Origin of the sequence: Nocardia panacis (genome assembly GCF_003598715.1) — a bacterium.
Lineage (GTDB): Bacteria > Actinomycetota > Actinomycetes > Mycobacteriales > Mycobacteriaceae > Nocardia > Nocardia panacis.
Genome location: NZ_QZFU01000016.1, coordinates 922,747 through 980,417 on the forward strand (window position 1 = coordinate 922,747; position 57,671 = coordinate 980,417).

A 57,671-nucleotide genomic window follows, 5' to 3' on the forward strand; every position below is an offset into this window, starting at 1 on the left:
GACTTCTTGCGCGGATCGAGGGGTTTGGCTCCCGGCTTGGGCGCGTTCTGCGCCCGCTTCTCCAGCACCTCCAGCCGCTTGGCCTCGTCCTCCTTGGCCATGCGACCGAAGACGAGATGCTGCTGCCCGTAGGTCCAGATGTTGTTGGAGACCCAGTAGAGCAGGATGGCGATCGGCAGGAAGGGACCACCGACCATCACGCCGAGCGGGAAGACGTAGAGCGCGAGCTTGTTCATGATCGCGGCCTGGGGGTTGGCCGCGGCCTCCGCCGTCTGCCTGGCCACCGAGGCGCGCGCGTTGAAGTGCGTCGCCAACCCGGCGATCACCATGAGCGGTATCGCCACCAGCGCGATGCTGAGTTTGGTGGGCACACCGCCGTAGTGGGCGAAGGCCTGCAACTCGTTGACGGGGGTGGTGATGAACGCCGAGATCGGGGCGCCGAAGATGCGGGCGCTCAGGAAGGACTGCACATCCGTGACGCTGAAGAGGTAGTTGGCCGTATTCGCGTTCTGCTCCGGCGTCATACCGAGCTGACCGATACCGTGGCCGGTGCGGTTGAACGAGCGCAGCACATGGAACAGACCGAGGAAGACCGGCACCTGCGCCAGGACCGGCAGGCAGCCCATGAGCGGGTTGAAGCCGTTCTCCTTCTGGAGCTTCTGCATCTCGGTCGCCATCTTCTGGCGATCGTTCTTGTATTTCTTCTGCAGCTCCTTGATCTTGGGCTGCAACTCCTGCATCTGCTTGGTGGTGCGGACCTGCTTCACGAACGGCTTGTAGAGCACCAAGCGCAGCGTGAAGACCAGGAACACCACGGCGAGCGCCCAGGCGATACCGCTGTCCTTGCCGAGGCCCGGCACGGCCGCGAAGACCCGGTGCCAGAACCAGAGGATCGCGGACACCGCGTAATAGATGATGTCGAGCACGGCTCTATGAACTCCCGTCGTTCGTGTCGCGGATCACCGCGCGCGGTGATCCTTTCCAAGCCTTCGAGTCCGCCGGTTCGGCGCTCGACCCGTCACCGGCGGCGTGGCGCTCGTGCTGCCGACGCTCCGGGACGGGATCCCACCCACCAGGGTGCCAGGGCGCGCATTTGGCCAGGCGCACGACCGTCAATCCGAGGCCGATGACCAGGCCGCGGGTGCGCAGCGCCGTCACCGCGTATTCGCTACAGGTGGGGGTGAATCGGCAGACCGGCATGCGGGTGGGGGAGACGTAGGTCCGATACAGCTCGATCAGGAAGATCAGAATATGCGCCGGGATTCGCGCGGCCCGACGCAGGAGGGCACGGACGCGTTCCCGACGCGGGAGGGCACCGGCGGAAGGCCGTTCGACCTGCGCGGCCGGGCCGTCGCCGGGCCGTTGGGAGTCCATGGACTCGCTCACGGTCGACCGCCCGATCCCGCACCGATCGCGGTGCCCGGATCGTGGGCGACGCCGAGTTTGCGCAATGCGCCGCGCAGTTGTCGGAGCAGATCCTCCGCGTCGACCGTCGCCGCGCCCGGCAGGGCGCGAATCACGATATCGGCCTCGGCGGGCAGCTCCTGAAGCAACCGGGCGCACATATGACGCAGGCGGCGGGCCACCCGGTGGCGTACCACCGCGTTACCCACCGCCTTGCTGACAATCAATCCGAAACGCGGTCCGCCAACGCGAACCGCCGGTCCGGCCGAAGCCGGACCGTCTTCTCGTCCACTCGCGCCCGCGCTCGCGTCATACCCGTGCACCAGCACGTGCACGACCAGGTCGCGCCTCCCGATTCGCTGGCCGCGGCGCACCGTCCGGGAGAAGTCGGCACGATGATGCAACCGATACGGCTCAGGCAACACCCGAGCGTCCGAGAGGGAGAATCATGCAGTGAGCTCGCCGCGGCCCTTGCGGCGGCGCGCCGACACGATGGCGCGGCCCGCGCGGGTCCGCATCCGGAGCCGGAAGCCGTGCACCCGCGCCCGACGACGGTTGTTCGGCTGGAACGTCCGCTTGCCCTTGGCCACGGTCAACACTCCTCAGGTTGGCGGGCACCCTGCGGTGCCCGAAGTTTGTTCGGTGCTACGTATGTTTTGGATACGTATTCGCGATGAATCACACGGATGGTCATCATCGGCGCGACAGCCCTGGCGCTCAGTCGGCCGACTCACGACCGCATACGGTCAGCACAGGACCGTCACCGCACCAATGGGTGACTGTACGAGGGTACTGATCGGCCCATACGGGGTCAAACTCGGCCCCCATCGACTGGCGTGCGCCGCGTCGAGCCGCTATGGTTCTGGCTCCGAGCGTTCGGGCCGGTGTGCGACACACCCGGCACCGCACATTCGTCCACACCCCTGACCGCACCGCCACCCGAGCGCCGAGCGCTTGCCGAAAGATTGCCACATAAGCCCTGGTCAGGGGGACTATTATCCGGTGTGGATAGCGTGTATTCACATCTCCCCAGAGTTCTCCACATCTGTGGATAATTGTGTGGAAAGCCCACCGGGGTGGCATATTCGTAGGGCCGACGGTGCCCACGCCGCTGCCCGGACGGGGGATCCGAACAGCGTTCGAACCGGTTCACGGACGTACGCGGAATCACAGAACCTTTCCACTCCGGTGGATATCCCGCGTGCCCCGGCCGTCGCTACCATCGACTACTCCGGGGAGGCAAGGGCATTGGACGACGAGCAGAACGTGTTGGCCACCGTATGGCCCGAGGTGGTTGCGGAGCTCACCTCCGGCTCGCCGGACGGTGCCATCCCGGCCGTCACCAGAGCCCAGCAGGCATGGTTGAAACTGGTCAAACCACTCACCGTCGCCCAGGGTTTCGCGCTGCTGTCGGTCCCCTCCTCGCTGGCGCAGGAGGCGATCGAGCGCGATCTGCGCGAACCCATCCTCCGCTCGCTGGGCCGTCGGCTCGGTCCGCAGGTCGAGGGTCTCGGCGTGCGCATCGCCGCACCCGCCGCCGCACCCGCCGAACGTTCGAACGCCAACCCGCGCCACGCCAGGATGACCAGCCGCCCCGAGCCGCGTCGGGACAATGGCCGCGGCCAGAACGGCTATCCGCCGGTCGAGTACCAGGCGCGCACGGATTTTCCCGTGCCGCGCTATGCACAGCCGAACGACTATTCACAGCCCGGTGAGTACGCCCAGCCGGGTGACTATGCCCAAGCCGGTGAGTACGCCCAACCTGGTGAGTACTCCCAAGCCGGCGACTACGCCCAGCCCGGTGAGTACGCACAATCCGGTGAGTACGCCCAGCCCGGTGACTATGCCCCGGCGGGGGACTACACCCCGCCCAACGATTTCGCCTCGCAGGGCGAGTACCAGCAGCGCAGCGAATTCGGCACGGCCCCAAGCTATCCCGGAGGATCGGAGTACCCGTCCGAGTATCCCCAGTCCGCCGAGTACACCCGCGATACCGACTACCAGGCCCGCGAGGAGTACCCGGAGGATCGGCTGCCGGAACCGCCCGCCCCGCCCAGGCGCGAGGGCGGTGCGCAGCGCCGCGAATCCGCGATTCCGCCGGGGCAGGAGTCGCTGTTCACCCCGGAACCCCTCGCGCCGACGCGCGGCGTGCGCGAACCCGTCGAGGACGCCGATCACCGGCACGATTCGGTGCGCGAACCGGACTCGCACGACCAGGACGAACCGGTGGTCAAGGTGCGCAATCCGGCCTGGCCCACCTACTTCACCAAGAATTCCGAGCCGCAGCCCGCGCCGGCGCCGTCCTCGGCCAGCCTGAACGCCAAGTACACCTTCGAGACCTTCGTCATCGGCGCGTCCAATCGCTTCGCCCATGCCGCCGCGGTGGCCATCGCCGAGGCGCCCGCCCGCGCCTACAACCCGCTTTTCGTTTGGGGCGCTTCGGGTTTGGGCAAGACACACCTGCTGCACGCGGCGGGCCACTACGCCCAGCGGCTGTTTCCGGGTATGCGGGTGAAGTACGTGTCCACCGAGGAGTTCACCAACGACTTCATCAACAGCCTGCGCGACGACCGGAAGGTGGCCTTCAAACGCCGCTACCGGGAGACCGACATCCTGCTGGTGGACGATATCCAGTTCATCGAGGGCAAGGAGGGTATCCAGGAGGAGTTCTTCCACACCTTCAACACCCTCCACAATGCGAATAAGCAGATCGTCGTCTCCTCGGACCGGCCGCCCAAACAGTTGGCCACGCTGGAGGAGCGGCTGCGCACCCGGTTCGAATGGGGCCTGATCACCGATGTGCAACCGCCCGAGCTGGAGACCCGCATCGCGATCCTGCGCAAGAAGGCGCGGATGGACCGGCTCGACGTGCCCCACGATGTGCTGGAGCTGATCGCCAGCCGGGTCGAGCGCAATATCCGCGAGCTGGAGGGCGCGCTCATCCGGGTCACGGCCTTCGCCTCACTCAATGGTCAGCCGCTGGATCTCTCGCTGGCCGAGGTGGTGCTGCGCGATCTCATGCCCGATACCGCGGCGCTGGAGATCAACGCGGCCACGATCATGGCGGTCACCGCCGAGTACTTCAACACCACCCTCGAGGAGCTGACCGGCCCTGGTAAGGCGCGACCGCTGGCGCAGGCCCGGCAGATCGCGATGTACCTGTGCCGGGAACTCACCGACCTGTCACTGCCCAAGATCGGGCAGGCCTTCGGCCGCGACCACACCACGGTCATGTACGCCGAGAAGAAGGTGCGCAAGGAAATGACCGAGCGCCGCCGCGTGTACGACCAGGTACAGGAACTAACAGCCCGAATTAAACAGCGTTCGCGCTGAGCGTCATCCACAGCCCTCGCACCGCCTCTGACCAGGGGCGGTGCCTTTTTTTGCCCTGTGGAATCCTCGAGGAATTCTTGTGGAATCCTCGAGGAATCCTCGAGTTGTCCACCGGTTCCTCCACAGGTGTGGGTGCGGGCGGCGGCGCGGTTCACCAACAGGTGTGGATTCCACAGTTTGCACAGGTAGCACTATCCATAGGCGCTGACCTGCCTAGATGGCCGATCCGGCCTGTGGATTCCTCGAGGAATCCCTGGGGAATCCTCGAGGAATCCTCGAGCTATCCACTGGTTGGTGCACAACTGTGCACAACCGGCCCAAAATGGTGGAACAACTCGAGGATGACTCGAGGATGAACTGTGGACGGGTTTCGGTACTCCACAGTTGCCACACGTTCATCCTCGAGTCACTCAACAGTCATCCCCGGGGCACCACACCGTATGAGCAGCCAAAACGACTGAACTCCACAGATTCCACAGGACCTATTACTACTTCAGTTCTTCTCATTAGAAATTTCTCTTGAAAACAGGCGTTGTGGAAAGTTCGTCGGAGCGGCCTCGGCACGAGGTGGGTTCAGAAGAGCGGCAAGGACGGAAGGGATCCGGGCCGAACCGTCTGTCGAACGCCGAGCCGTCGGCCGACCACAACTCCGTCGGCCGACCACAGCTCGACATCTTCGGGCGGGACAGACGAGGACGGGCACAATGTCCGGAGGGTCGGACTAGGACGACGTCGCCCGCGCGGGTACGGTTTGATGTCGGCCGCCCGTGCCAGAGTTTCGAGGCGGCGCTGTACACCCCCTTTCGAGTAGCTTGCGAGGGCAAGTCGATGTCAGCGACGCCGGCGACCACGAGCCGACCACACAGCACAGATCACGGAACCGGGAGAGGACAGATCGGGCGATGGAGCTTGCAAGCATGAAGTTTCGGGTCGCCCGCGAGGATTTCGCCGAATCCGTCGCCTGGGTGGCGCGCAGCCTGCCGTCCCGGCCGCCGGTCCCCGTGCTCGGCGGTGTGCTCCTGGCCGCCGACGAGAGCGGGCTGACGGTCTCCGGCTTCGACTACGAGGTGTCCGCGCAGATGCGGGTCGCCGCCGAGGTCGGGGGACCGGGTCAGGTGCTCGTCTCGGGTCGGCTGCTCGCCGATATCACCAAGGCGCTGTCGAACAAGCCGGTGGATGTCTCCGTGGACGGCACGCGGGTGCTGATCCAGTGCGGCAGCGCGAAGTTCTCGTTGCCCACCATGCCGGTCGAGGACTATCCCCAACTACCCGAGGTGCCGGAGCAGACCGGTGCGGTCGGCGTCGAGGTGTTCGCCGAGGCGGTCGGTCAGGTGGCCGTCGCCGCGGGCCGCGACGACACCCTGCCCATGCTCACCGGTATCCGGGTGGAGATCGAGGGTTCGAAGGTCGTCCTGGCCGCGACCGACAGGTTCCGGCTGGCGGTGCGCCACATCGAATGGCAGCCCACCCGCTCCGATATCGAGACCTCGGTGCTCATTCCGGCGCGCACCCTCTCCGAATCCGCCAAGACCCTGGGTCCCTCCGACGCCCCCGTCCAGCTCTCGCTGGGCACCGGCGCGGGCGCGGACGGTCTGCTCGGCATCGTCAATGCGGGCAGGCGCACCACCACCCGCCTGCTCGATGCCGAATTCCCCAAGTTCCGCCAGTTGCTCCCCAAGGAGCACACCTCCATTGCCACCCTCGCGGTGTCCGCGCTCACCGAGGCGATCAAGCGCGTCGCGCTGGTCGCCGAACGCGGCGCCCAGGTGCGCCTGGAGTTCTCCGGAGAGGGCCTGCTGCTCTCGGCGGGCGGCGATGACGCGGGCCGCGCCGAGGAGTGGCTGGAGGTCGATTTCCGCGGCGAGCCGCTGACCATCGCCTTCAATCCCGGCTACCTCGTCGATGGCCTGTCGGCGCTGCGATCGGACAGGGTGACCTTCGGATTCACCACCCCGAGCCGGCCTGCGGTCCTGCTGCCCGCCGCCGAGGAGGAGCCGCAGCCGCTGGATTCCGGCGCGTTCGCGGCGCTGTCGAGCGACTACATCTACCTGCTCATGCCGGTCCGGCTGCCGGGCTAAGTGTTCATTCGGTCGCTCTCGCTGCGCGATTTTCGTTCCTGGGCGCACTGCGAACTCGAATTATCCCCCGGCCGAACGGTTTTCCTGGGTTCGAACGGCAACGGCAAGACCAACCTGCTCGAGGCGGTCGGCTATCTGGCCACCCTCGCCTCGCACCGGGTGGCCGCCGATGCCCCGCTCATCCGCCTCGGCGCCGCGCAGGCGCGCATCGGGGCCACGGTGGTCAACGCGGGCCGGGAACTGCGGATCGATGTGGAGTTGAACCAGGGCGCGGCCAATCGCGCCCAGCTCAATCGGTCTCCGGTGCGGCGGACGCGCGAGGTTCTCGGCATCCTGCAGACGGTGTTGTTCGCGCCGGAGGATCTGGCGCTGGTGCGCGGCGATCCGAGCGAGCGCCGTCGCTTCATGGACGAGTTGTGCACAACTCGGCGGCCGCGGTTGGCCGGGGTGCGCGCCGACTACGACCGGGTGCTGCGGCAGCGCTCGGCATTGTTGAAAACCGCGGGCCGCCAAGCGCGTTCGCGTGCCGATTTGAGCACTCTGGATGTGTGGGACGGCCACCTGGCCACGCATGCGGGCGAGCTGCTCGCCGAGCGGCTGCGCCTGGTGCACGAACTTCATCCACATGTCGCACAGGCCTATCGGTCCATCGCTCCCGAATCCCGCGCCGCCGCGATCGGATACCGCAGCGGGTATCTGCCCGCCGAATTCCTGGATCCGGCGCGCCCGCCCGGCCCGGAGGATCCAGCGGAGCTCAAGCAGGTGGTGCTGCGGGAGTTGGCGGCGGCGCGACCGCGCGAATTGGATCGCGGGGTGTGCCTGGTCGGACCGCACCGCGACGATTTGGAGCTGATTCTGGGCGCGGCCCCGGCGAAAGGTTTCGCCAGCCACGGTGAGTCGTGGTCGTTCGCGCTGGCGCTGCGGCTCGGGGCGTTCGAACTGCTGCGCGAGTCCGGCACCGAACCCGTTCTGCTGCTCGACGACGTCTTCGCCGAGCTGGATCGTCGCCGCCGCGCCGCCCTGGCGGCGGTGGCCGCGGGCGCCGAACAGGTGCTGATCACCGCGGCGGTTCCCGAGGATGTCCCCCCGGAACTGGAGTCGGTGCCGCTGCGGGTGGAAACCTCCGGCGCCGAGGATCACCGGTCCTCACATATCGGCGCGGCCACTGCCGGACCGATCGTGGGATAAGTCGCGTGGATGCCCCGGTGACCCCAAGTTATCCACAGGCTTGTGGATAGGTGGGGGAGGACTGTGCGCACCTCGTGTTGGGGATTACAGCTATCCACCGGCCTGCCCGAAGGGCGGCGCGTTCTACGTGCTCGGACGCGGTGTGGAAGGAGTCCGAAGGCCACGATATCGATGGTCATAGCCGGTATTTGGCCACATTGGGATTGGGCACAGCCCGCGCGGCCCCGGTACTCGGCGGGACCGGAGGCGCTGCCGTACAGTTGCCCGTGCGCCGAGGTGAGCCGCCCCGACGCGCCGTTCTCCGCAGATTTATCCACAAGCCCTGTGGACAACTATGACCCGATCGCCGACTCCGGTGCGGTAGCAACCACTACCAGCGGTGCTCGACCGGAGGACGCGGCCGCGAAATCCCCTGTTAGCACAGGTGTTCGAGACCGGGCCTGTATGCGGACCGATGGAGCGCCCGCTGCGAGCAATATCACCAGGCACCTGGGGATAACTCAACAATTCTGTGGACAAACCAGTCGGGAAAGGAGTGCGCGATGACGGAAGAGCAGGGCGAGCGCGAATCCGGTGGCGACCGGCGGCCCGACGCCGAACCGGAATTGCGCGGGATCGACCTGGCCCGCCGCGCCCTGGAAGAGGCCAGGGCCGCCGCGCGGGCCAGCGGGAAATCGGTGGGCCAGGGCCGCGCCTCGCCCCGGCGCTCGTTGCGCGCCGGAGCCCGCAGGCGGACCGGCTGGTCGGGGGCGCGGCCCGACGATCGCGATCCACAACCGCTGTCCCGGCTGGCCACCTCCCTCGCCAAGAATCGCGGTTGGTCCGGAAAGGTCGCCGAGGGCACGGTTTTCGGTCGTTGGGCGGGGGTGGTGGGGGAGGAGATCGCCGATCACGCCACCCCGGTGACTTTGAAGGACGGCGTGCTCGGCATCACCGCCGAATCCACCGCCTGGGCCACCCAGCTGCGCATGCTGCAGAGCCAGATCCTGGCGAAGATCGCGGCGGCGGTCGGCAATGGCGTGGTCACCTCGCTGAAGATCTCCGGTCCGGCGGCGCCGAGCTGGCGCAAGGGTGAACGTCATATCAGGGGGCGCGGCCCGCGAGATACCTACGGATAGACGGGATCTGGTCCCGGTGTGTAACTCGGTGTTACATTCACTCCGTTGTCCACAAGAGATATCCACAGGCTGGTGAATGTGTGCGGCGACCTCGCCACGGCGACCGGCGTTTTCGGACACCCGTGCACAGGTGGATGTCAAAGCGGCCGTGGCAAGGGCACATTCGCGCCCGATGGGTGGCGAATCGCGTAACCGTTTCACGTGGAACCCGCGCCGAAGGGAATCCGATGACCAGCACCAGCCCGTTTCCGGCGGAGCCCACCCGCATCGTGCGGCGCGGCGGCGTCGAGCTCGCCGTCTTCGAGGCCGGTGCTCCGGCGGGTCCGCCGCTGATCCTGATCCACGGCTGGCCGGATACCCATCTGCTCTGGCGCCGGGTCGCCAACTTGCTCGCGGATCGTTTCCGCCTCATCGCCTTCGACAATCGCGGCGCGGGCGCGAGCACCGTGCCCGCCGCGGTCGCCGACTATCGACTGACTGAATTGGCCGCCGACGTTCTGGCGGTCGCCGATGCCACCGCACCCGATCGGCCGGTGCACATCTTGGGCCACGACTGGGGTTCGGTGATCGGCTGGGAAGTCGTGAGCACACCGGGCGCCGCCGCCCGGATCGCCACCTTCACCTCGGTATCCGGCCCGAATCTCGACTTCCTCGGTGCGTACCTGCGCGGCCCCTTCTCGCTCGCGCGACTGCGCGGCTCGCTGACCCAGGCGTTCGCCTCGTCCTATACGGTCGCCTTCCAGATTCCCGGACTGCCGAATCCGCTGCTGCGCGTGCTGTCTCGGCGCTGGCCGAAGTTCCTGGCCGGATTCGACGGCCTCGATCCGGCGGTTGTCGATCCGGCGCCGACTCTGCATGCCGACATGGTCAACAACCTGAAGCTCTATCGCGCCAATATTCGTTCACACCTGCAACATCCGAACCCGCGCCCGGTCGAGGTCCCGGTGCAGGTGATCGTTTCCACCGGTGACCCGGCCGTACGTCCGGTGGTGCACGCCGAGGCGGATCGGTGGGTGTCGGATCTCACCACCTCCGAGCTCGCGGCCCGGCACTGGTCGCCCCTGTCGCATCCGGCCGACCTGGCCGAGCGCACCGCCGAATTCGCGATCAAACATGAAGGAAAAGCCTGACCCGTTCGAAGGTCGTGCTCGCGCAGGATATTTCGGTCCGGACGTCCGGTTCATGATCGTCCGCCCTGGATGGCGGGACAGATTCGGACACCGCGCGGAACCCGAGTCGATCCGTTCGCGACCGGATGCGCCGGAAAGGTCCGAGCGCGCGGGAGGGGCCGCGAATCACCTCGAAGGGACAACCGGACTCGCGGCAATCCGATTTCTCGCATTCACGGAGCCGTCAGGGGTGTCGTAGGTACACCCTAGGATGGGCGTACCAGTAGGATGGTGGCGTAACTAGCGGCGATACCTTCGGCGCGTACCGCACAGCTCCGCACGAACCCGGAATTCTCGAACTGTCAAGAAGTATGGGTCTCGACGTGTGCTGTTCGACCGCTGCCTTCAGGATCAGCAAGTAAGGAGAGCTACCGACCAGTGGCTGCCAACGACTCCAACGCATCGGGCTCGAACTCCGGGCAGAACTATGGTGCCGCCTCCATCAAAGTCCTCGAGGGGCTCGAAGCGGTTCGCCTGCGCCCCGGCATGTATATCGGCTCCACCGGTGAGCGCGGCCTGCATCACCTGATCTGGGAGGTGGTCGACAACTCCGTCGACGAGGCGATGGCGGGCTACGCGACCAGGGTCGATGTGAAGCTGCTCGCCGACGGCGGCGTCGAGGTGGTCGACGACGGCCGCGGTATCCCGGTGGCCATGCATGAACAGGGCGTGCCGACCATCGAGGTCGTCATGACTCAATTGCACGCGGGCGGCAAGTTCGACTCCGATGCCTACGCGGTCTCCGGCGGTCTGCATGGCGTCGGCATCTCCGTGGTCAACGCGTTGTCCACCCGGCTGGAGGCCGAGGTCCGGACCGACGGCTACCACTGGAGCCAGACCTACAAGGACGCGGTCCCCGGCAAACTCGTCCAGGGCGAGCCGTCCAAGCAGACCGGCACCACCATTCGCTTCTGGGCCGATCCGCAGATCTTCGAGAGCACCACCTACAACTTCGAGACGGTGGCCCGCCGCCTGCAGGAGATGGCCTTCCTCAACAAGGGTCTGACCATCACCCTCACCGATGAGCGCGTCACCGCGAGCGATATCACCGATGAGGTGGTCAGCGAGACCGCCGAGGCGCCCAAGCATCTGGAGGAGGGCGCCGAGGAGGCCCCCGCGGCGCCGAAGGTCAAGACCCGCACCTACCACTATCCGGGTGGCCTGGAGGATTTCGTCCGCCACATCAACAGGACCAAGCAGCCCATCCATAATTCGGTGGTCGGCTTCACCGGCAAGGGCACCGGCCACGAGCTCGAGGTGGCGATGCAGTGGAACTCCGGCTATTCGGAGTCGGTGCACACCTTCGCCAACACCATCAACACCCACGAGGGCGGCACCCACGAGGAGGGTTTCCGCGCGGCGCTGACCACGGTGGTCAACAAGTACGCCAAGGACAAGAAGCTCATCAAGGACAAAGACGGCAACCTCACCGGCGACGATATTCGCGAGGGTCTCGCCGCGATCGTCAGCGTGAAGGTCAGCGAGCCGCAGTTCGAGGGCCAGACCAAGACGAAGCTGGGCAATACCGAGGTCAAATCCTTCGTGCAGCGCACCTGCAACGAGCACCTGGCGCACTGGTTCGAGGCCAATCCGGCCGATGCCAAAACCATTGTGAACAAGGCCGTTTCCTCCGCGCAGGCCCGTGTCGCGGCGCGCAAGGCGCGTGAGCTGGTGCGCCGCAAGAGCGCCACCGATCTGGGTGGCCTACCGGGCAAGCTGGCCGACTGCCGTTCCAAGGATCCGCAGAAGTCCGAGATCTACATCGTGGAGGGCGACTCCGCCGGTGGTTCGGCCAAATCCGGCCGCGACTCGATGTATCAGGCGATCCTGCCGCTGCGCGGCAAGATCATCAATGTGGAGAAGGCGCGCATCGACCGGGTTCTCAAGAACAACGAGGTCCAGTCGATCATCACCGCCTTCGGCACCGGTATCCACGACGAATTCGATATCAACAAGCTGCGCTATCACAAGATCGTGCTGATGGCCGACGCCGACGTCGACGGTCAGCACATCTCCACGCTGCTGTTGACGCTGCTGTTCCGGTTCATGCGTCCGCTCGTCGAGCACGGGCACGTCTACCTGGCGCAGCCGCCGCTGTACAAGCTCAAGTGGCAGCGCACCGAGCCGGAGTTCGCGTACTCCGATCGCGAGCGCGACGGCCTGATCGAGGCGGGCCTCGCCGCAGGGAAGAAGATCAACAAGGACGACGGCGTCCAGCGCTACAAAGGTCTCGGCGAGATGAACGCCAAGGAGCTGTGGGAGACCACCATGGATCCGGCGGTTCGGGTGCTGCGTCAAGTGACATTGGATGATGCCGCCGCCGCCGATGAACTGTTCTCCGTGCTGATGGGCGAGGACGTGGAGGCCCGGCGCAGCTTCATTACCCGCAATGCCAAGGACGTGCGCTTCCTCGATGTGTAGCCGGCGGGAATTCCGCTGCGACAGCGCCATTTCCGGCCAGGCTTCTAAGGAGACCATTGCATGACTGAGACCACGCTGCCCCCGAACGGCGGTGCCGGTGACCGGATCGAACCGGTCGATATCCAAAACGAGATGCAGAGCAGCTACATCGATTACGCCATGAGCGTCATCGTCGGCCGCGCCCTGCCCGATGTCCGCGATGGGCTCAAACCGGTGCACCGGCGCGTGCTCTACGCGATGTACGACAACGGCTACCGCCCCGACCGCGGCTACGTGAAGTCGGCCCGCCCGGTCGCCGAGACCATGGGCAACTACCACCCGCACGGCGACGCCTCCATTTACGACACCCTGGTCCGGATGGCCCAGCCGTGGTCGCTGCGCTACCCGCTGGTCGACGGCCAGGGCAATTTCGGGTCCCGAGGCAATGACGGCGCGGCCGCCATGCGCTACACCGAGTGCAGGCTGACCCCGCTGGCGATGGAGCTGCTGCGCGAAATCGACCACGAGACGGTCGATTTCGTGCCCAACTACGACGGCCGCTCGCAGGAGCCGGTGGTCCTCCCCGCCAGGGTGCCCGCCCTGCTGATGAACGGCAGCAATGGCATCGCCGTCGGTATGGCCACCAATATCCCGCCGCACAATCTCAACGAGCTGGCCGAGGCCATCACCTGGGCGCTGGAGAACTACGAGGCCGACGAGGAGGCCACCCTCGCGGCCTGCATGGAGCGGGTCAAGGGACCCGACTTCCCGACGCACGGCCTGATCGTCGGCGGCCAGGGCATCCACGACGCCTACACCACCGGCCGCGGTTCGATCCGCATGCGCGGTGTGGTGGAGATCGAGGAGGACAGCCGCGGCCGCACCACCATCGTCATCACCGAACTGCCCTACCAGGTCAATACCGACAACTTCATCAACTCGATCGCCGAGCAGGTGAAGGACGGCAAGATCGCGGGTATCTCCGATATCCACGACGAGTCCTCCGACCGCGCGGGTATGCGCATCGTGGTCACGGTCAAGCGCGACGCCGTCGCCAAGGTCGTGCTCAACAACCTGTACAAGCACACCCAGTTGCAGACCAGCTTCGGCGCGAACATGCTCTCGATCGTCGACGGGGTGCCGCGCACGCTACGGCTGGATCAGATGATCCGGCTCTACGTCGAGCACCAGTTGGACGTCATCGTGCGGCGCACCCGCTACCTGCTGCGCAAGGCCGAGGAGCGCGCCCACATCCTGCGCGGCCTGGTCAAGGCGCTCGACGCGCTGGACGAGGTCATCGCGCTGATCCGTCGCTCGGCCGATACCGAGACCGCGCGCACCGGGCTGATGCGGTTGCTGGAGATCGACGAGATCCAGGCCACCGCCATCCTCGATATGCAGTTGCGTCGCCTCTCGGCCCTGGAGCGGCAGAAGATCGTCGACGAATTGGTCAAGATCGAGGCCGAGATCGCCGATCTGAAGGACATTCTGGCCAAGCCGGAGCGGCAGCGCATCATCGTGCGCGACGAGTTGCGCGAGATCGTCGAGAAGTACGGCGACGACCGGCGCACCCGCATCATCGCCGCCGACGGTGAGGTGGCCGACGAGGACCTGATCGCCCGCGAAGACGTGGTGGTCACGATTACCGAGACCGGTTACGCCAAGCGCACCAAGACCGACCTGTACCGCTCGCAGAAGCGCGGCGGCAAGGGCGTGCAGGGCGCGGGCCTCAAACAGGACGACCTGGTCAAGCACTTCTTCATCTCCTCGACCCACGACTGGCTGCTGTTCTTCACCAATAAGGGCCGGGTGTATCGGGCCAAGGCGTACGAACTGCCCGAGGCCAACCGCACCGCCCGCGGTCAGCACGTGGCCAACCTGCTCGCCTTCCAACCGGATGAGCGCATCGCCCAGATCATCCAGATCAAGTCCTACGACGACGCGCCCTACCTGGTGTTGGCCACCAAGAACGGCCTGGTCAAGAAGTCGAAGCTGACCGATTTCGACTCCAACCGCAGCGGCGGCATCGTCGCGGTGAACCTGCGCGAGGATGACGAACTGGTCGGCGCGGTGCTCTGCTCCGCCGACGAGGACCTGCTGCTGGTCTCGGCCAAGGGCCAGTCCATCCGCTTCTCGGCCACCGACGAGGCGCTGCGCCCCATGGGCCGGGCCACCTCCGGCGTGCAGGGCATGCGGTTCAACGCCGATGACGAACTGCTGTCGCTGAACGTGGTGCGCGAAGGCACCTACCTGCTGGTGGCCACCTCCGGCGGCTACTCCAAGCGGACCGCCATCGAGGAGTACACCCCGCAGGGACGCGGCGGTAAAGGCGTGTTGACCATCCAGTACGACGAGCGGCGTGGCACGCTGGTCGGCGCGCTCATCGTCGACGACATCGACGAGCTCTACGCCATCACCTCCGGCGGCGGCGTCATTCGCACCGCGGCCAACCAGGTGCGCAAGGCGGGCAGGCAGACCAAGGGCGTGCGATTGATGAACCTCGCGGATGGGGATACCTTGCTTGCTATCGCGCGCAATGCCGATGAGCCCGATCCGGAGGCAGGCGATGGCCCCAGTGGTACTTCCGATCAGTAATCCTCAAGCGGCGGCAACGAACGGATCTAAGGAATCCCATTGACGACTCCGAACCAGCCGAACGACGAGCGGCACCCGAACGGCCTGACCGAGCGGATCGCACCGTCTCCGATTCCGCCGCGGCCGATTCCCCGGCCCGTCGCTTCGGGTGACGGGCCGCCGGGGGCGCCGGGCGACAAAACCGTCCGCATGGACGCCGCCCCGGAGACGCCGGGCAGCGGTGGTCCGCTGCTGCCGCAGCGGGAACCACAGTCCAACCTGTACCGGCCGGGTCAGGCCCCGGTCACCGGTCGACCCACCGGCGGGGTCGGTCTCGGCGGCGGGATGACCAATGCCCGCACCACCGCGGATCTCGCCGCCAAGGCGGCCCGCAAGGAGGCGGCGATGGTGAAGTCCGTCGGCATCGACGGACCCACCCGCAGCATCGCCCGCCCGGAACTGATCAAGGACATGCCCGACCTGTCGGAGATCCGCCATCCGCTGCCGCATCCGGAGACCACCGGCCCGCAGCCGCCGGTCTCACCCGCCGTCCCGGTGGCGGTGGCCCAATCCGTGGCCTCCGGGGAGCCGCTGCGCGCCACCGTGCAGATCCGCCGCATCGACCCGTGGTCCATGCTGAAGATCAGCCTGGTGATCAGCGTGGCCATGTTCTTCGTCTGGATGCTGGCCGTCGGCCTGCTCTACATCGTGCTCGAAGGCATGGGTGTGTGGGGCCGACTCAACAGCAGCTTCACCGATATCGTGTCCTCCGACAGCGGTTCGGGCGGATTGATCAGCGCCGGAACGGTATTCGGCTACGCGGGCGTCATCGGGCTGATCAATGTGGTGCTTTTCACCGCGCTCGGCACCATCGGCGTCTTCATCTACAACCAGTGCTGCGATCTGGTCGGCGGCATCCAGGTCACCCTGGCCGATCCCGACTGATCCCGGTCCCTTCCGCCTACGGCCGGTACCGCCTTCCCCAAGGCCGGTACCGGCCGTTTTGGTAGTCGGCCCGCCGGTAGGGTAATCTTCTGCCTCGGTTCGGTTAGCAGCTTCGAGCGGCTCACAGAACAAATTTGAGGGCCTATAGCTCAGGCGGTTAGAGCGCTTCGCTGATAACGAAGAGGTCGGAGGTTCAAGTCCTCCTAGGCCCACTACGATTGTTATGGTTCTCCCACCCCGGTCGGATCATCATCGATACCACCTGGTGGTCGAGGGGCCTTAGCTCAATTGGCAGAGCACTGCCTTTGCAAGGCAGGGGTTAGGGGTTCGATTCCCCTAGGCTCCACAAGATAGGCGGCCCATGCTCATGGAGAGCATGGGCCGTTTCTTGTTCCGCGTATTTTGTGGGGGCGAAGCCCCCACGCCCCACCCGGCGGGCTGGCGCCCCCGGACCCCCGGTTCGTGGTGGTTGCGTTTCGTTGCTTGGGTGCCTGTCTCACCGGCAGCTTCCGGACTCCCGCGCTTGTGCGTTAGTTCCGCTGTCAGCTTCCGGATCCCCTTCTCCTGGCTCGCCTTCCCGCCACCGCATTCCTGGTCCTTGCGTGGCTGTGTGTCGTCCGTTGTTGGCTACGGATGGCCGTGGGGCTGTGCGTAGGGTTCGCTGCTGGTCCCGATTCTCGGTGTTGGGCCTGTTGTCGGTGGAATCGTTGTGCGTTGCGGACGATTTCGGCGGGGATGGTTTGGTGGGAGTGGTGTCGCTCGGCGGGATCGTCGACTGTTCGCGAAGTGCAATCGCACAGGTACAGGCACTAATTCGGCGAACTGTGGCGTGTGGAATGGATTCGACACATAGGGTCGTAGTCGTATGTGAGGCGCAGTACGTTTCATCGACCGGAAGTACCCACTGTTCTTACCGGAAGGAGAAGCATCATGGACCAGAACAAGGTTCGGGATACTGAGCACCGCAGCGGGAACGTCGTCTCCTACGTGCCGCCCCTGGCTGTCGACAGCGGCACAGTCTCCAACGAGACCATGGGTATGCATGGCCATCGTAGGGATCATCATCACGCACATGCCCGTCGGATGCACTGAGCGCAATTCAACGACAGCGCTGCGAGTCCGACCTCCGAGTGGTCTCGGCTTCATCGTGATGCACACGACGACCCGTGGGATTGGTTGATTCGACAGGTGCATGACGAGTGAGCCGATGACGAGGGAGTTCGTGTTGGATCGGATCAACCGGTATCCGCCGCGCCGGGCGTTCGCTCTGCGAGCGCCCGGCGCGGCGTGATGGCGTTGCGGACGATCCTGAATCGGCGGCGGTCAGGTTGGGTGAGGTTCGACAGTGGCTGGTTGTTCGGGGTCGGGGCGGTGTGGGATCGATTCGGCTGCCGCCTTGTTTCGGGGCGCGGGTAGGGTGGTCGCATGAAAATTCTTCTGACTCTGGGTGTTGTCGTCGCGGTCGTCATTGGCATCTCCAAGCTTCGGCAGCGCGGCGAGGCCGATGTCTGGCGCGAGGGCACGGCAAACTGAATCACGTACGGGGACGGTAGAACTCGCTCTCGGCGCGGTTCGGTGCTCCTCCGCTTACAAGGCGAGTGCTCCTCGGTGAGTGCTCGCCTTTGTTCTGTCCGGATCTCTTCGGATCGGTTCCGTTCGGTAGCAGTCGAATTGCCGATAGCGGTATTTCTCGGGGCTTGTGGCGCAGCGGTCGCGTGATGCTACGGTTCCGCTGCTTGTTCGAGCGATATTTCCGGGGATCTGAGCCGAGAGGCGGAATAATTTGTTGCGGAATCGTTTTGCGATGATGGCCACGCGTGTTGCGGTGGGTGCGGTCGTGGTGGCGGGGCTCGGTCTCGCGGGAGCCGGTGTGGCGGCGGCGGATCCGAGCGGCAAACTGGTGACCAATGGGTGCCAGGGGTCCAGTCCCAACATTATCGATATGCCCTACAGCGGGCAGGTGATCGCCTCGCAGTACAACCAGGCGGGGTCGGCCGATATCAGTGTCTACGGCGGCAGCAGCATTTTCGGCTATGACACCAGGCCGACATTGACGTGGACGAATCTGAACACCGGCGCATCCGGTTCGGTCACCGGATACGCGCGGGTCGGGATGCCGTATACGGCCAATGTGAATTTCCCGAGGGTGCCGACCGGTTCCGGCCCGGTCCGCATCGATGTGTCGGTGGCGAACAGCGGATTCTTCCCTGTGCCCGCCGTCACCTGCTCGGGTGTCGTGGATCTGGACTGACGAAGGTGGGTGAGCGTGCGAAAGGCCCGCTCACCCAATGGATCAGCGTTTCGGCGCGTACTTCAGCACGGTGATGCCGCAGTCGAAGGGAATCGCGCCGGCCGGTGCGAAGCGCTGATATCCGCTGGTGGGGAATACGGGGAGTCCCGCGCCGATGGTGGTGGGATTGACGAAAAGATGTAGTTCGTCGAGGAGTTCGTGCGCGATGAGGCCCGCGACGAGGGTGGCGCCGCCGTAGGCGATGATATCGCCGCCGGGGCGGGATTTGAGTTCGGTGATCACCGCGGTGAGGTCGCCGCCCGCGACGGTGGCGTTGTCCCAGGGGGATTCGGTGAGCGAATCGCTGATGACCACCTTTGGGGTGTTGTTCATTTTATCGATGGCCGCCTGTGTTTCGTGTTCCGGCCGGGCGGCCCACGCGGGTATGAAACCCTCGGCGAGTTTGCGGCCGAGCACGATGGTGTCCACCGGATCGGTCAGCGCGGTGACATACGCGGCGAGATCACTGCTCCAGGGGTGGGACATCCAATCCATTTCCCCATGCGGGCCGCACATGTAGCCGTCAATGGTGGTCTGCACCTGGAGTTTGAATGTGCGCATCGAAATCGCCTTTCGCCTCGGTGGGGGGAGTCTCGCACACAGTCTGATCGGGGGATCGTCAACGCGCGGGCGGACCGTGCCGATCCAGATGCAGGTAGGTGTAGCAGGTGACGACCAGGCAGACCCCGGTCGCGGTGACCAGCATCGCCCAGCCCGAGACCAGCAGGCTGAGCAGCCCGCCCAGCAGCGCGCCGAGGGAGAAGGCGGCGTAGAGCAGGAAGTAGCCGAGCCAGTCGGCGTAGTCGCCGCCCGCGAGGTGGCGTTCGATGCCCTGACCCATTTTGACCAGCGTGCCGGTGACATAGCTGAGTGGCACCGAGACCTCACCGTTCTTGACGAATGAGGTGTTGAGCGCGCCGACACCGAACGCGACGAACAGGATCGGCACGAAGTCGATGGTGGGCGTGGTGGCGCCGAGGTACAGCAGCAGGTCGACGGCGGCCGCCACGGCGAGGGATGCGGTGGTCAGCAGCACCGGGCCGTGCGGATGTCCGGACCAGAAGTGTCTGCGGCACCAGGACGCGAACACCACACCGGTCAGGAAGGCGAGCAGCAGCAGCGCGGCCGGTACGGCGAGGTCCGGTTCGCCGTGGAAGTGCCCGAGGATGGCTCGCTCGGTATTGCCTGTCATGAAGGTGACGAAGTAGCCGGCGGTATGCATGAATGCCGCCGCGCCGATGAGCCCGGCCAGTGCGGCGAGCACCCAGGAGAGCCTGGCTTCGCTGTCGAAGAGTGCTTTTCTGCGGATTTCTTCGGGTTTCGGCACAGGTGGGGCTCCTCTTTTCGGAAGGGCTTCCCCATAGTGATACCCCTTCGTGAGCCTCGATCGCGGGGTGTGTTCGCGCGCAGTCGGGTGTTCGCCGGTTGATCGCTCGGACCGTGTGGCGCGGTTCGGGCGGGTTCGGCCGATTACCGTGCAGGCGTGGAATCGGTATTTGATCATGTGCTGACCGCGCCGCCCGAACCGCTCGACACCCTCCAGGAGGTGTGGGCGCGGCATCTGCGTACGGCGGCCGAATTCGACCGGACGGTGGATGCCGCGGTGGCGGGCGGATTCGGTGCCGACCGGCTGGGTTTCGCCTTTCTCAGCGGCTATCAGGAGGCGCTGCGCTGCCTGTTGCCCGAACTGGCGGGCCTGCCCTCGGCGCTGTGCGCGACCGAGGCGGACGGCGCGCATCCCGCCGCGATCCGCGCGAGGCTCACCGAGCGTGCGGGCGGTTGGGTGGTCGATGGGACGAAAACCTTTGTCACCCTTGGGCGAATGGCGCGGCGGTTGGTCGTCGTCGCCAGTGTGGGGCAGGAGGGGGAGCGCAATGTGCTGCGGGCCGCGCTGGTCGACGCCACAGCCGACGGCGTTGCGATCGAGGATCGTCCGCCCGCACCGTTCGTTCCCGAAATCCCGCACGCGGCGGTGACTTTCACCGCCGCGGCGGCGATCCCCCTACCCGGTGACGGCTATCTCGACTACCTGAAACCCTTCCGCACCCTGGAGGACGCGCACGTCCTCGCCGCCGCGCTGGGCTGGCTGCTGCGGGTGGCGCGGGAATCGAACTGGCCGGAGTCGGTGGCGCAGCGGCTGCTCGCGGGGGTGGCGATGGTGCGCGGACTCGAGGTGGACCGGCCGGGTGGCGGGCGCACGCCGGGTGCGCATATCGCGCTCGGCGGGGTCTACGACTTTGTGGCCGAGCTGCTCGAGGAGCTGAATCCGCTTTGGGCCGAGGCGAATCCGGCGCATCGCGCGCGGTGGGAGCGCGATCGTCCGCTGCTCGGCATCGCGGGTCGGGTGCGGGCGCAGCGTTTGGCCGCCGCATGGCGCGCGTTCGAAGGCTGAAAAACCTACTCCAACTGTGCCTGCCCAAAAATGGGGAGCGGGCCTCGGCGAAGGGGGGGAGTTAGCCGAGGCCCGCGTAAGGTCGGCCCGGGGGGGAGGGGCCGACGTGAACGATCCTACGCGATGATCGGCGATTGTGTGCGCGCGGCGAGGGTCACTTTGGAAGATTTTTCGGGTCGTCCGACCTGAGAATCGCCGCATCGGGTTTGCCGCATGGACGCCCAATGGCGGAAATTGCGGGGGTGATCGTCACCGCAATTCTCAAATACCTTGTCGCGCAAGGTTTTACAGCGACCTCGAAAAAACTGGTCAGTTGCTCGCCTGGATCGGGAAAAACGTGCCGACCGGTCCAGGTGTGTCGCGAATCGCTTCGCGGGCCGCCGTCCCGGCCCGAAATCGGTCGGATTTGTCGCGTGTCGCACACGGTCCGGGCATGTCGTACAGGGGTTCGATAAGCATCGGCACGCCACGGACATCGCCGCGCCGGGATTCGTCGCGCTGACCAGGCTCGACGCTCCCTGGTATCGCGATACACGAACTCGGCCTGGAGATACTGCCGCAACAAACAGCGGAATGTGGCCTCGGGTGGTTTCGCCCTCGTCTTCACCGTCGAGTATGCCGCCGCGGCGGAGCGCGGTGGGTGCGAACATCACCCTGCCGCTGCTCGAACAGCCATGGGGCGAAAGGCTTTTCCAGGTGAGCGATCCGAACGGGATCGTGGTGCAACCGCTGGAGTGGGTCGGGTCGAGTACCGACCCGAAGTGAATCGGGTAGTTCGCTACCCGCGCCGCGGCGCCGGGCCGGGCGCATGATTCAACCGGTCGCATCCGGATCCGGTTCCCCCGAGCACCGCCTGGATCGGGATGCGGCCTTCTCTGCTCAGACCGCGGCGGGCGCCGGGCTGGAACCGTTGCGGGAGTATCCGATTCGCGGCGGGGCGGGCGCGGGGACAGGCGGCTGCGGCCGCCTGCTGCGCACCAGCCAGGCCACCCCGCCCGCGACGGCGATACCGGTCGCGAGCAGCAGCCGATTGCGGGTACCTGCGGACAGATGCAAGCGCGCCGAAGTCATGGGACCACTCTGGCACAGCGGGGCGGATCGCGCAGTAGGCGGCCCGTCACACCCGATCCCCGGAATCGGCTGTGCCGCATGGGACGATGTCCCGCGTGACCTCACCGAATCAGACCTCGACCGCGATCCTGCACACCAACCACGGGGATATCAGGCTCGCGCTCTTCGGTCACCACGCTCCCAAGACGGTGCGCAACTTCCGCGCGTTGGCCGACGGCTCCGCGCAGTACACCACCGAGAATGCCAGCGGCGGCAGCACCGGCCCGTTCTACGACGGCGCGCTCTTCCACCGGGTGATGAGCGGGTTCATGATTCAGGGTGGTGACCCCACGGGCACCGGCCGCGGCGGTCCCGGCTACACCTTCGCCGACGAATTCCATCCGGAGTTGCGCTTCGATCGCGGCTACCTGCTGGCCATGGCCAATGGCGGTCCGGCGACGAACGGATCGCAGTTCTTCATTACGGTGAGTCCGCAGCCGCATCTCAATCGGCGCCACACCATCTTCGGCGCGGTCCTGGACCAGGATTCGCGCCGGGTGGTCGACACCATCGCGACCATCCAGACCGACCGCAACAATCGCCCGCTGGAACCGGTGGTGATCTCCAAGATCACGCTGGAGTGAGCGGAGCTATTTGGCCAGCCCGTTGGTGATCAGGGATTCGAAGACGTCATTGGGGTTGGCCCCCAGATCCCAGCGGCCGAAGATCAGCAGCCGCTCGGCGCCGTCGTGCTCGACATCGATCTCCAGCATCGGCATTTTGCGGCCCAGGCGGCGGTAGGCGACGACCCTGGCCCTGGTGATCTGATCGCGGGTGTATTCGGCGGGACCCGCCAGGGTGCGCACGACCAGCTTCGGGTCCGGTCCGGGCAGTACGGTGAGCCGGGGGCGCTGCCGGAATCCGAGGGCGGACAGGCCGAGCAGGCCGACGGCGGCCAATCCGATGAGCAGTCGACTGGCCCCGTCATTGGCCACGATCGCCGCACCGGCGAGGACCACCCCGCCGATCGTCACCACGATGAGGGCCGGTGTCGGTGTGGTCCAGGCAAGACGAGGCGCCGGTTCCACGGGATTTCCCACGGTTTTCCTCGAGTTGTCCACAGGGTCATCCACAGATGTGAATGAATGACATGTCTGTAATCAGCGCCAGCGCATGGTCATGATCAGGCCGATCACCATCAGGCCGAATCCGATCAGGAAGTTCCACGCGTTGAGATCGTTGATCCACTTGAGCTGCTCACCCGCCAGGTAGTAGACCAGCAGCCAGACCAGCCCGGCCAACATGAACCCGAGCATGATCGTCACGTACCAGACCGGGGACGGCCCGCCACCCTTGATCTTCACCGGAGTCCGGCTGGCCGGGTTGATGGTGTAGTCGGTCTTCTTGCGGACCTTCGACTTGGGCATGGTGTCCTCGTGTTCGGCGGGCGGTCGGTACCGGTGGGCGGTGTCGTTTGTAGTGCTGGCGGTGTCGAGCCGGACGCGGTTCGCCGCGACCGCCGGTGTGCCTCCAGGCTATCCCAACAGGGAAATGATGGAGCATCGGCGGCTAGTCTCGATCCATGCGCGTACTCGTCGTCGACAACTACGACAGCTTCGTCTTCAACCTGGTGCAGTACCTGGGCCAATTGGGCGCGCAGGCCGTGGTCTGGCGCAACGACGATGCGAAACTCGCCGATCCGGCCGCGGTGGTCGCCGAATTCGACGGCATCCTGATCAGCCCCGGTCCGGGCACCCCCGATCGGGCGGGTCGCAGCATCGAGTTGGTGCGGGCCTGCGCCGCGCAGGCCAAGCCGCTGCTCGGCGTCTGCCTCGGGCATCAGGCCATCGGGGCGGCATTCGGTGCGACGGTCACCCGCGCGCCCGAACTGCTGCACGGCAAGACGAGTTCGGTCTTCCACATCGGGGCGGGTGTGCTCGCGGGCCTGCCCGACCCGTTCACCGCCACCAGGTACCACTCGCTGACGGTCCTGGAGGACACCCTGCCCCCCGAGATCGAGGTGCTCGGCCGCACCGAGAGCGGCATCGTCATGGCCATGCGGCATCGCACGCTGCCCATCCACGGGGTGCAGTTCCATCCCGAGTCGGTGCTGACCCAGGGCGGTCACCGCATGCTCGCCAACTGGCTCGAGGTATGCGGGGAGCGGCCCGCCGAGGGCCTGGTGGACATGTTGGAGGCGGAGGTCGCCGCGCTGGTGGTGCAGTGACGGCCCGACCTCGGGTGCTGCTGTCCGTCGCCGTCAGTATCGACGGCTATATAGATGACGACAGCGATGCGCGCCTGATCCTCTCCGATGCCGCCGACCTCGACCGGGTGGACCGGTTGCGGGCCGCCGCCGACGCGATCCTGATCGGCGCGGGGACGCTGCGTCGGGACAATCCGCGGCTACTGGTCAATAATGCGGCGCGGCGCGCGGCCCGCCTGGCAGAGGGGCGCGCCGAGTACCCGATCAAGATCGTGGTGAGCGCGCGCGGGGATCTCGCGCCGGAACTGCGGTTCTGGCATACCGGCGGCGAAAAGCTGGTCTACACCACCAATTTCGGTGCCGCACGACTGAGCGGGTTGACCGGACTCGCCGAAATCGTCTCGCTGGGTACGGAAATCGACCTCGGCGCGCTGCTGGACGATCTCGGGCGCCGCGGTATCGCGCGACTGCTCGTCGAGGGCGGGACGAGTATGCACACCCAGTTCCTCGCCGGGGATTTGGCCGATGAGTTGCGCATGGCGGTCGCGCCGATCCTGGTGGGTGCCACCGCCGCCCCGCGTTTCGTCGATCCCGCCGAATTTCCCGGCGGGGCGCGCCGCAGGATGGGTCTGGTGGGCGTCGAGCAGGTCGGGGATATCGCGGTGCTGCGCTACCTGCCGAAATCGGTTGCGGGGGAATCCGTCGCGTGGGAGCAGGAGCAATGACCGAAATGATGGATCACCGATTCATGCGCAGGGCCATCGAGCTCGCGCACGAATGTCCACCGAGCGAGACGGCCTACTCGGTCGGTGCGGTGATCGTCGCCGCGGGCGTCGAGATAGCCGCAGGCTTCTCCCGCGAATCCGATCCCAAGGCGCACGCGGAGGAAGCCGCGCTCGACAAACTCGCCGACGATGTCGACCTGACCGGCGCCACCCTCTATAGCACCCTGGAACCGTGTTCCCGGCGCGCTTCCGCCCGCGTGCCGTGCACCGAGCGGATCCTGCGGGCGGGCATAGGTCGTGTGGTCATCGCCTGGCGCGAACCGGCGCTGTTCGTACACAACTGCGTGGGTGTGGAAACGCTGCGCGCGAACGATGTCGAGGTGGTCGAGCTGCCGGAGCTGGCCGAGGCGGCCATGGCGATGAACCGGCACCTCGACCTGTCCGGCGGATAGGGATCAGGGGCGACCGTAGAGGGCGGTGACGAATTCGCTCAGCTGGTTGTCGTCGAGGTGGCGGGCCAGATCGGCCTCGCTGATCATGCCGATCAGCCGCTTGTTGTCGATCACCGGCATGCGCTTGACCCGATGCGACTCCATGGATTCCAGGACGGCGTCCACTTCGGCGTCGGCGTCGATCCAGTAGGGCGTCTTCTCGCACAGGTCCCAGGCACGGGTGGTGGTCGGGGACAGGCCCTGCGCAACGCATTTCACCACGATGTCGCGGTCGGTGATGATGCCGCACATCCGCTCGTTCTCATCGGCGACGACGACCGAGCCGACACCGAGTTCGGCCATCACCCGCGCCGCTTTGCCCACCGATTCGTCGCGCGAGATCCATTGCGCGCCGGGTTTCATGATGTCTCTGGCAGTGGTCATGGGGTTACTCCTCACAGTCAGCACTGCTGAACAGGTATGAAGCAACCCCATTGTCCCGCTATCCGGACCGACCGGTTCGTGTTTCCGGTCAGTTCGGGCCGAGCACCCCGGTCGTGATGGTGATCGTGCCGTTCTTCGGCACCGACGACCCGGCCGAAGGCTGCTGACTCAGGATCCGCCCGACCTCGCCCGGCGCGAAGGTGCCCTGCGTGGTCTGGGTGATCTGGCTGGTCGTCCCGGTCCACCCCGCGCCGCGCAGCGTCTCCAATGCCTGCGCGGGCGTCTGCCCGACCAGGCTCGGCATGGTGATACCGCCGCTGGAAACCTGCAGTGTCACCGTGGAACCCTTGTCCGCGCTGGCGCCGCCGGTCGGATTGGAGCCGATCACCTCACCCTTGGGCCGCGAGGACGGCACCTCCTGCACTACGACCTTGAACCCGTTGCCCTCGATATTCGGCTGCGCCACATCGATGGTCTGGCCCACCACATTGGGGACCCGCACCGGTTCGGGACCGTTGCCGACCGAGACACCGACCTCCCAGTCCACGTCCACCTTCGAGCCCGGCGACGGATTCTGGTCGATGACCTTGTCCTTCTCGGTATTGCTCGACGGTTTGTGATCGACATTGGCGCCGAGGCGCAAACCGATCGAATTGAGCTTCTGCTCGGCCTCCTGCTGGGACAGACCCGTCAATCGGGGCACCGTGACCTGCTGCGGACCGCTGGAAACCTGAAGGGTGACCGTGCCGCCCTTATCGATACGCGACCCACCCAGCGGTTGGGTGGAGATCACATTGCCGGTGGCGACCTTGCTGTCGGGCTTCTGCTGGATGGCGACGGTGAAACCGAGCTTCTGCAGCGCGTCGGTGGCCTGCTGGGCGGATTTGTTCGACAGGTCGGGCACCGCGACCTGATCCGGGCGGCTGCCCGGACCGATCAGCACCCAGAACAGCCCGAACGCCACCGCCACCGCCGCGGCGGCCGCGATGGCCAGATAGAGGGTGCGGCGCGGACCCGACGGTTCGGCGGGCTCCTGCTCGGCGGTGTCGTCATTGCGGTCGACGGTGCGAAAGCTGCGCGGCGGCGGACCCTCCGCGCCGAGGATCGAGGTGCGATCCTCCTCCGTCATCACCATGGGGGCGCTCGGCTTCTGCCCGCCGAGCACCCGGATCAGGTCGGCGCGCATCTCTGCCGCCGACTGATACCGGTTGACCGGATTCTTGGCCATCGCCTTGAGCACCACCGAATCCAGCTCGCGCGGGACGCCGGGATGCACATGCGAGGGCAGCCGGGGATCCTCCCGAACATGCTGGTAGGCCACCGCGATCGGTGAATCACCGGTGAAAGGCGGTTCGCCCGTGAGGATCTCGAACAGCACACAGCCGACCGAATACACATCCGATCGCGCGTCGACGGTCTCGCCGCGCGCCTGCTCGGGCGAAAGATATTGCGCCGTACCGATCACCGCGGCGGTCTGGGTCATCGGACTGGAGCTGTCGTGGATGGCGCGGGCGATGCCGAAATCCATCACCTTCACCGCGCCCGCCCGGTTGATCATGATATTCGCGGGCTTCATATCGCGATGCACGATGCCGGCCTTGTGGCTGAAATCCAGTGCGGCACAGACGTCGGCGACGACCTCCATGGCCCGGCGCGGCGGCAGCGGACCCTTGCCGCGCACGATATCGCGCAGCGTCTCCCCGTCGACGTACTCCATCACGATGTAGGGCAGCGGACCGCCGTCCACCTCGGCCTCGCCGGTGTCGTACACCGCGACGATCGCCGGATGATTCAGCGCGGCCGCGTTCTGCGCCTCACGCTTGAACCGCAGATAGAAGGTGGGGTCGCGGGCCAGGTCCGCGCGCAGCACCTTGATCGCCACATCGCGGCTCAGGCGCAGATCGCGGGCCCTGTGCACCTCGGACATCCCACCGAATCCGATGATCTCGCCCAGCTCATAGCGAGAGGACAGATTCTTCGGGGTCGTCATGGCCATCCTTGATCAGACGGGTCGGAGGCGCCGTACTGCGGACCTGAGCCGGGGGCGCCGGGGATTTCGAGCGATGGTATGCCGAGCGTGGGCGTGACGCGCGTACCGGTCCGCGACGGGAAGCTCGGCGTCGGGCGGGTGGTGCTCGGCGGCGTTGTCGTGGTCGTCGGGGGCTGGGTGGTCGTCGTCTGCTCCGGCGTCGTGGTCGGGGTTTCGGTGGTGGTCTGCGGCGGCGTGGTGCGCGGCTGCTCGACCGTGGTGGTGGGTCGCTGGGTGGTCGTCGTCGGCTCCGCGGTGGTGGTGCTCGACTGCGGTGGCGGCGGCGTTATCCGCGCCACGCTGGTGGCGGGCGGGGTGACCGACTTGCCGCCCGCGTCGCCGCCGAGCGCCGCCCAGCCGACCACACCGCCGAGTAGCACCGCGCCGATGCCGACGCCGATACCCCACTTCTGGCCCCGGCTCAGCCCGCCCGCGGCCTTGTCGGCGGGCGGGACCGTGCCGGGATTGAGCTGGGTGGCCGGTGCGGAACCGGCCGCGTAGCGGGCGGTCGCACCCACGTATTCGGTTGCGGCCGAACCCATGACGACCGTCGGGCTGGGCGGGAGCACGGTGGTGGCGCCCGTCGGCGGCGCGGCCTGCTTGAAACCGCTGGGCGGCGGCGGCCTGCGACCCGCCCGCACGGCCGCGACCGCGTCGGCGAATTCGCCGCCGCGCGAATAGCGCAGCGCCGGATCCTTCGCCAAGGTGATCTCGATCAGCTCGCGCACATTCGCGGGCAGATCCGACGGCATCGGCGGCGGGGCCTCGCGCACGTGCTTCATGGCCACCGTGATCGCGCCGTCGCCGGTGAACGGCCGCTGCCCGGCCAGCGCCTCATAGCCGACCACACCGAGGGAGTACACGTCGCTGGCCGCGGTCGCGTCCTCGCCGACGGCCTGCTCCGGGGCGATGTACTGCGCGGTGCCCATCACCATGCCGGTCTTGGTCACCGGGGAGGCGTCCACGGCCTTGGCGATACCGAAATCGGTGATCTTCACCTGACCGGTGGGCGTCACCAGGATATTTCCCGGTTTCACATCGCGGTGCACCACGCCCGCGGCGTGCGCGACCTCCAGCGCGCGCCCCGTCTGCTCCAGCATGTCCAGGCTCTGGGCCACCGAGAGCCGACCCAGGCGGTTCAACACCGAGTTCAGCGGCTCGCCCTGCACCAATTCCATGACCAGGTAGGCGGTTTCGCTGCCGAACGGATCGGTGGTCTCGCCGTAGTCGTAGATGCCCGCGATACCGGGATGGTTCAACTGCGCCGTCGTCTTGGCCTCGGTGCGGAACCGGTGCCGGAAGGTCGGATCGGCGGAGAACTCCGATTTGAGCACCTTCACCGCGACGCGGCGATCCAGCCGGGTGTCCAGCGCTTCCCAGACCTGTCCCATACCGCCTGTGGCGATGAGCCGCTGCAGGCGGTAGCGGTCGGCGATCATCCCGCCGTTGTTCAGCATCGGGGCTCCCGAACCTCAACTCGCACGTTCATATCCTTCAGCCCGCTCGCAGACCGGCGTCCAGCACCGCGCGCGCGACGGGTGCGGCGACCGAACCGCCGGTGGCGGCCAAGGCCCGATCGCCGCCGTTCTCCACGATGACCGCGATGGCGATCTTCGGGTTCTGCGCCGGGGCGAAGGCGATGTACCAGGCGTGCGGCGGTGTTTGGCGCGGGTTGGTTCCGTGCTCGGCGGTGCCGGTCTTGGATGCGATCTGGTACCGGGACTGGCCATGTCCTGCGGTGTTGTCCTCCGAAGCGATCATCAGATTGGTCAGCGATGACGCTACCTGGGCGCTGACGGCCTGTCCGACCGAAACCGGTTTGGTCTTGGACAATTCGGTGAGATCCGGCCCCTGCCTGGCATCGACCAGATAGGGCTCCATCCGCACTCCGCCGTTGGCGATCGTAGCCGCGATCACCGCGTTGTCCAACGGGGTGAGTGCGACATCGCGCTGGCCGATACTGCTCTGGGCCAGCGCCGCGTTGTCGGAGATGGCGCCGACGGTGCTCTCCGCCACCGGGATCGGGATGCCGCGGTGCGCGCCGATACCGAAGGCGGCGGCCTCGTCCTTCAGATTCGCCGCGCCCACCTTCACACCCAGTTCGGCGAACGCGGTATTGCACGACATCCGGAACGCGTCGCGCAGTGAGGCGGTCGGCCCGCCGCCGCACGGGGTGCCGTTGTAGTTCTCCAGGGTGGTCGCGGTGCCCGGCAGCGTGATGTTGGGGGCGGCGGTGAACTGATCGTCCGGGGTGGCCGCGTTATTGGCCAGCGCGGCGGCGGTGACCACCACCTTGAAGGTGGATCCCGGCGGATAGGTTTGCGACACGGCGCGATTCAACATCGGCTGATGTGGGTCCGCGCTGAGCGACTCCCACGCACGGGTACCTTTCGCGCCGTCGTGACCCGACAGTTCGTTCGGGTCGTAACTGGGCGTGGACACCATGGTCAGAATTCGGCCGGTGCTCGGTTCGATGGCCACCACCGAACCGGTGTAACCCTTGCTGGTGAGCTGGTCGTAGGCCACCTTCTGCATCACCGGGTTGATGGTGGTGAGCACATTGCCGCCGCGCGGATCGCGCCCCGAGATCAGGTCGACCAGATGCCTGCCGAACAGTTGGCTGTCGGAGCCGTTGAGCACCGAATCCTCGGCCCGCTCCAGCGCGGTGCTGCCGTACTGCATCGAATAGAACCCGGTGATCGGTGCGTACGCCTCCGGATCGCCCCGGTAGGTGCGCAGGTATTTGTAGCGGTCCTCGGTCGCGACCGAACTGGCCAGCACCGTGCCGCCCGCCGAGATCTGCCCGCGCTGCCGGGAGTACTCATCGAGCAGGATGCGCGAATTGCGCGGATCCGAGCGCAGACTGTCGGCCTTGATCACCTGCACATAGGTGGCATTGAGCAATAGCGCGACGATCATCACCATGACCGCGACGGCGACCCGGCGCAGCGGAGTATTCATTCCTGCGGCCTCGCTTCCGGTCGGCCGGGATCCGGACGGGTCACCTCGAGACGACTGGTCTCCTCGACTCCGGATCGGGCGGCGGGTTTGCGCAGCAATTCGGTGGTGGCCTCGACCAGGGCGGGCTGTTCCTTCTTGCGCACCGGCGCGGGGGCGCGGGCGGCGTCGGAGATCTTGATCAGAATCGCGAGCAGCGCGTAGTTGGCCAGCAGCGACGAACCGCCGTAGGACATGAACGGTGTGGTGAGACCCGTCAGCGGAATCAGTTTGGTGACACCGCCCGCCACCACGAACACCTGGATGGCGATGGTGAACGCCAGGCCCGCGGCGAGCAGTTTGCCGAAACTGTCGCGCACCGCCAGCGCCGTGCGCAGCCCGCGCACCACGAAGACCAGGAACAGCATGAGCACCGCGGCCAAGCCGATCAGGCCCAGTTCCTCACCGACCGTCGCGACGATGAAATCGGTCTTGGCGAACGGCACCTTGTTCGGGCGACCGCTACCGAGACCCGTCCCCGCCAGGCCGCCGGTGGCCAGACCGAACAGCGACTGCGAGATCTGATAGCCGGTGTTGTTGTAATCGTCGAACGGATGCAGCCAGGTGAGCGTGCGCACCCGCACGTGGGCGAACGCCTGATAGGCGAACAGGAAGCCCAGGGTCAGCAGCACACCGCCGATCACCAACCAACCCACCCGCTCGGTGGCGATGTAGAGCATCACCAGCACCGTCGCGAAGATCAACAGCGAGGTGCCCAGATCCTTCTCGAAGACCAGCACCCCGACGCACACGATCCACACCAGCAGGATCGGACCCAGATCCCGCGCCCGCGGGAACTCCATCCCGAACATGTGCCGCCCGGCTGCGGTGAACAGGTCGCGCTTGGACACCAGCACCGAGGCGAAGAACACGATCAGCAGGATCTTCGCGAATTCGCCCGGCTGCACACTGAATCCGGGCAGCCGGATCCAGATCTTGGAACCATTGGTCTCGGAATAGGCGTCGGGCAGGATCGCCGGAATCGCCAGCGCGATCAGACCCAGCAGGCCGATGGTGTAGGTGTAGCGGGCCAGGGTGCGATAGTCGCGCAACACGATGAGCACCACCGCGAAAACCACGATACCCAGCGCCGTCCACCCCACCTGCGTGGTGGCGTCGGGGGCGGGCAGCGGTGCGGAGTTGTAGGCCGCGTCCTGCTCGGCGGCCAGATCCAAACGGTGGATCAGCACCAGACCGAGACCGTTGAGCAAAGCGACGATCGGCAGCAGCAGCGGATCGGCGAACGCGGCGAAACGCCGCACCACCAGATGCGCGACACCGAACAATCCGAGGTAGGCCAGTCCGTATTTGGCGATATCCCAGGTGATCTCCTGCTCCTGGCTGGCCTCCACCAGCACCAGGGCCGCGGTGGTGATCACCGCCGCACCGCCCAACAGCAGCAATTCCACATTGCGTCGGGTGGAGGGCGGCGGCGCGGGAGCGAATCCGCCCGGCGGACTGGGGTAGGCCCCAGTGGACGGCGGTGCCGGTGCGGACATCAGTCCGTCACCCGGCAGTTCTCCCCCGGAGTCTGGGGATTGCTCGCAGGTGCAGGCGGGGCGGGCTCCTGCCGCGCCGGAGGTTTCTGATCAGCGGGAGCGGGATTCGGCGCGGGCTCCGCGGGCGGCGCACCGGGGGCCTGCGGCGGAGCGCCGTTATTCGCCGGTGGCGGAGCCGGGTTGTTCGCGGGCGGCGGCACCACACCCGGCTGCGGGGCCGACTCACGGGACAGGCACGGCGGCAACAGTTCCCGCGATAGCGCCCGCATCGAATCCTTCGCCTGATCGAGCGAACCGGGCGGTAAACCCTTGTCCACCTGATCGCGGCCGGTCTGCTTGAGATCGGACTGTTTGAGCGCCTTGCAGGTCTGCGGCAGACTGCCCGGCTCGACCAGGCTGATATCGCCGCCGCGCGTGACACAGCCGACGATATCCACATCGTGAATCGAATAGCCGAGCACCGAACCGGGTAGGCCGCGCAGGATAACCACCTGGCCGTTGTCCGCACCTACGTAGTAGTAGCTGCGAATCGTCTTGTAGCCCACCAGAAGCCCCACGGCGACCGCGATCACCAACGCCACACCCAGCAGGATCCAGCGCATCCGGTGGGATTTGCCCGGCTCCGGCGGCTCCGGCGCGGCGACCGGCCTGCGCGGCGGGGTGGCGCGCGGCGGACGCATGGCGGCGGCTCGACCGGCCGCCGTATTCGGCGGCGGCGTGTCCTCGTCCTGACCCGAGGCCGCACCCGCGACGATCGGATGACTCTGGCCGTAATCGAGATCGATCACATCGGCCACGACCACCGTCACATTGTCGGGACCGCCGCTGCGCAGCGCCAACTCGATGAGTCGGTCCGCGCACTCGTCGGTGCCGCCCTCGCGCATGGTGTTGGCGATGGTCTCATCGCTGACCACATCCGAAAGTCCGTCCGAGCACAGCAGATAGCGGTCGCCCGCACGGGCCTCGCGCATGATCAGCGTCGGCTCGATCTCATTTCCGGTGAGCGCCCGCATGATCAGCGAACGCTGCGGATGGGTATGCGCCTGCTCCGGCGTGATCCGGCCCTCGTCGACCAGCGACTGCACGAACGTGTCGTCGCGGGTGATCTGCGCCAACTCGGCGCCGCGCAGCAGATAGGCGCGCGAATCACCGATATGCACGAGGCCGAGTTTCTTGCCCGCGAACAGGATCGCGGTGAGGGTGGTGCCCATACCGTCGAGTTCGGGCTCCTCCTCGACCTGATCGGCGATGGCGGCATTGCCCGCGCGGGTGGCGGCGTCGAGTTTGCCGAGCAGATCATCGCCCGGCTCGTCGTCGTCGAGGTGGGCCAGCGCGGCGATCATCAACTGCGAGGCCACCTCGCCCGCCGCATGCCCGCCCATACCATCGGCGAGTGCGAGCAGCCGCGCGCCCGCGTAGACGGAATCTTCGTTGTTGCCTCGGACGAGACCGCGGTCGCTGCGCGCTGCGTAGCGGAGAACAAGTGTCACGATCGCAGCTCGATCACTGTTTTGCCGACACGGACAGGGGTGCCGAGCGGAACCCGCACGGCGGTGGTGACTTTCGCACGATCGAGATATGTGCCATTGGTGGAGCCGAGATCCTCGACATACCAATCGTCACCGCGCGGTGAGAGCCGCGCATGCCTGGTTGAGGCGTAGTCATCGGTGAGCACCAGCGTGGAATCGTCCGCACGGCCGATCAAAACGGGTTGGGTGCCGAGCGTGATCCGCGTCCCGGCGAGTGAACCTTGAGTCACCACAAGATATTTGGCGCCCTTCTGGCCTCGGCTGAAGGAAGGCAGCACCGTGGAACCGCGTGCGGCCCTGGGCTGGATCCGAATGCCGGATGCCGCGTAGATGTCGCTGCGCAAGGTCCGCAGCACAGCCCAGACGAACAGCCACAGCAGCAGCAGGAACCCCGCACGGGTCAATTGCAGAATCAATCCCTGCACGGCGCTCCACCTCCTGTTCGACCGTGTACGTCGGTGCCGTGGGTGCGGTTCCCCCCACCGGCCTGCTGGTCTTGTCGGCCCCTGGTCTGCCGCGCGTTTGTTGGCAGCATCATAGGGCCGATGGTCGATTCCGATCACGATACGGCGGCACAATCCCGCTCCGCCATGTCGTGACCTGCACCGCGAGCTTACGGGATCACACGATCCGGATCAGGATCTCGGAGTGTCCGGCGCGGATGACATCCCCGTCGGCGAGCTGCCAATCCTGCACCGGGGAGCCGTTGACCAGGGTGCCATTGGTGGAGCCCAGATCGGAGAGCATGGCCACCTGGCCGTCCCAGCGCACCTCGATATGCCTGCGCGAGACACCGGTATCGGGCAGGCGGAAGTGCGCGTCCTGGCCGCGGCCGATGATGTTGCTGCCTTCCCGGAGCTGATAAGTGCGGCCGCTGCCGTCATCGAGCTGCAGGGTGGCCGAGTAGCCGGAGCCCGCCTGTGCGGCGCCCTGCGCGTAAGACTGTGCGCCGTAACCGGGTTGGGCACCGTAGCCGGCCGCGGGCGGCTGCTGCGAGTACGCCTGCTGGCCCTGCTGGCCGTAGTCGTCGCCCGCGTAACCCTGATCGGCGTATGCCTGGTCCCCGTAGGCCTGTTGGCCCTGTTGGCCGTAGGCCTGATCCGCGTAGCCCTGCTGCTGGCCGTAGCCCTGGTCGGCGTAGCCCTGCGGCTGTTGGCCGTAGCCCTGATCGGCATAGCCCTGTTGCTGGCCGTAGCCCTGATCCGCGTAGCCCTGCTGGCCGTACGCCTGCTGGCCCTGCTGGCCGTAGCCCTGGTCGGCATAGCCTTGCTGTTGGCCGTAGCCCTGATCGCTGTAGGCCTGCTGGCCGTAGCCCTGGTCGGCGTAGCCCTGCTGGCCCTGCTGGGCATAGCCCTGGTCGTAGCCCTGTTGGCTGTAGCCCTGCTGGCCCTGCTGCTGGTAGTCGTAGCCGTTCTGGTACTCGCCGTAACCCTGCTGCTGTTGCTGCTGCGACTCCGGCGCGCGATAGTCGGCCGCGCCGTACTGGCCGCCCTGACCACCGTGGCCGTACTCCTCGCGGTACGCACCGTTCTGCGGACCGCCGCGCCCCGCGGGCGGCGGCGCGTACCCGCGGTTGCGTGGATCGGACTCCGCGGGCTCACGACTCGGGTCGTAGCCTGAGTTCTGCGTCATGGGGCCAGCTCCTGGTTGCGGGTTTGCGGATCGTTGTCGCGGGGGTTCCTGGCGGCGAGCCGGTCCGGCTCGGCGGCCAACGTCCGGATCGACGCGGCCGTCCGCTCTGAACTGTCCGGTGTGCAGCGTAGGGGATGCCTGGAATTCGACGAGCACTTCGCCATAGGTCTGCCATCCCTGATCCCGGATGTAGTCCTGCAAATGCTTGGCGAACGCGCGGGTCGTCAGATCCTCGTCGGCGTCGAGTTGCGCGTAGTCGGAGGAGTTGATGGTGATCACATAGTGATTCGGTGCGAGCAGATGCCCGCCCTCGAGCTCTTCGACCTGGTCGGAAGCGGCACGTTGGAGCGCGGCCTCCACCTCCTGCGGCACCACGCCGCCACCGAAAACCCTGGCGAACGCGTCACCGACGGCGCCCTGCAGGCGACGTTCGAATCTTGCGACCATGCCCATCCCGGCCTCCCTTCGGTGCGCCTCACATCCGCTTCATAACAAGACACGCAGGTATGGCGTGTCGAGTGTCGAGCACGTTCTTTGCATGATATCCACGATCGTCCACACCTGTAACTCTTGGACATCGACCGGGGGTTCCCAACCCGCGAGCACTCGCGAGGCGAACCCCGATACCCCACCTCACAAGGCGATTTCGTATCCGCAGCACCCCCGTGATACGGTCATCCAGTCGCTCGGGCGAGTGGCGGAATGGCAGACGCGCTGGCTTCAGGTGCCAGTGTCCTTCGGGACGTGGGGGTTCAAGTCCCCCTTCGCCCACCACGTAATGCGAGTAGGTCGGGATCATTGATCTCGGCCTACTCGCGTTTATGCATATGGTCGAGGTTGCTCCGGCAGTGGCGCAATCGCGTCGCCCCATCTTTAGGGGATGTCGATCCCGCCACTGACCGGTTCGGACAGTCGGTTCGTACGCGGTATGTCGGAATCGAATTCCGCAGGTGTGCGTCGCTGTGTGGCGTTCGGGGATTCGGTGGGCGACCCTCGCCCCGCATATCCCAGCCATAGAACGTGTTCTATTTGAGTGCCGAGAAATCGGTGTGATTCGGTGGATAGGTAGTAGAAACCTGTTCTAATTCAACTCATGCGCAGATTTGATGGTCGACGGGTATTGGTGACCGGAGCCGGGTCGGGGATCGGGCAGGGGATCGCCCTGCGGCTGCTCGATGAGGGGGCGGAGTTGGTGGCCGCCGATATCGACGAGCAGGGGTTGGCGGAGACGGCGGCGAAGGCGGGGGCGGAGCGGCTGCGGACGGTTCCGGTGAATATCGCCGATCCGGATTCGGTCGGTGCGGCGGTCGCCGCCGCGTTGGCGCGCCTCGGCGGGTTGGAGGTGCTGGTGAACGCGGCGGGCATTCTCAAACCCGCGCGCACGCACGAGATGCCGCTGGAACAGTGGAATCGGGTGCTGTCGGTGAACCTGACCGGCACCTTCCTCATGACGCAGGCGGCGCTGCCCGCGCTGCTGGATTCGGGGCGCGGCGTGGTGGTCAACCTGTCCTCGACCGCCGCCTTCAGTGCCGCGCCGTACCTGGCCGCCTATGCCGCGTCCAAGGGCGGGGTGAACGCCTTCACGCACGCCATCGCGCTCGAGTACGCCAAACAGGGGCTGCGGGCGGTGAATGTGGTGCCCGCGGGCATCACCAGCGGGATCACCACGAAATCGATTCTCGACCAGCCGGAGGGGTTCGATCCGAAGTTGTTCTCCCGCATGACCGGTTGGCTGGATCGGGGCGCGCTCGGGCGACCGGAGGATATCGCGGGCGTGGTGGCCATGGTCGCCTCCGACGACGGCCGGTATATGACGGGCACCGAGATCCGCGTGGACGGCGGCGCGCTCATGTAGCACCCTGGGCGCAGACACGGCTCACGGGTGAGGACGCACATGACCTATCCGCTCTATCGCGATTTCCGCACGGTCGCCGAATTGGACGCGCAGTACGCGCTGTATCGGACGGTCGATGATTTCGACGGGTATCTGGCGAGCTATGTCCGTCGCAGTGCCGAAACGCGGGAACGGCTGGCGCACAGGGAGGTTCGCTTCGGCCCGACCCTGGACGAATCGTTCGATCTATTCCCGGCGCGAGCGATGGGGCCGTCCCCGGTGCTGATCTTCGTGCACGGCGGGTACTGGTGTCGGGGGACGAAGGCGGACTACAGCTTCCTGGCGGAGGGCGCGGTCGCGCACGGCTGCGCCGCGGTCATCGAGAATTACGCGCTGTGCCCGTATGTTTCGCTGACGGAGATCGTCCGTCAGCATCGGGCGCTGGTGGCCTACCTGTATACGAATGCGGAAAGCCTTGGACTGGACCGGGATCGGATCTACATCTCGGGGCATTCGGCGGGCGGCCACGCCGTGGCCTCGGTGCTGACCACGGACTGGTCGCGCTACGGTCTGCCCGCCGACGTGGTCAAGGCGGGCATCGCGATCAGCGGGATCTTCGATCTGCGCCCGCTGCCCCACACCTATCTCGCCCCGGAGCTACAGCTCACGGCGGCCGAGACCATCGCGCTCAGTCCGATCTTCTGGCTGCCGGAGCGGATCGCACCGCTGGTGCTGGCCTACGGCAGCGCCGAGACCGCCGAATTGCGGCGGCAGAGTCGCGATTTCGCGCAGGTGGCCGAGCCGCGGGCCGTATTGGAATTGGCCCGCAACCACTACGACATACTCGACGATTTGGCGGATCCGGATGGTCCGCTCACGGCCGAGCTGGTGAAATTCCTGGGCCGGTAGGCAATTGGACCAACCCCTCCTGGGCGACGCTCGCCAGGAGCACGCCGGCGCGGGTGAAGATCGACGCCTTGGTCAACGCCAAACCGCCTCCCGCGACGGGAGATTCCTGGACCAGCGCGATCCAGTCGTCGACCCGTCCGTCGGCGTACCACCACATGGCGTGATCCAGACTCGCGGTGACCACACCGGGATCGGCCCAGGCCGCACCGTGATAGCGCAGCACCGGTTCCAGCAGGGTGTAGTCGCACAGGTAGGCCAGTGCGGCCCGGTGCAATCGGGGATCGTCGGGCAGTTCCTCGAATGCCTTGAGCCAGACCACTTGTCGACGCACCCGCGCCCCGTCCGCAGTGGTGTACACGGCGGACGGGGTGTGTCGGATATCGAAATTCCGCTGTCCGGACCAGTATTCGGCGTCGCGCACGGTCGCGCCGCGCAATGCCTCGGCGGAGGTGGGCAGGGATTCCGGCGCCGGAATGTCTGCCGGGAACTCGTCCTGATGCGCGACACCGGGGGCGGTGACGTGGAAGGAGGCGAGGCCGCGGAAGATCTCGCGCCCACGCTGTCGTCCGACTACGGCGCGCACGGAGAAGCCGCGTCCGTCGCGCACCCGTTCGACCTGCCATGAGCTGGAGGTATCGAGTTCGCCCGCGCGCAGGAAATAGCCGTGGAAGGAGTGGATGGCGCGATCGTCGGCGACGGTGTTCGCGGCGGCGACCACGGCCTGCGCCACCACTTCGCCGCCGTAGGCCCGACCGGATGGAATGACCTGGTGGATCCCCTCGAAGACATCGGGTGCGACGCGACCGAGCGCGAGCGCGTCGAGCAGCGCCTTGCTGGTGAAATCCGTCATGCGCGGCGGTAGCCCTGGAGGATGGCGTCGTCCACATCCGGCAGGTTGAACACGAGATTGTCGGGGGTCCGCGCGGTGAGGAAGACCAGTTCGTGCTCGGTGCTCATATTCACCTCGATATGCGGGATCCAGGCCGGGACGAAGATGAAATCGCCCTCGCTCATATCCAGGAATTCCTGGTAGTTCTCGCCGAAGTAGATGCGTGCCGTGCCGGAGAGCACATAGCCGCCGGTCTCGGCCTCGCCGTGGTGGTGCGGCAGTGAGCGGAAGCCGGGTTCGTTGGAGACCTTGCCCATCCAGATCTTGGTGGCGGGGGTGTGCTGGGGGCTGACGCCGGAAATGCGGACCGCGCCGCCGGATTGGCCGGTATCGCGGAATTCCGCGCCGTGGCGGGTGACTACCGGGACGACTCCGGTCAGTGGCGCGTTCGACATGGGATCATCCTTGTCGCGAATATGTTGTTGTGTTGACGGCCACGACTGTAGCACTATAGAGCGGCGGATTCTCGGAAAATGGCCGAGAGTCCGCAGTGTCCGAGACTCGGTAGTGCCCGAGACTCGGTAGTGCCCGAGAGACTGCGAGGACGCCCATGCGTATCGACCGCATCAATCCGCCGTCGCTGGCGCGAGCCTCCGGTTTCTCCCACGCGGTGCGCGCGGGCGAGGCGGTGTATCTGGCAGGCCAGACCGCGATGACGAAGGACGGCGCGATCGTGCCGGGCGGCATCGTCGAGCAGTTCCGGCAGGCGCTGACGAATCTGCTCGCGGCGCTGGCGGCGGCGGGTGGCCGCCCCGCCGACCTGGTCTCGGTCACCATCTACCTGCTCGATATCCCGGACTATCAGGCGCACGGCAAGCGGATCGGCACGATCTGGCGCGAACTGGCGGGCACGGACTATCCGGCCATGGCCGGTATCGGGGTGCGCGCGCTCTGGCAGCCGGAGGCGCTCATCGAGATTCAGGGCACGGCTATCGTCGCCGGTGAATGACCTGGACGGCGTGTTCGCGGGCCGGGCCGGACAGGGTGTCGTTGAGATCGTTGAACAGTTGTTCCGCGGTGACCCCGTGCCAGCCTGCGGGCAGAAGCGACAGCGGCAGGCCGGGATCGAGGTAGGGCAGCCGCCGCCATTCGGTCAGCATCGGCACGTACGCGGCGAAGGCCTGCTCGGGCGGCGCCGCCCGAGCGCCGAATTCGGCGAGCGTGGGTCGGTGGCGCCGCACGAATTCGGCGTACTGCAGGGTCAATCCCTCCAGATCCCACCAGCGGCGCACCTTCGAGCGCAGATCGCCGAAGGCGAGGTGCTGACCGTCGAACAGTTCCGCGTACGCCGATAAACCCTTGCGTTCCAGCATCTCTCGCGTCTCGCGCGCCAGCCGTCCCGGCGCGATCCACACGCCGGGCGCGACCGTGCCGAAGCCGAGCCGGGTCAGTGTGGTGCGCAGAGTGTGCCGCCGGTCCCGTTCGGACTCCGGCACCGAGAACACCAGAATGATCCACCCGTCCTCGACGGTGCCGCGGCCGCGATGGAAGATGCGGGTATCGCCCTCGGCGATGACCTCGAGCGCCGAGGATGACAGGGCATAACCCACCGCGCCCTCGTGGCGTTCGCTGATCAGGATGTCGCGCCGCTTGAGTCGGGAGACCGAGGAGCGCACCGCCGGACCGTCGACGCCGAGATCAGCCATCATGCGCACCAGACCCGCGACGGGCAGCCAATTGCTCTGCGCGCGGGCGTAGAGCCCGAACAGCGTGACTATCAGTTCCCTGGGCTGTGGATCACTCTGCTGCGGCTCATTGTCTTCAATGGTGACCGTCATGGAAACACCATAGGGGCCTTGACCGCAGTCTTCGGCGATGGGATGGCGACCTTTCACGCCGCATTCATATCGTCTATTCACTTGCCGTCACCGCAGAGGCATACTTCAGTGATCGAGAACTCGGAAAGGCTCGCACCGATGCTCTTCCCCACCGCGCATGTCGACACCTTCTGCCGCGATCATCTCCCGCCCGAAACCCTGTGGCCGCGTTTCCGATTCGAGCTACCCGAACTGAAATATCCCGAACGGCTCAACTGTGCGACCGCACTGCTGGACGAGGTCGCCGCGCGCGGTCCGGACCGGCGCTGCCTGCTCGGACCCGCCGAGGAATGGACCTACGGGGATCTGCTGCGCCGCGCCAACCGCATCGCACGGGTGCTGGTCGAGGATTGCGGACTGGTGCCCGGCCAGCGGGTGCTGCTGCGCGGCCCGAACGCGCCGTGGCTGGTGGCCTGCTGGTTCGCGGTGCTCAAGGCGGGCGGCGTGGTGGTCACCACCATGCCGCTGCTGCGCGCCGCCGAGATCGCCAAACTGGTGCAGATCACCAAACCCGCGCTGGCACTGTGCGAGCACCGCTTCGTCGTGGAATTGGCGGCCGCAGGGGGTGTTCCGGTGGTGACGTTCGGGTCGGACGCGGCGGACGATCTGCTCGCGCTGGCGGCGACGAAGGCGGAGACGTTCACCAATGTCGACACCGCCGCCGACGATGTGGCGCTGCTCGCCCCGACCTCGGGCACCACCGGAATTCCCAAGGCCACCATGCACTTTCACCGCGATGTGCTGGCCAATGCCGACACCTTCTCCCGGCACGTGCTCAAACCGGAACCCACCGACCTGTTCACCGGGACGCCCCCGCTGGCCTTCACCTTCGGACTCGGCGGGCTGGTCGTATTCCCGCTGCGGGTCGGCGCGGCGACATTGCTGCTGGAGCGCGCCACCCCGGCCGAACTTGCCGCCGCCATCGAAAAGTTCGACGTGAGCGTGCTTTTCACCGCGCCGACGGCCTATCGGGCCATGCTGCGCGATGGACTCGCGGGGCGGCTCGGCTCGCTGCGGCGCTGCGTCTCAGCGGGGGAGCATCTGCCGGAGGCGGTGTGGGAGCAGTTCCGGGCGGCGACCGGGGTCCGCATCATCGACGGTATCGGCGGCACCGAGATGCTGCACGTGTTCATCTCGGCGGCCGACGATGACATCCGTCCCGGTGCGACGGGGCGGGTGGTGCCCGGCTATCGCGCCGAGATCCAGGACGAGCAGGGCCGACCGGTGCCCGACGGCACGCCGGGCATGCTGGCCGTGCAGGGGCCGACCGGCTGCCGCTATCTGGCCGACGAGCGTCAGCGCAGCTTCGTGCGCGCCGGGTGGAATCTGACCGGCGATGTCTTCACCAGGGATGCCGACGGCTATTTCTGGTGGCATTCACGCAGCGACGACATGATCGTCTCCGCCGGGTACAACATCGCCGCCGCCGAGGTGGAGTCGGTGCTCGATCGGCACGCCGATGTGTTGGAGAGCGCGGTGGTCGGGCTGCCCGACGCGGAGCGGGGGATGATCGTGCACGCCGCGATCGTGCTGCGACCGGGTGTCCTCGGCGATGCCGCGAAGGTGGGGGAGATCCAGGATTTCGTCAAGCGGACGGCCGCGCCGTACAAGTATCCGCGCAGCGTGGTCTTCGTCGACGAGCTGCCGCGCACCCAGACGGGCAAGATTCAGCGGTTCCGGCTGCGGCCTTGATATCGCGCTACATTTGTCTTCGTCATACGTACGCCATATTCAGGAGGCGGCAGCATGCGCATCGCAATAGTCGGCGGCGGACCCGGCGGGCTGTACCTCGCGGCGCTGGCAATGCAACTCGATCCGACCCACGAGATCACCGTGTGGGAGCGCAACGCCCCCGATGACACCTTCGGCTTCGGCGTGGTCTTCAGCGACGAGACCCTCGGCGGTATCGAACACGCCGACGCGGTCGTCCACGGGCACATGGTCGAGCGGTTCGCGCGCTGGGACGATATCGACATCCACTACCGCGACACCGTGACCACCTCGGGCGGACAGGGATTCGCCGCGCTGAGTCGCCGGGAACTGCTCGGCATCCTCCAGCGACGCTGCCGAGAGTTGGGGGTGCGCCTGCGTTTTCACACCGAAGCACCCGAAACAGCCGGGTTGGCCGCCGAATACGACCTGGTCGTGGCCGCCGACGGTATCAACTCCGCCATCCGGACCAGGTATGCGGACGTCTTCGGACCGGAGTTGGACCGCAGACCGAACCGATTCATGTGGTTGGGCACCGACCGCGTCTTCGAAGCCTTCGAATTCTTCATCCGCGACACGCCCTACGGGGTCATGCAGGTGCACGCCTACCCCTACGGGCGCGACGGCAGCACCTTCATCGTGGAGATGTCCGAACAGGTCTGGCGCGCCGCCGGATTCGACGCCTTCGCCGCGCGCGAGTTCGGACCGGGCGACAGCGACGACAAATCCATCGCGCTGATCGGTGCGCTCTTCGCCGATATCCTCGACGGATATCGCCTGCTGGCCAACAACTCCCGCTGGATCAACTTCCTGACCGTCCGCAACGAGCGCTGGCGGCACGGCAATATCGTGCTGCTCGGCGATGCCGCGCACACCGCGCACTTCTCCATCGGCTCCGGCACCAAACTGGCCATGGAGGACGCGCTCGCCCTCGCCGCTGCACTGCACGAGAATCCCGCGCTCGACACGGCGCTGGCCGCCTACGAGCAGGAACGTCGCCCGGTGGTGGCCTCCATGCAGCGCGCGGCGCAGGCCAGCCTCGAATGGTTCGAATCGATCGCGCAGTACACCGGACAGCAGCCGCCGCAGTTCGCCTTCAACCTGCTGACCCGCAGCCGCCGGGTCACCTACGACAATCTGCGCCTGCGCGATCCCGAATTCGTCGCGGGCGTGGACCGCTGGTACGCGGGCGACGACCAGGTGCGTCCGCCGATGTTCTATCCCTACCGGGTCAAGGATGTCGAATTCCCCAATCGGATAGTCGTTTCGGCGATGGATATGTATTCGGCGGTCGACGGCGTTCCCGGCGACTTCCACCTTGTGCATCTGGGCGGAAAAGCGATGGGCGGCGCCGGTCTGGTGCTGACCGAGATGGTGTGCGTCTCGCCGGAGGGGCGGATCACGCCCGGATGCGCCGGGCTCTACACCGCCGAGCAGGAGGCCGCCTGGCGGCGGGTGGTGGATTTCGTGCACACCGGCTCCGACGCGAAAATCGGTGTGCAGCTTGGGCATTCGGGCCGCAAGGGGTCGACGAGACTCATGTGGGAGGGGATCGACGAGCCGCTGGAATCCGGGAACTGGGAGCTGGTCTCGGCCTCGGCGCTGCCCTACGGCCCTGGCTGCCACCTGCCCCACGCGGCCACCGAGGACGAATTGGAGGTGATCGGCACCCAATTCGCGGCGGCCGCTGCCGCCGGGGCGCGAGCGGGCTTCGACCTGCTCGAATTGCATGCCGGGCACGGGTATCTGCTGTCGGCATTCCTCTCGCCGCTGGCCAATACCCGCACAGATGCCTACGGCGGGTCACTGCAGAACCGGCTGCGCTTCCCACTGAGTGTGCTCGACGCGATCCGCGCGGTGTGGCCCGCGGATCGTCCACTGTCCGTGCGCATCTCGGCTGCCGACTGGGCCGAGGGCGGCAATACCGTCGCGGACGCGGTGCACGTCGCGCGCGCGTTCGCGGCGCACGGCGTCGACCTGATCAATGTGTCCTCCGGGCAGGTGGTGCGCCACGAGCGACCCGCCTTCGGCCGCAGCTATCAGACGCCGTTCGCGGATCGGATCCGCCACGCGCTCGCGGCCGACCACCCGTCGGTCGGCGTCATCGCGGTGGGCGCGATCTCCTCCTACGACGACGCGAATTCGATCCTCCTGGCGGGCCGCGCCGACCTGATCGCGATCGGCCGCGCCCACCTCTACGACCCGCACTGGACCTTGCACGCCGCCGCCGAACAGGGCTATTCGGGTCCGGGAGCCCGCTGGCCCGCGCCTTTCGCGGCGGGCAGTCGCAAACCGCCGACCGGTCGCACCGACGGTCCGCGCCCGCGCCTGGAACTATTGCGGACGCCGCCGTCGGAAAACCTTTCGCGCCGTTGGAATCCGGACAGGGTGCAGTCGTCTTGAACCTTGCGCCTGCATGAATTCGAACGTGCGCCCAGTGGGCGTTGCGAGCGGAATCGTCTTGCTCTGCGCATGGTTGCGCGGCGGAAGCGTCGAGTGAGTGCTGTCGGTGGGGCCGTCTTCAGTTCCGCAATGACTGTGCGAACGCGGTGCGCCGAGTAAGCACTGTCGGCGTTGCCGTTTCTTCAACCCACACAGCGGACGCGGAGGCGCCTAACGGGGCGTAGCGGTGAGTACGTGGTGGGCGAAGGGGCGGTTCGGGATCTCGCGGTGGGTGACCGTGCAGCCCGCCTCCTCCAGCGCCGCAATGACTTCCGCGACCGGACGCAGGGCGAATCCGTATTGGGTGAAGGGCAGTTTCGCCATGGCCGCTGGATCGCCGATGCCGAGGACGACACGGCCGCCGGGGCGGACCACGCGGGCGAGTTCGGCGCAGGCGGCGGGGAGATCCGGGACGAAGTAGATCGTATTGACGGTGATGGCGGCATCGAGCAGATCGGTGTCGAGCGGTAGCGCGGTGAGCGAGCCGGAGGCCAGGTGCAGCCGACCCGCCGTGAGCGCGGGGGCGAATCGGGTGGTGGCGCGGGCCAACATATCCGATGACAACTCCACACCGTGTACCGCGCCCGCCGGGCCAACCCGGTCCAAAAGTAGCGAAAGTCCCGCGCCGCCACCGAATCCGAGATCGGCGGCGGTATCGCCCGAACCGACGCCGGTGGCTTCGACGCACGCGGCCATGGCCTTGGCATTGCCCCGATTGAGTGCCGGGGCGACGCCCTTGCCGAGCAGGCCGTGCGGATTGCCGAGTTGTCCGGCGATGACCGAGAGCACGCGGGTGCGGATGGACATGACACTGCCCTTTCGATCGAGATGCGTCCGACTCTACTGAACTCATTGCCGGGCCGACCCGTTGTCTCAGTGGGTCTGCTGTACCCAACGGCCTTCGGCCCGGTGGTTTCAGCGAGCCAACGCCCCGTTCGCGTTCGGAGTGGCGGTTCTCATCCGATGCGACGCTGGTGCGGGGCATAGTGGTGCCGGTGTCCACGCGCCTGCTCGCGTGGTTCGCGCCGCGACCGCTGCGGCGAGTCACGAGCGGGTCGGGTTGGAGCGGCGTGAGGTGTGGTGGCGTGCTCGGCACATGGTGGAGAAGCCTTGGCGTAGCGGCGAATTCGGCCTCACCCCCGAAGGTGAGACGAACATCACATGAAGTGATTTTTCGGCCGGTTCGACCGGTTGCGGTACCCGCCGAGAGGGCTGCCGACAACCTTTTGGCGATCGGAAATTTGTGATCTTGACCGGATGAAAGTTGGACTGCCGGCAAGACGGCTGGTTGTTGATCGTGTTTATTCCAGTATAAACAAACTTTCAGTCTCTTTTATCGCATCCAACTTCTGGCAAACCCGGATTAACGATAGGGAAAGTCCAGGTAGACGCACACTCGCGGAAAACATAGGGCGCCCTATGAAAGGGGTACAGCTATTTCCGTCGAGAATGTCGGACCGGACAGGGGCGTGTCCGGTCCGCCGCGCCCGCGCCGGGGGCGCGATCGCGATTCGCATCGGAATTCAGGGGGTGCGCGCACCGCCGCTGCAAGTTAGCCGGCAACCCGAAAACCGGTGCGCCACCCCGATTTGCGACGGTCGGAAACCGGCTCCGACCTCGGCGAGGCGTATTGCGCGGGAATATCGATTGTGTACAGTTAACGGCAACGCTGACCGCAGCTGAGCTCGACTCGCTGCGGTCAGCGGAACTCAATTGGGGGAGTGGGAGATTGCGCCGCATGCGCGAGTTGCTGCCCGTTGTCTGAATCAACGGCCCGCGGTGTGCGCACCATTGTCGGTCCCGCGCCGACCGAGGACGAACACATACCCGATGAACAGCGCCCACACCACGAATCCGATGAGCACCCGGACGACAGCGGGCAGCGGACTCGGCGTCACGAACCCCTCCAGCAGACCCGAGATGAGCAGTACGCCAACCAAACCCAGGGCGATGGTGGCCGCCGCCCGCCCCTGACGCGCGAGCGCCGCGAGCCTGCCGGATCGACCCGGATCGATCAGCGTCCACCCGACGCGCAGACCGGCCCCGCCCGCGATGAAGACCGCGGTCATCTCCAGCATCCCGTGCGGCAGAATGAATCCGAAGAAGGCGTCGAGGCGGCCCGCGTCCGCCATCAGTCCGGCGCTCACCCCCACATTCAGCGCATTGCCCCACAGCAGATACAGCGCGGGGAAGATCAGTACACCCAGGAATAGCGCCAGCGCGGCCACCCAGGCGTTGTTCGTCCACACCTGCGCGGCGAAGGCGTCGTGCGGATGTTCGGTGTAGTAGGTCTCGAAGCGACCGCCGGGCGCGGTGAGCACGCGGGCATCCTCGGGCACACCCAGCGCGCGGCGCGCACCCGGATGTTCGGCCACCAGATAGGCCAGAACGCCGGAGACGAGTACGAACAGCGCGGCCACCGACAGCCACCAACCCCGCGCCCGGTACACCGCGACCGGGAAGCCGTACGCGAAGAAGCGGGCGATCTCCTGCCAGGTATTCACCCGGCTGCCGACCACCCGTGCGCGCGCCTTCGTGAGCACCGCGCTCAATCCGGCGATGAGTTCCGGGTCCGGACTGTGCGCCTGTAGACGTGCCAGCTGCTGGGAGGTACGTCGATACAGCAGCACCAGTTCGTCCGCTTCCGGGCCGGTGAGCCTGCGCTGCCGCGTCAGCGCCGTGAGCCGATCCCAGGAGCGCCGGTGCGCGTAGCTGTATGCGTCGACGTCCATTCAGTTGCCTCCCACTCCCGTTGTCGCAAGAATGCTATCGACATGGCTGCGTTCACAACCGGCGAAGCGGTGGCGCTGGAACTGCCCATCGCTCGCCTCCCGACCAGGGCCGCCGCGTTCCTCGTCGACGCGGTGGTTCAGCTCGTGCTCGGCGCGATCGCGTTCGTGCTCCTCTTCGCGGTGTTGGCGAGCGCCGACTTCGACGGGGCGTGGCTGCGGGTCGCCGGGCTGACCGTCATGGTCGGCGTCCTCGTCGGCTATCCGGCCGCGTGCGAAACCCTCACCAGGGGGCGCACTTTGGGCAAGATGATGCTCGGTCTGCGGGTGGTCCGCTCCGATGGCGGCCCGATCGATTTCCGGCACGCGCTCACCAGGGGCCTGACCGGAGCCATCGTGGATTTCTGGATGGTCGGCGTGTTCGGCGCGGTCGCGGTGCTCACCTCGCTGTGCTCGCCGCAGGCCCGCCGGGTCGGCGATGTGCTGGCGGGCACGGTCGTGGTGCACGCCACCAAGGTGTTGCCCAGGCCGGCTCTGGCGGTGCCGCCGCAGTGGCTGGTCGGCTGGGTGACGCAACTGGATCTGTCCGGATTGACCGAGGATCTCGCCCTGACCACCCGGCAATACCTGACCAGATGCCCGACCCTCACCCCCGAAGCCCAGATGCGCCTGGGCTACGACCTTGTCGTCGCGGTGTGCGGCGCGCTGCGGGTGACCCCGCTCAACGGCTATCCGCCGGTACAGATACTCGGCGCGATCGTGGCCGAACGGCAGCGCCGCGCGCTGACCCCGCCGTTCACCAATCCGGAACTGCTCGATATGCCGCTCTCGGCGCTCACAGCGAGCCCGACCCCTTGAGCTCCAGATATTCGTCGGCCAGCGCGCCCGCGATCCGGTCGGGCGGCGCGGCGATCACCTCGATGCCCCTGCGGCGCAGGGATTCCCGCACCAGGGCGCGTTCGGCGAGCATGGTCTCGGCCGCCGCGGCGGCATAGAGTTCGTCCAGGGTGTCGTGGCGCTGCGCCGCGGCGGCGATCTCCGGATCGGTGACCGAGACGATGAGCACCCGGTGGCGCTGGGCCAGCGTGGGCAGCACCGGCAGCAGATTCTCCTGCACGGCGGCACCGTCGAGACTGGTGAACCACACCACCAGGCTGCGACCCCTGGCCCGCTGAATCGCGGCGCGCACCGCCCCGGCGGTATCGGTGTCCAGCAGTGCGGGTGTGACTCCCGCCAGCGCGTGCATCAGCTTGACCTGCAACCCTTTTCCGCCGAGACCGCGCACTTCGGCGCGCACCTTTCGGTCGTAGGCCAGCAGGTCCACCGAATCGCCCGCGGCCGCCGCCAGTCCGCCCAGCAGCAGCGCGGCCTCGATACTCGCGTCGAGTCTGGTGTGCTCCCCGACCCGGCCCGCGCTGAAGCGGCCGGTGTCCAACAGCATGAGCAGGTGCCGATTGCGTTCGGGCCGCCAGGTGCGCACCATCACGTCATTGGCGCGGGCGGTGGCCCGCCAGGAGATCGCCCGCACGTCGTCGCCTGCGACATATTCGCGGAAGGAATCGAATTCGCTGCCCTGTCCGCGCATATTGGCCAGGCTCAGACCCTCCAGTTGACGCAGTCGCCGCACCTTCGCGCGCATCAGACGTTCGGCGCGGAACGGCGGCAGCGCCCTGACCCTGGCGGGGACCTCGCGGCGCGTCTGCCATCCGGCCAAGCCGAGCGGACCGGTCAGTCGCAATGTCACCGGACCCGCCACCCTGTCACCGCGCTGCGACGGGGTGAGTTCGACACTGGTGCGCACCTTCGTGCGGGCGGGCAAACGCAATGCGTGCGTGCGATTCTCGGGGTGCCCGCTCTCGGGCCAGTCGTCCCACAGGGTGCCGCGCACGGTGCGCGGACCGGAATTGGCGACGGTGAGTTCGACCTCGGCCGTGCGACCCAGCCGCACCACCGTGACCGGCGGCCGGGACAGCTCCAGTTGCCTCGCCGAACCGAGCAGCGCCAGATCCAGCGCCGCCGCCGCGACCAGCACACCGGTCGCGATCAGCACACCGAGCCAGGACGGCAGGACAAGTGCGACGAATACGGCCGCCACGCCGGCCGCGGCGGCGAACCGCCCGGTGACGACCACCGCTACACCGGAACCGGGACCGACAGCAGCAGCGAGCCGAGGACGCCCTCGGCCGTCACACCGTCCAATTCGGCCTCGGGACGCAATTGCAATCGGTGCCGCAGCACCGTCACCGCGACGATCTTCACATCGTCGGGGGTGACGAAGCCGCGACCGGTGAGCCAGGCGTAGGCGCGGGCCGCCGCCATCAGCGCCGTCGCGCCGCGCGGGGACGCGCCGTGCCGCACGGCGGGCGAGGTGCGGGTGGCCCGACACAGATCAACGGTGTAGGCGAGCACCTCCGGACTGAGCGCGACACCCGCGACGGCGGCCCGCGCCGCCGCGAGATGTGCCGGACCGGCCACCGGGCGTAGGCCCGCCGCCGTCAGATCGCGCGGATCGAAACCATTGGCGTGCCGCTGCAGGATGCGGAATTCGTCGTCCCGGCCGGGCAATTGGACGTCGACCTTGAACAGGAACCGGTCCAATTGTGCCTCGGGCAGCGGATAGGTGCCCTCCTGCTCGATCGGGTTCTGGGTGGCGACCACGACGAAAGGATCCGGCAGCGGCTGCGGTTTGCCGTCCACCGAAACCTGGCGCTCCTCCATCGATTCCAGCAGCGCGGACTGGGTTTTCGGTGGGGTGCGGTTGATTTCGTCGGCCAGCAGCAGGTTGGTGAACACCGGACCCTGCCGGAAGGTGAATTCGGCCGAATGCGGATCGTAGATCTGCGATCCGGTGACATCGCCCGGCATCAGGTCGGGGGTGAATTGCAGGCGGGCGTGCTCCAGGTCCAGTGCGGTGGCCAGTGCGCGCACCAGCAGCGTCTTCGCCACGCCGGGGACGCCTTCCAGCAGGACGTGGCCCCGGCACAGCAGCGCGAGCACCAAATACATGACCGCACTGTCATTGCCGACCACCGCCTTGCCGATCTCGCCGCGCAGCGCGGCCAGTGCCTGGCCCGCCTGCTCGGCGGTAGGGGTGTCGCTGGCGTCGGTCATCCGACCTCCTGTGGTGTTGGCGTCGCGGTCATCAGATTTCCGATTCGATCCAGTCGAGCTGCGCGGCGACGAGTCGCAGCGCCGACGGGTCGGGCACCGGTCCGTACAGCGCCGTGCCGACCAGATCGGGATGCGCGCCCGCGCGGGCCGCGATGGTGGCGACCAATCGATCGGGTGGGGCGTCGGCGGCCATGCCGAGGACGGGGCGCAGGCGGCGCAGGGTGGCCGCGCGCAGCTTCCCGGCGATGTGCTCGTAATCCCTGGACCGCCGGTACAGTCCGGCCTGTCCGGCCAGCAGTTCGCCCGCGGCGACCTCGACCGGACGCGGTTCGCCGACCAGCGCGCCGCGCCTGCGTCCGCGCCACCAGGCCAGCACGCCCGCGGCGATGAGCAGTTGCAGCGCGCCGAAGGCGAGGGCGGCGGGCAGCCTGCTGAAGATCGAATCCGAGCCGTCGCCGAAATCCTTTGGCAGTGGCGGCATCTCGGTCGGCGGCTTGGGCAGCGTCGGCGGTGTCGGCGCGGACGGCGCCTGACCGAGGTGGAGCAGCCCCCAAATGAGCAGGGCGAGGACGAGCGCGACCAGGACACCGATCCAGAGCTTCGGATCGCGCAGCCACTGCGGGATCGGGGGCGGGGTGAGCCTGCCCCGGCGACGGCGGTGCCGCGGCGACTGTTCGGCCAGTTCGTCTTCCACCGGTTCGGGCGCGGGCGGCGGGGCGGCGGCCGAATAGCGGTCGGCGAGTTCGATTCTGCGGTATTCGTCCTCGGTGGCGCGGCGACCGCCGTAGACCACCTCGTCGAAACTCGCGGCGGCGGGCCGCAATTCGTCGGCCAGTTCCGGTGACAGGACAGTCGAGGCCTCGTCGGGAGTCTCGCGCGCGGTGCGCGAGCGGCGCACCTCGAGCATGTCCCGCTGCTCCATCCCGCGCAGCACCGCCCGGAAGCGCTCGCGCACCGCGCGGTCGAAATCCCGGTGGTGCGCGGCGGATTCGGCTGCCTGCCGATGCTGTTCGGCCGATCCGAGGCGGGGCGGGGGTGGTGCGGCACCGATCTTTCGGGGATCGGTCTGTTGTGATTCGGTCACTGCATCGTCCTCGGGACGCGGATATCCAAGCCCTCGCGGCGGCAGCGTTTGTCGATGTAGCAGACCACCCGCGTCGCCGATTCGCTCACCTCGCCGAATGCCGTGATCAGCAGGATCGCCGAGGTGATCAGCGTGAGCACCGCCCAGCGATGGGTTCCGGTGAAATCCGAGAGGTAGAGCGGAATTCCGAGCAGCGGAACGGCGGTCAACCCCATGAGCAGCCGCTGCACCAACCACAGCCCGGCGGTGGGACCCACCATGCCCGAGGTGAGCAGTTTGGACCGACTCACCGCGACGGCGTGGCCGCCGCCCTCGATGAATTGCACGGGCAGCGCCACGAAGCGGCCCGCCCGCAGATAGCTCAGCCACCAAAGGGCGAAGGGCAGGGTGATGCCGAATGCGCAGCCCGACACCGTCAACAGCACTCCCGTCACCGTGTAGAGCAGCGAGAACGCCAGCAGCGGACCGAAATTCGCGCCGATTCGGCCGAGCGCCGCGGACCAGCGCAGCGGCGCCCCGGTGACGGTGCCGACCCCGAGGGCGGTGGTGAAGCCGCGCAGTACGAACCGCAGCACCCAGACCCCGACCAGCGTGGCCAGGATCGTCGCCACGGCGACGCTTCCATCGGAATCGTCGGTCATGGCGGATCCGGCGGCGATGAGCCCGAGCACCCCGACCTCGACCAGTGCCAGCGCGGCGAACCCCACACCGGCCAGGGCCGCGATATTCGCCTGGATCAGCGCGAACGGCGTATCGAGCAGTTCGCGAAAACTCATGGGGCGGATCGGCGCCGTCCGGCCAGGAGACCCCGGATTCAGATCTGCTCCCGCCCCGACGGCACCGGCCGGGTAGGCAGGTGGCACGGGGCAGAGTCTACTGTTCGCGCCGTGCTCGTCCAGCAGGGCTCAGCGGTCGAGCAGGCTGCGCACCACCTCGCGGTAGCGGCGCGGATCGATCGGCGGCATGCCCAGCAGGGCGCGCAAGTAGATGCCGTCGCCGACCAGGGAGATGATGTCGGCGCGCACCGGGTCGCCGATCTCGCAGTCCAACTGCTCCGACCAGCCGCGCATGACATCGGTGAGCGCCCGCTGCACCTCGTCGGATTCGGGGCGCGCGCCCGCGTCGACGGTGCGCATACTGGCCAGCATCGAGCGGTAGAGGTTGAGTTCGAGCGCGTCGGCGTCGTCGTTCGGGTTGGGGGTCTGCAGGATCCATTCGGCCAGCGAGACGCCGCCTGCCACGGCGTTGGTGAGCTGACGGTCGGCGCGTTCGCCGAGTCGGCGGACCAGCCCGGCGAGCAGGGCGTCCTTACTGCGGAAGTGATAGAGCAGGCCGCCTTTGGATACGCCCGCGGCCGCGGCGACATTGTCGAGTGTCACGTGGGAGACGCCCTTTTCCAGTAGCAGGGTCTCCAGTGCGTCGAGGATTCGGTCGCGGGTGGTTGCCGTCACGCCGTTGACTGTACCGGCCGGACGGTCCAGTCGAGTACTATACCGTCTGGACGGTTAATGAAGGACGGCGAGAGAGGCTCGCCGCTGGAAAGTTGAGAACCCCGATGCAGACACAGCAGGCGCAGCAGGTACAGCGCACGCTGCCCACGATCCCCCCCACTACCTCCGATATCCGCACCCCGGACAGCGCGCCACCGCGCGCCACAGCCCGCGCCTGGGCCGGACTCGCCGCGCTCGCCCTGGCGCTGCTGCTGCTCGCCGTGGACGCGACGGTGCTCGACCTCGCCATTCCGGCGATCAGCGCCGACCTCGCCCCGAGCACCACCCAGCTGCTGTGGATCATCGACGTCTACTCGTTCGTCCTGGCCGGTCTGCTGGTCATGATGGGCAACCTGGGCGACCGGATCGGCCGCCGCAGGCTGCTGCTGATCGGCGCCGCGGGCTTCGGCCTGGCCTCGCTGCTCGCGGCCTGGTCCGTCTCGCCCGAGATGCTCATCGCGGCGCGCGTGCTGCAGGGCGTCGCGGGCGCCACCCTCATGCCCGCCACCCTGGGCCTGATTCGCGCCATGTTCCTCGACCCGCGCCAGCGCACCATCGCCATCGCGGTGTGGAGCGCGATGGCGGGCGGCGGCGCGGCGGCCGGACCGCTGCTCGGCGGCTGGCTGCTCGAGCACTTCTGGTGGGGTTCGGTCTTCCTGGTGAACGTGCCGGTCATGCTGGTGCTGATCGCGGTCGGGCCGCTGCTGGTCCCGGAGTCGCGCGACCCGAATCCGGGCCGCTTCGACGTGGTGAGCGCGCTGCTGTCCATGTCGGCGCTGGTGCCGCTGGTGTACGCGATCAAGGAGACCGCGGCGCACGGCTTCTCGCCGGTCGCGACGGTGGTCGGCGTCATCGGTGCGGCGGCCGGTATCGCCTTCGTGCGCAGGCAGCGCCGCGTCGAACAGCCGATGCTCGATCTGCGGCTGTTCGCGCTGCCCCGGTTCCGCACCGCCGTGCTGACCAACCTGCTCGCGGTCTTCGCGCTGGCGGGCGTGCTGTTCTTCGGTTCGCAGTACCTGCAACTGGTGCTGGGCCGCTCGCCGATGCAGGCGGGCGTGCTCCTGCTGCCCGGCCTGGCGGCGAGTGTGCTGGCCTCGTTGGCCGCGGCCTGGTTGGTGCGCTTCTGGCGGCCCGGCCTCGTGCTCGCCGTGTCGCTGGCTGTCGCGGCGCTGGGCGCGGTCGCCTTCCTGTGGCTCACCCCCGAGGCCACGAGCACCACGGCGTTCATCATCGGCTTCCTGCTGATCGGCGCGGGCACCGGAATCGCGCTCACCGTATCCGCGGACCTGGTGGTCAGTTCCGCTCCGGTGGCGCGCGCGGGCGCGGCGGCGGCCATCTCCGAGACCGCCTACGAGACCGGTGTCGCATTGGGTGTCGCGGTGCTGGGCAGTGCGGTGATGGCGGTCTTCCGCAACGGGATCGACCTGACCCACGTGCCCGCGGACGGTATGGGCCAGGCGTCCGAATCCCTCGGCGCGGCCACGCATTTCGCTCGCGAACTGCCCGAGGCGGTGCGGTCTGCCTTCCTCGCCTCGGCGCACGAGTCCTTCCTCGACGGAATGCACTTGGCCGCCATCGGCACCGCCGTGATCATGGCGGTGGCCGCGGTCATCGCCTTCCGACTGCGCGCCGACCGCGCGCACTGAGCGGCTGCCCGGCGAGGCGCTGATTCAGCTTGGGCTCGATTCCTTCCGCTCCGGCAGGATCGCGCCTCGCCCTCGATTCGTAGTGGTCGGGGTGGGCCGCTGAGCCGAATTCGGCGACGACGGCCGGTCGGGTGTCCGAGCCCGGCGATGACACGGGCGGGTTCAGCCCGAGGCGGCCGGACCTTCCACGGTCGTCGGCCGAGAGTGGGGGCGGGGTCGGGCCAGACGGGTCGGCAGGATGCGACCGCGCAAGGTGACCAGCTCACCGAGCTGCCAGCGGGCGGATTCGGTGGGCATGGCGGCATCGACCGTGCTGGCCGAGGCCAGCAGGAGATCGTCGTGTTTGGCCAGTTCGCACAGGCGGGCGGCCTCGTTGACCGGGTCGCCGATCACGGTGAACTCGTAGCGCCTGCGCGCGCCGACATTCCCGGCGACCACCGGGCCGGAGGAGACGCCGATGGCGGCGATGAAATCGGGAGCGGAACTGTCGAGCCGATCGCGGATGGCGCGGCCGCAGGCCAGGGCCGCGCCGGGGGCGTCGGACAGTGCGGTGGGCGTGCCGAAGACGGCGAGGGCGGCATCGCCCTCGAACTTGTTGAGCAGGCCGCCGAAGCGTTCCACCTCGTCCACCACGATCCCGAAGAAGCGATTGAGGATGGCGACGATCTCGCGTGCGGGACGGGTGGCGGCCATGGTGGTGGAGCCGACGATATCGATGAACAGCGCGGCCGCCTCCGTCTCGACCCCGCCGGGGGTCGGATCGCCCGCCAACGCCGCCGCCGCGACCTCGTGGCCCACATGTCGGCCGAACAGTTCGCGCAGCCGCTCCCGTTCGCGCAGTCCGTCCACCATGTGGTTGAAACCGCTTTGCAGCTCACCCAATTCGGTGCCGTCGTAGACGGTGACCGCGACATCGAGGTCACCGTCCTCGACCCGGCGCAGGGCCTGTCGCACCCCGCGAATGGGCGCCACGGTCGCCGAGACGACCTGCATGGTGAGCAGTTGACCGAAGACCAGCATCGCCCCGCCCAGCGACAGCACGCACACCGCGAGCCGTTCGGTGCTCACCGAATCCTGGACCAGCGCCCACACGGCCACCGTCATCAAGAGGGTCAGCGGCACGCCGGTGCCGAGCAGCCACACCAGCAGCGCCCGCCCGAAGACGCCGATGCCGCGCCGCCGCTGCGCGGGCGCTGCCTCCAATACCCGTGCGGTGATCACCCGCAGCGCGAACTCCATCAGCAGATAGCTGTTGGTGCAGACGAACAGTGCGCTGAATACGTTGCCGAGCAGCAGTTTCGGGATCAGGGCGTGCTCGGCCACGCCGTAGAGCGGCACCAGGACGGCCGCGCCGAGCAGCCACAGCAGCGCTTCGTGCAGCACCAGCCGCCGCGGCAGCCGCGAAGCCGCGATCTGCTCGGCCTCGTCGGGCACCCCGTCGGGATGTTTGGCCCAGCGCAGCGCGCGTAATGCGTGCGCGGTCCCCCAAACGACACCGATGACCACGATGGTCCCGATGATCAGCGGTGACACCACGAGATTCAGGAAGATCAGCCGCCGGGTGAACAGCGGCGGTCCCGGCAGCACGAATCCGACCAGTGCCGTGGCCACCGCGATCCCGAGCAGGTTCGCGATCAGCGACGGCACCGTCAGCAGCAGTTGGATCCGCAGCCGCCGCACCGTCGAATCCTCGTCGACGGGTCCGAGCAGCCGCGACCCGTACGCGGTGGCGGACTCGTCGTGGTCGGACATAGGTCGCAAGCGTAGGTCCGGGAACAGACGAGTGGGGTTCCCGGCGTTTCGCCGTGTCGCGCCGAAACACGCACCGGGCGGCGGTGGTCGGACTCTCGTATGCAGTGGCAGCGCCGTTGCCGCGACGTGTGGGTTCGGCCCGTCGCGGGATCCGTCGGGCGGACTCAGCGCGCCGGGGGAAGCTCTTTCCGTTCCGTTCGCCCCGGCAGTTGGGTGGGCGCGGGCGATGGCAGCGCGGGCGGGGGAGCGGTGTAGTGGTGCGGGTAGTCGGGGTCGACGACGGTGGCGGCGATGTGGTGCGCGTACTGCGGGTCCGGGTAGCCGGCCGGGAGGTGACCGACGGGCTGATCGGTGTCGACGGTGACCTTGCGGGTGCGGCGAAGGGTGAAGGTGATCTCCTCCACCTCTTCGAAGGCCTGGCGCGCGGTGCGCAGCGGGTGGGTGGCCGTGTCGATGGCGTTGGCGACGAACGAGGGCACCAGGGGACGGATGAGGCGGGCGGCGGTGTCGGTGAACGGGACCGTGCCGATGAGCGGAAGTTCCAGGCCGCCGCCGGATTTCGGTGCGTCCGGGGCGGTTGGTGCCTTGGTCGCCTGCGCGGGAAGGTTCGGTGTCATGGGTTCCTCGGGGCGATGGGGCGCGGCGGGCAGTTCGCCGCGGCGCTGCGGTTCGGCGATACCGATCTCCAGCCCGCCGATGGCGGCGAAGACACGGGTGCGCTCGCGCTCGCGGTCGATGGCGGCGTCCGCCGCGACGGCGAGGCGGGTCGCGGTGAGTTCCTGTTCGGCGCGCAGCCGCGCGGCGGCCGCGCGCGCCTCGGCGCGG

General features: G+C 67.3%; 50 protein-coding genes, 3 tRNA genes and 1 pseudogene (2 of these 54 only partly in view). 25 read left to right on the forward strand and 29 right to left on the reverse strand.

The features are described from left to right. The 4 genes from yidC to rpmH form a co-directional block, all read right to left on the reverse strand. Nucleotides 1–926: the 5' portion of a membrane protein insertase YidC gene (gene yidC / locus D5S18_RS12440; protein WP_120040074.1), read on the reverse strand. Its footprint begins 187 nt before the window's first position; the window shows 926 of its 1,113 coding nt (coding positions 1–926); it begins with the start codon at nt 924–926; its stop codon lies beyond the left edge, outside the window. A 4-nt stretch (nt 927–930) separates the two neighbouring features. Beyond that, entirely contained in the window at nt 931–1,281 is a 351-nt protein-coding gene (gene yidD / locus D5S18_RS12445; RefSeq protein ID WP_239003737.1) for a membrane protein insertion efficiency factor YidD, read from the reverse strand. Nucleotides 1,282–1,382: 101 nt separating this feature from the next. Next, the gene (rnpA, locus tag D5S18_RS12450; RefSeq protein WP_120040078.1) at nt 1,383–1,829 is read right to left on the reverse strand and encodes a ribonuclease P protein component; all 447 of its coding nucleotides are present in this window, start codon (nt 1,827–1,829) and stop codon (nt 1,383–1,385) included. 21 nt (nt 1,830–1,850) lie between these two features. Next, entirely contained in the window at nt 1,851–1,994 is a 144-nt protein-coding gene (gene rpmH / locus D5S18_RS12455; protein ID WP_081880771.1) for a 50S ribosomal protein L34, read from the reverse strand. A 658-nt stretch (nt 1,995–2,652) separates the two neighbouring features. Between rpmH and dnaA the strand changes: the two genes are divergently transcribed. The 11 genes from dnaA (at nt 2,653) to D5S18_RS12510 (ending at nt 18,460) form a co-directional block, all read left to right on the forward strand. Further along, complete coding sequence (gene dnaA / locus D5S18_RS12460) at nt 2,653–4,737, forward strand: chromosomal replication initiator protein DnaA (protein ID WP_120040080.1); 2,085 nt, start codon at nt 2,653–2,655, stop codon at nt 4,735–4,737. A 902-nt stretch (nt 4,738–5,639) separates the two neighbouring features. Then, entirely contained in the window at nt 5,640–6,815 is a 1,176-nt protein-coding gene (gene dnaN / locus D5S18_RS12465; protein ID WP_120040082.1) for a DNA polymerase III subunit beta, read from the forward strand. Further along, the gene (gene recF, locus D5S18_RS12470) at nt 6,816–8,003 is read left to right on the forward strand and encodes a DNA replication/repair protein RecF (RefSeq protein WP_120040084.1); all 1,188 of its coding nucleotides are present in this window, start codon (nt 6,816–6,818) and stop codon (nt 8,001–8,003) included. Between the two features lie 542 nt (nt 8,004–8,545). After that, nucleotides 8,546–9,121 carry a DUF721 family protein gene (locus D5S18_RS12475; protein ID WP_120040086.1) on the forward strand — a complete coding sequence of 192 codons (576 nt, stop codon included), beginning with the start codon at nt 8,546–8,548 and terminating at the stop codon, nt 9,119–9,121. A gap of 227 nt (nt 9,122–9,348) precedes the next feature. Next, nucleotides 9,349–10,251, forward strand: a complete 903-nt coding sequence (locus tag D5S18_RS12480; RefSeq protein WP_120040088.1) for an alpha/beta fold hydrolase — start codon at nt 9,349–9,351, stop codon at nt 10,249–10,251. A gap of 417 nt (nt 10,252–10,668) precedes the next feature. Continuing rightward, entirely contained in the window at nt 10,669–12,711 is a 2,043-nt protein-coding gene (gene gyrB / locus D5S18_RS12485; RefSeq protein ID WP_120040090.1) for a DNA topoisomerase (ATP-hydrolyzing) subunit B, read from the forward strand. Between the two features lie 60 nt (nt 12,712–12,771). After that, on the forward strand, nt 12,772–15,285 hold the full coding sequence (gyrA, locus tag D5S18_RS12490) for a DNA gyrase subunit A (protein WP_120040092.1): 2,514 nt from the start codon (nt 12,772–12,774) through the stop codon (nt 15,283–15,285). 39 nt (nt 15,286–15,324) lie between these two features. Further along, nucleotides 15,325–16,209 carry a DUF3566 domain-containing protein gene (locus D5S18_RS12495; protein ID WP_120040095.1) on the forward strand — a complete coding sequence of 295 codons (885 nt, stop codon included), beginning with the start codon at nt 15,325–15,327 and terminating at the stop codon, nt 16,207–16,209. Between the two features lie 138 nt (nt 16,210–16,347). Then, a tRNA-Ile gene (locus D5S18_RS12500) sits at nt 16,348–16,421 on the forward strand. 61 nt (nt 16,422–16,482) lie between these two features. Continuing rightward, a tRNA-Ala gene (locus D5S18_RS12505) sits at nt 16,483–16,555 on the forward strand. Nucleotides 16,556–18,016: 1,461 nt separating this feature from the next. Further along, complete coding sequence (locus D5S18_RS12510) at nt 18,017–18,460, forward strand: hypothetical protein (protein WP_147403941.1); 444 nt, start codon at nt 18,017–18,019, stop codon at nt 18,458–18,460. A gap of 42 nt (nt 18,461–18,502) precedes the next feature. On the opposite strand, the gene D5S18_RS12515 is transcribed toward D5S18_RS12510, so the two are convergent. Together D5S18_RS12515 and D5S18_RS12520 are read right to left on the reverse strand one after the other, a co-directional pair. Next, complete coding sequence (locus tag D5S18_RS12515; protein WP_120040099.1) at nt 18,503–19,060, reverse strand: dihydrofolate reductase family protein; 558 nt, start codon at nt 19,058–19,060, stop codon at nt 18,503–18,505. A gap of 58 nt (nt 19,061–19,118) precedes the next feature. Continuing rightward, nucleotides 19,119–19,826 carry a YoaK family protein gene (locus tag D5S18_RS12520; RefSeq protein ID WP_120040101.1) on the reverse strand — a complete coding sequence of 236 codons (708 nt, stop codon included), beginning with the start codon at nt 19,824–19,826 and terminating at the stop codon, nt 19,119–19,121. Nucleotides 19,827–19,982: 156 nt separating this feature from the next. Between D5S18_RS12520 and D5S18_RS12525 the strand changes: the two genes are divergently transcribed. Then, nucleotides 19,983–20,891 carry an acyl-CoA dehydrogenase family protein gene (locus D5S18_RS12525; RefSeq protein ID WP_120040103.1) on the forward strand — a complete coding sequence of 303 codons (909 nt, stop codon included), beginning with the start codon at nt 19,983–19,985 and terminating at the stop codon, nt 20,889–20,891. A gap of 636 nt (nt 20,892–21,527) precedes the next feature. Next, a complete protein-coding gene (locus D5S18_RS36110; protein WP_282434844.1) occupies nt 21,528–21,656 on the forward strand; it encodes a VOC family protein in 129 nt (42 codons plus the stop codon). A 114-nt stretch (nt 21,657–21,770) separates the two neighbouring features. On the opposite strand, the gene D5S18_RS12535 is transcribed toward D5S18_RS36110, so the two are convergent. Beyond that, nucleotides 21,771–21,962 carry a hypothetical protein gene (locus D5S18_RS12535; protein ID WP_120040105.1) on the reverse strand — a complete coding sequence of 64 codons (192 nt, stop codon included), beginning with the start codon at nt 21,960–21,962 and terminating at the stop codon, nt 21,771–21,773. 95 nt (nt 21,963–22,057) lie between these two features. On the opposite strand from D5S18_RS12535, the gene D5S18_RS12540 reads away from it, so the two are divergent. Next, on the forward strand, nt 22,058–22,585 hold the full coding sequence (locus D5S18_RS12540; RefSeq protein ID WP_120040686.1) for a peptidylprolyl isomerase: 528 nt from the start codon (nt 22,058–22,060) through the stop codon (nt 22,583–22,585). Between the two features lie 6 nt (nt 22,586–22,591). Here the strand turns inward: D5S18_RS12540 and D5S18_RS12545 are convergent, their stop codons facing one another. Beyond that, a complete protein-coding gene (locus tag D5S18_RS12545) occupies nt 22,592–23,041 on the reverse strand; it encodes a PH domain-containing protein (RefSeq protein ID WP_239003702.1) in 450 nt (149 codons plus the stop codon). Nucleotides 23,042–23,101: 60 nt separating this feature from the next. After that, nucleotides 23,102–23,368 carry a cell division protein CrgA gene (gene crgA, locus D5S18_RS12550; RefSeq protein WP_120040109.1) on the reverse strand — a complete coding sequence of 89 codons (267 nt, stop codon included), beginning with the start codon at nt 23,366–23,368 and terminating at the stop codon, nt 23,102–23,104. Between the two features lie 155 nt (nt 23,369–23,523). On the opposite strand from crgA, the gene D5S18_RS12555 reads away from it, so the two are divergent. The 3 genes from D5S18_RS12555 to D5S18_RS12565 are packed head-to-tail and all read left to right on the forward strand — an operon-like array spanning nt 23,524 to nt 25,324. Next, nucleotides 23,524–24,168: an aminodeoxychorismate/anthranilate synthase component II gene (locus D5S18_RS12555; protein WP_120040111.1), complete on the forward strand. Its 645-nt coding sequence runs from the start codon at nt 23,524–23,526 to the stop codon at nt 24,166–24,168. Then, nucleotides 24,165–24,872 carry a RibD family protein gene (locus D5S18_RS12560; RefSeq protein WP_120040113.1) on the forward strand — a complete coding sequence of 236 codons (708 nt, stop codon included), beginning with the start codon at nt 24,165–24,167 and terminating at the stop codon, nt 24,870–24,872. Before D5S18_RS12555 ends, D5S18_RS12560 begins: the two co-directional genes overlap by 4 nt. Further along, nucleotides 24,869–25,324, forward strand: coding sequence for a deaminase (locus tag D5S18_RS12565; protein WP_120040115.1), 456 nt, complete (start codon nt 24,869–24,871; stop codon nt 25,322–25,324). Before D5S18_RS12560 ends, D5S18_RS12565 begins: the two co-directional genes overlap by 4 nt. A gap of 3 nt (nt 25,325–25,327) precedes the next feature. Here the strand turns inward: D5S18_RS12565 and D5S18_RS12570 are convergent, their stop codons facing one another. From D5S18_RS12570 to D5S18_RS12605, 8 genes and pseudogenes are all read right to left on the reverse strand, one after another. Beyond that, nucleotides 25,328–25,747: a CBS domain-containing protein gene (locus D5S18_RS12570; RefSeq protein ID WP_120040117.1), complete on the reverse strand. Its 420-nt coding sequence runs from the start codon at nt 25,745–25,747 to the stop codon at nt 25,328–25,330. Nucleotides 25,748–25,835: 88 nt separating this feature from the next. Next, the gene (pknB, locus tag D5S18_RS12575; RefSeq protein ID WP_120040688.1) at nt 25,836–27,737 is read right to left on the reverse strand and encodes a Stk1 family PASTA domain-containing Ser/Thr kinase; all 1,902 of its coding nucleotides are present in this window, start codon (nt 27,735–27,737) and stop codon (nt 25,836–25,838) included. Continuing rightward, entirely contained in the window at nt 27,734–29,233 is a 1,500-nt protein-coding gene (locus tag D5S18_RS12580; RefSeq protein WP_120040119.1) for a protein kinase domain-containing protein, read from the reverse strand. The genes pknB and D5S18_RS12580 overlap by 4 nt, the downstream gene beginning before the upstream one ends. A gap of 37 nt (nt 29,234–29,270) precedes the next feature. Further along, nucleotides 29,271–30,737: a penicillin-binding transpeptidase domain-containing protein gene (locus D5S18_RS12585; protein WP_120040121.1), complete on the reverse strand. Its 1,467-nt coding sequence runs from the start codon at nt 30,735–30,737 to the stop codon at nt 29,271–29,273. Nucleotides 30,738–30,829: 92 nt separating this feature from the next. Then, nucleotides 30,830–32,272, reverse strand: a pseudogene (locus tag D5S18_RS12590) (FtsW/RodA/SpoVE family cell cycle protein); the annotation flags it as partial. Continuing rightward, on the reverse strand, nt 32,272–33,762 hold the full coding sequence (locus D5S18_RS12595) for a PP2C family protein-serine/threonine phosphatase (RefSeq protein ID WP_120040125.1): 1,491 nt from the start codon (nt 33,760–33,762) through the stop codon (nt 32,272–32,274). The gene D5S18_RS12595 and the pseudogene D5S18_RS12590, both read right to left, overlap by 1 nt. Next, a complete protein-coding gene (locus D5S18_RS12600; RefSeq protein ID WP_120040128.1) occupies nt 33,759–34,226 on the reverse strand; it encodes an FHA domain-containing protein FhaB/FipA in 468 nt (155 codons plus the stop codon). The genes D5S18_RS12595 and D5S18_RS12600 overlap by 4 nt, the downstream gene beginning before the upstream one ends. 196 nt (nt 34,227–34,422) lie before the next feature. Then, nucleotides 34,423–35,886 carry an FHA domain-containing protein gene (locus tag D5S18_RS12605; protein ID WP_120040130.1) on the reverse strand — a complete coding sequence of 488 codons (1,464 nt, stop codon included), beginning with the start codon at nt 35,884–35,886 and terminating at the stop codon, nt 34,423–34,425. 235 nt (nt 35,887–36,121) lie between these two features. On the opposite strand from D5S18_RS12605, the gene D5S18_RS12610 reads away from it, so the two are divergent. The 3 genes from D5S18_RS12610 (at nt 36,122) to D5S18_RS12620 (ending at nt 38,176) form a co-directional block, all read left to right on the forward strand. Further along, a tRNA-Leu gene (locus D5S18_RS12610) sits at nt 36,122–36,207 on the forward strand. 319 nt (nt 36,208–36,526) lie between these two features. Next, entirely contained in the window at nt 36,527–37,288 is a 762-nt protein-coding gene (locus tag D5S18_RS12615; RefSeq protein ID WP_120040132.1) for an SDR family NAD(P)-dependent oxidoreductase, read from the forward strand. A 39-nt stretch (nt 37,289–37,327) separates the two neighbouring features. Then, complete coding sequence (locus D5S18_RS12620; protein ID WP_120040134.1) at nt 37,328–38,176, forward strand: alpha/beta hydrolase; 849 nt, start codon at nt 37,328–37,330, stop codon at nt 38,174–38,176. Here the strand turns inward: D5S18_RS12620 and D5S18_RS12625 are convergent. Together D5S18_RS12625 and D5S18_RS12630 are read right to left on the reverse strand one after the other, a co-directional pair. Next, nucleotides 38,142–39,026 carry an acyl-CoA thioesterase gene (locus D5S18_RS12625; protein ID WP_120040136.1) on the reverse strand — a complete coding sequence of 295 codons (885 nt, stop codon included), beginning with the start codon at nt 39,024–39,026 and terminating at the stop codon, nt 38,142–38,144. The genes D5S18_RS12620 and D5S18_RS12625 overlap by 35 nt on opposite strands. Next, nucleotides 39,023–39,460, reverse strand: coding sequence for a cupin domain-containing protein (locus tag D5S18_RS12630; RefSeq protein WP_120040137.1), 438 nt, complete (start codon nt 39,458–39,460; stop codon nt 39,023–39,025). The genes D5S18_RS12625 and D5S18_RS12630 overlap by 4 nt, the downstream gene beginning before the upstream one ends. A 155-nt stretch (nt 39,461–39,615) precedes the next feature. Here D5S18_RS12630 and D5S18_RS12635 point away from each other — a divergent pair, with 155 nt between their 5' ends. After that, nucleotides 39,616–40,014, forward strand: coding sequence for a RidA family protein (locus D5S18_RS12635; protein ID WP_120040139.1), 399 nt, complete (start codon nt 39,616–39,618; stop codon nt 40,012–40,014). Here the strand turns inward: D5S18_RS12635 and D5S18_RS12640 are convergent. Then, the gene (locus tag D5S18_RS12640; RefSeq protein ID WP_120040142.1) at nt 39,995–40,843 is read right to left on the reverse strand and encodes a PaaX family transcriptional regulator; all 849 of its coding nucleotides are present in this window, start codon (nt 40,841–40,843) and stop codon (nt 39,995–39,997) included. The two genes, D5S18_RS12635 and D5S18_RS12640, sit on opposite strands and share 20 nt — an antisense overlap. A gap of 108 nt (nt 40,844–40,951) precedes the next feature. Here D5S18_RS12640 and D5S18_RS12645 point away from each other — a divergent pair, with 108 nt between their 5' ends. Both D5S18_RS12645 and D5S18_RS12650 read left to right on the forward strand, forming a co-directional pair. After that, nucleotides 40,952–42,574, forward strand: a complete 1,623-nt coding sequence (locus tag D5S18_RS12645; RefSeq protein ID WP_239003703.1) for an AMP-binding protein — start codon at nt 40,952–40,954, stop codon at nt 42,572–42,574. Nucleotides 42,575–42,628: 54 nt separating this feature from the next. After that, nucleotides 42,629–44,995, forward strand: a complete 2,367-nt coding sequence (locus D5S18_RS12650; protein WP_120040146.1) for a bifunctional salicylyl-CoA 5-hydroxylase/oxidoreductase — start codon at nt 42,629–42,631, stop codon at nt 44,993–44,995. Between the two features lie 210 nt (nt 44,996–45,205). Here the strand turns inward: D5S18_RS12650 and D5S18_RS12655 are convergent, their stop codons facing one another. Then, entirely contained in the window at nt 45,206–45,841 is a 636-nt protein-coding gene (locus D5S18_RS12655; RefSeq protein WP_120040148.1) for a methyltransferase domain-containing protein, read from the reverse strand. A 959-nt stretch (nt 45,842–46,800) separates the two neighbouring features. Further along, nucleotides 46,801–47,766 carry a stage II sporulation protein M gene (locus tag D5S18_RS12665; protein WP_120040152.1) on the reverse strand — a complete coding sequence of 322 codons (966 nt, stop codon included), beginning with the start codon at nt 47,764–47,766 and terminating at the stop codon, nt 46,801–46,803. Nucleotides 47,767–47,808: 42 nt separating this feature from the next. Between D5S18_RS12665 and D5S18_RS12670 the strand changes: the two genes are divergently transcribed. Continuing rightward, nucleotides 47,809–48,621 carry an RDD family protein gene (locus D5S18_RS12670; RefSeq protein ID WP_120040154.1) on the forward strand — a complete coding sequence of 271 codons (813 nt, stop codon included), beginning with the start codon at nt 47,809–47,811 and terminating at the stop codon, nt 48,619–48,621. Here D5S18_RS12670 and D5S18_RS12675 read toward each other — a convergent pair. The 5 genes from D5S18_RS12675 to D5S18_RS12695 form a co-directional block, all read right to left on the reverse strand. Continuing rightward, the gene (locus D5S18_RS12675; protein WP_120040156.1) at nt 48,599–49,894 is read right to left on the reverse strand and encodes a DUF58 domain-containing protein; all 1,296 of its coding nucleotides are present in this window, start codon (nt 49,892–49,894) and stop codon (nt 48,599–48,601) included. The genes D5S18_RS12670 and D5S18_RS12675 overlap by 23 nt on opposite strands. Before the next feature lie 2 nt (nt 49,895–49,896). Next, the gene (locus D5S18_RS12680) at nt 49,897–50,874 is read right to left on the reverse strand and encodes an AAA family ATPase (protein WP_120040158.1); all 978 of its coding nucleotides are present in this window, start codon (nt 50,872–50,874) and stop codon (nt 49,897–49,899) included. 31 nt (nt 50,875–50,905) lie between these two features. Further along, nucleotides 50,906–51,958, reverse strand: coding sequence for a DUF4129 domain-containing protein (locus tag D5S18_RS12685; RefSeq protein ID WP_120040160.1), 1,053 nt, complete (start codon nt 51,956–51,958; stop codon nt 50,906–50,908). Continuing rightward, the gene (locus tag D5S18_RS12690; RefSeq protein ID WP_120040162.1) at nt 51,955–52,734 is read right to left on the reverse strand and encodes a hypothetical protein; all 780 of its coding nucleotides are present in this window, start codon (nt 52,732–52,734) and stop codon (nt 51,955–51,957) included. The genes D5S18_RS12685 and D5S18_RS12690 overlap by 4 nt, the downstream gene beginning before the upstream one ends. A 129-nt stretch (nt 52,735–52,863) precedes the next feature. Next, nucleotides 52,864–53,409 (reverse strand): TetR/AcrR family transcriptional regulator, encoded by a 546-nt coding sequence (locus tag D5S18_RS12695; RefSeq protein WP_120040164.1) that lies wholly within the window; start codon nt 53,407–53,409, stop codon nt 52,864–52,866. Nucleotides 53,410–53,513: 104 nt separating this feature from the next. On the opposite strand from D5S18_RS12695, the gene D5S18_RS12700 reads away from it, so the two are divergent. Further along, a complete protein-coding gene (locus D5S18_RS12700; RefSeq protein ID WP_120040166.1) occupies nt 53,514–55,094 on the forward strand; it encodes an MFS transporter in 1,581 nt (526 codons plus the stop codon). A gap of 162 nt (nt 55,095–55,256) precedes the next feature. On the opposite strand, the gene D5S18_RS12705 is transcribed toward D5S18_RS12700, so the two are convergent. Both D5S18_RS12705 and D5S18_RS12710 read right to left on the reverse strand, forming a co-directional pair. Beyond that, a complete protein-coding gene (locus D5S18_RS12705; RefSeq protein ID WP_120040168.1) occupies nt 55,257–56,846 on the reverse strand; it encodes an adenylate/guanylate cyclase domain-containing protein in 1,590 nt (529 codons plus the stop codon). 164 nt (nt 56,847–57,010) lie between these two features. Further along, on the reverse strand, nt 57,011–57,671 hold the 3' portion of the coding sequence (locus tag D5S18_RS12710; RefSeq protein ID WP_120040690.1) for a DUF4407 domain-containing protein. 947 nt of this gene lie beyond the right edge of the window; 661 of the gene's 1,608 nt are visible here — the last part of the coding sequence; the start codon falls outside the window, past its right edge — the gene reads right to left on this strand; its stop codon occupies nt 57,011–57,013.

Coding starts and splice junctions, on each gene's coding strand:
- D5S18_RS12705 (WP_120040168.1), bottom strand. CDS start 56,846: ATGTCCGACCACGACGAGTCCGCCACCGCGTACGGGTCGCGGCTGCTC.
- D5S18_RS12635 (WP_120040139.1), top strand. CDS start 39,616: ATGCGTATCGACCGCATCAATCCGCCGTCGCTGGCGCGAGCCTCCGGT.
- D5S18_RS12605 (WP_120040130.1), bottom strand. CDS start 35,886: ATGGGCATGGTCGCAAGATTCGAACGTCGCCTGCAGGGCGCCGTCGGT.
- D5S18_RS12570 (WP_120040117.1), bottom strand. CDS start 25,747: ATGACCACTGCCAGAGACATCATGAAACCCGGCGCGCAATGGATCTCG.
- D5S18_RS12620 (WP_120040134.1), top strand. CDS start 37,328: ATGACCTATCCGCTCTATCGCGATTTCCGCACGGTCGCCGAATTGGAC.
- gyrA (WP_120040092.1), top strand. CDS start 12,772: ATGACTGAGACCACGCTGCCCCCGAACGGCGGTGCCGGTGACCGGATC.
- D5S18_RS12475 (WP_120040086.1), top strand. CDS start 8,546: ATGACGGAAGAGCAGGGCGAGCGCGAATCCGGTGGCGACCGGCGGCCC.
- D5S18_RS12515 (WP_120040099.1), bottom strand. CDS start 19,060: ATGCGCACATTCAAACTCCAGGTGCAGACCACCATTGACGGCTACATG.
- D5S18_RS12690 (WP_120040162.1), bottom strand. CDS start 52,734: ATGAGTTTTCGCGAACTGCTCGATACGCCGTTCGCGCTGATCCAGGCG.
- D5S18_RS12615 (WP_120040132.1), top strand. CDS start 36,527: ATGCGCAGATTTGATGGTCGACGGGTATTGGTGACCGGAGCCGGGTCG.
- D5S18_RS12680 (WP_120040158.1), bottom strand. CDS start 50,874: ATGACCGACGCCAGCGACACCCCTACCGCCGAGCAGGCGGGCCAGGCA.
- D5S18_RS12555 (WP_120040111.1), top strand. CDS start 23,524: ATGCGCGTACTCGTCGTCGACAACTACGACAGCTTCGTCTTCAACCTG.
- D5S18_RS12700 (WP_120040166.1), top strand. CDS start 53,514: ATGCAGACACAGCAGGCGCAGCAGGTACAGCGCACGCTGCCCACGATC.
- dnaN (WP_120040082.1), top strand. CDS start 5,640: ATGGAGCTTGCAAGCATGAAGTTTCGGGTCGCCCGCGAGGATTTCGCC.
- D5S18_RS12565 (WP_120040115.1), top strand. CDS start 24,869: ATGACCGAAATGATGGATCACCGATTCATGCGCAGGGCCATCGAGCTC.
- D5S18_RS12480 (WP_120040088.1), top strand. CDS start 9,349: ATGACCAGCACCAGCCCGTTTCCGGCGGAGCCCACCCGCATCGTGCGG.
- D5S18_RS12640 (WP_120040142.1), bottom strand. CDS start 40,843: ATGACGGTCACCATTGAAGACAATGAGCCGCAGCAGAGTGATCCACAG.
- D5S18_RS12670 (WP_120040154.1), top strand. CDS start 47,809: ATGGCTGCGTTCACAACCGGCGAAGCGGTGGCGCTGGAACTGCCCATC.
- D5S18_RS12585 (WP_120040121.1), bottom strand. CDS start 30,737: ATGAATACTCCGCTGCGCCGGGTCGCCGTCGCGGTCATGGTGATGATC.
- D5S18_RS12655 (WP_120040148.1), bottom strand. CDS start 45,841: ATGTCCATCCGCACCCGCGTGCTCTCGGTCATCGCCGGACAACTCGGC.
- pknB (WP_120040688.1), bottom strand. CDS start 27,737: ATGACGACCCCGAAGAATCTGTCCTCTCGCTATGAGCTGGGCGAGATC.
- D5S18_RS12535 (WP_120040105.1), bottom strand. CDS start 21,962: ATGACTTCGGCGCGCTTGCATCTGTCCGCAGGTACCCGCAATCGGCTG.
- D5S18_RS12580 (WP_120040119.1), bottom strand. CDS start 29,233: ATGCTGAACAACGGCGGGATGATCGCCGACCGCTACCGCCTGCAGCGG.
- D5S18_RS12510 (WP_147403941.1), top strand. CDS start 18,017: ATGGCCACGCGTGTTGCGGTGGGTGCGGTCGTGGTGGCGGGGCTCGGT.
- D5S18_RS12665 (WP_120040152.1), bottom strand. CDS start 47,766: ATGGACGTCGACGCATACAGCTACGCGCACCGGCGCTCCTGGGATCGG.
- D5S18_RS12650 (WP_120040146.1), top strand. CDS start 42,629: ATGCGCATCGCAATAGTCGGCGGCGGACCCGGCGGGCTGTACCTCGCG.
- D5S18_RS12625 (WP_120040136.1), bottom strand. CDS start 39,026: ATGACGGATTTCACCAGCAAGGCGCTGCTCGACGCGCTCGCGCTCGGT.
- crgA (WP_120040109.1), bottom strand. CDS start 23,368: ATGCCCAAGTCGAAGGTCCGCAAGAAGACCGACTACACCATCAACCCG.
- D5S18_RS12630 (WP_120040137.1), bottom strand. CDS start 39,460: ATGTCGAACGCGCCACTGACCGGAGTCGTCCCGGTAGTCACCCGCCAC.